General features: G+C 71.3%; 56 protein-coding genes and 1 pseudogene (2 of these 57 running past the window's edge). 33 read left to right on the top strand and 24 right to left on the bottom strand.

What is annotated here, in order from left to right; translation table 11 throughout:
* From ACVGV0_RS14795 to ACVGV0_RS14780, 4 genes are all read left to right on the top strand, one after another.
* Positions 1-1,066, top strand: the 3' portion of a protein-coding gene (locus ACVGV0_RS14795; protein WP_459156266.1) for a phytoene desaturase family protein. Its footprint begins 608 nt before the window's first position; the window shows 1,066 of its 1,674 coding nt (coding positions 609-1,674); its start codon lies off the left edge, out of view; the stop codon is at positions 1,064-1,066.
* A 36-nt stretch (positions 1,067-1,102) separates the two neighbouring features.
* Entirely contained in the window at positions 1,103-2,683 is a 1,581-nt protein-coding gene (locus tag ACVGV0_RS14790) for a phytoene desaturase family protein (RefSeq protein ID WP_459156265.1), read from the top strand.
* A 298-nt stretch (positions 2,684-2,981) separates the two neighbouring features.
* On the top strand, positions 2,982-3,368 hold the full coding sequence (locus tag ACVGV0_RS14785) for a hypothetical protein (protein WP_459156264.1): 387 nt from the start codon (positions 2,982-2,984) through the stop codon (positions 3,366-3,368).
* Complete coding sequence (locus ACVGV0_RS14780; protein WP_459156263.1) at positions 3,365-7,075, top strand: caspase, EACC1-associated type; 3,711 nt, start codon at positions 3,365-3,367, stop codon at positions 7,073-7,075. Before ACVGV0_RS14785 ends, ACVGV0_RS14780 begins: the two co-directional genes overlap by 4 nt.
* 67 nt (positions 7,076-7,142) lie before the next feature.
* Here ACVGV0_RS14780 and ACVGV0_RS14775 read toward each other — a convergent pair whose 3' ends face one another.
* Positions 7,143-7,637: a LysR family transcriptional regulator gene (locus ACVGV0_RS14775; RefSeq protein ID WP_459156262.1), complete on the bottom strand. Its 495-nt coding sequence runs from the start codon at positions 7,635-7,637 to the stop codon at positions 7,143-7,145.
* A gap of 351 nt (positions 7,638-7,988) precedes the next feature.
* Between ACVGV0_RS14775 and ACVGV0_RS14770 the strand changes: the two genes are divergently transcribed.
* Positions 7,989-9,131, top strand: coding sequence for a glutathione-independent formaldehyde dehydrogenase (locus ACVGV0_RS14770; RefSeq protein ID WP_459156261.1), 1,143 nt, complete (start codon positions 7,989-7,991; stop codon positions 9,129-9,131).
* A 187-nt stretch (positions 9,132-9,318) separates the two neighbouring features.
* Here ACVGV0_RS14770 and cynS read toward each other — a convergent pair whose 3' ends face one another.
* Positions 9,319-9,759, bottom strand: coding sequence for a cyanase (cynS, locus tag ACVGV0_RS14765; RefSeq protein WP_459156260.1), 441 nt, complete (start codon positions 9,757-9,759; stop codon positions 9,319-9,321).
* 338 nt (positions 9,760-10,097) lie between these two features.
* Between cynS and ACVGV0_RS14760 the strand changes: the two genes are divergently transcribed.
* Complete coding sequence (locus tag ACVGV0_RS14760) at positions 10,098-10,934, top strand: MBL fold metallo-hydrolase (RefSeq protein WP_459156259.1); 837 nt, start codon at positions 10,098-10,100, stop codon at positions 10,932-10,934.
* A gap of 317 nt (positions 10,935-11,251) precedes the next feature.
* On the opposite strand, the gene ACVGV0_RS14755 is transcribed toward ACVGV0_RS14760, so the two are convergent.
* Positions 11,252-11,419, bottom strand: coding sequence for a hypothetical protein (locus ACVGV0_RS14755; RefSeq protein WP_459156258.1), 168 nt, complete (start codon positions 11,417-11,419; stop codon positions 11,252-11,254).
* 506 nt (positions 11,420-11,925) lie between these two features.
* Between ACVGV0_RS14755 and ACVGV0_RS14750 the strand changes: the two genes are divergently transcribed.
* The 3 genes from ACVGV0_RS14750 to ACVGV0_RS14740 all read left to right on the top strand — a co-directional run bounded on the left by ACVGV0_RS14750 (position 11,926) and on the right by ACVGV0_RS14740 (position 12,881).
* Positions 11,926-12,279, top strand: coding sequence for a hypothetical protein (locus ACVGV0_RS14750; RefSeq protein WP_459156257.1), 354 nt, complete (start codon positions 11,926-11,928; stop codon positions 12,277-12,279).
* Positions 12,280-12,310: 31 nt separating this feature from the next.
* Entirely contained in the window at positions 12,311-12,484 is a 174-nt protein-coding gene (locus ACVGV0_RS14745) for a hypothetical protein (protein ID WP_459156256.1), read from the top strand.
* A 142-nt stretch (positions 12,485-12,626) separates the two neighbouring features.
* Positions 12,627-12,881 carry a DUF6480 family protein gene (locus ACVGV0_RS14740; protein ID WP_459156255.1) on the top strand — a complete coding sequence of 85 codons (255 nt, stop codon included), beginning with the start codon at positions 12,627-12,629 and terminating at the stop codon, positions 12,879-12,881.
* A 372-nt stretch (positions 12,882-13,253) separates the two neighbouring features.
* Here ACVGV0_RS14740 and ACVGV0_RS14735 read toward each other — a convergent pair whose 3' ends face one another.
* The 4 genes from ACVGV0_RS14735 to ACVGV0_RS14720 are packed head-to-tail and all read right to left on the bottom strand — an operon-like array spanning position 13,254 to position 16,819.
* A complete protein-coding gene (locus tag ACVGV0_RS14735; RefSeq protein WP_459156254.1) occupies positions 13,254-13,421 on the bottom strand; it encodes a hypothetical protein in 168 nt (55 codons plus the stop codon).
* A 40-nt stretch (positions 13,422-13,461) separates the two neighbouring features.
* Positions 13,462-14,916: a sodium:solute symporter family protein gene (locus ACVGV0_RS14730; protein ID WP_459156253.1), complete on the bottom strand. Its 1,455-nt coding sequence runs from the start codon at positions 14,914-14,916 to the stop codon at positions 13,462-13,464.
* Entirely contained in the window at positions 14,916-15,134 is a 219-nt protein-coding gene (locus ACVGV0_RS14725) for a DUF3311 domain-containing protein (RefSeq protein WP_459156252.1), read from the bottom strand. Before ACVGV0_RS14725 ends, ACVGV0_RS14730 begins: the two co-directional genes overlap by 1 nt.
* A complete protein-coding gene (locus ACVGV0_RS14720) occupies positions 15,131-16,819 on the bottom strand; it encodes an amidohydrolase (RefSeq protein ID WP_459156251.1) in 1,689 nt (562 codons plus the stop codon). The genes ACVGV0_RS14725 and ACVGV0_RS14720 overlap by 4 nt, the downstream gene beginning before the upstream one ends.
* A 222-nt stretch (positions 16,820-17,041) precedes the next feature.
* Here ACVGV0_RS14720 and ACVGV0_RS14715 point away from each other — a divergent pair, with 222 nt between their 5' ends.
* Both ACVGV0_RS14715 and ACVGV0_RS14710 read left to right on the top strand, forming a co-directional pair.
* Positions 17,042-17,377 (top strand): SDR family oxidoreductase, encoded by a 336-nt coding sequence (locus ACVGV0_RS14715; protein WP_459156250.1) that lies wholly within the window; start codon positions 17,042-17,044, stop codon positions 17,375-17,377.
* Between the two features lie 121 nt (positions 17,378-17,498).
* Entirely contained in the window at positions 17,499-18,089 is a 591-nt protein-coding gene (locus ACVGV0_RS14710) for a copper chaperone PCu(A)C (RefSeq protein WP_459156249.1), read from the top strand.
* Between the two features lie 71 nt (positions 18,090-18,160).
* Here the strand turns inward: ACVGV0_RS14710 and ACVGV0_RS14705 are convergent, their stop codons facing one another.
* Entirely contained in the window at positions 18,161-18,400 is a 240-nt protein-coding gene (locus ACVGV0_RS14705) for a hypothetical protein (protein ID WP_459156248.1), read from the bottom strand.
* Positions 18,401-18,876: 476 nt separating this feature from the next.
* Here ACVGV0_RS14705 and ACVGV0_RS14700 point away from each other — a divergent pair, with 476 nt between their 5' ends.
* The 4 genes from ACVGV0_RS14700 (at position 18,877) to ACVGV0_RS14685 (ending at position 24,379) form a co-directional block, all read left to right on the top strand.
* The gene (locus ACVGV0_RS14700; protein WP_459156247.1) at positions 18,877-20,553 is read left to right on the top strand and encodes a DUF2339 domain-containing protein; all 1,677 of its coding nucleotides are present in this window, start codon (positions 18,877-18,879) and stop codon (positions 20,551-20,553) included.
* Between the two features lie 26 nt (positions 20,554-20,579).
* On the top strand, positions 20,580-20,801 hold the full coding sequence (locus ACVGV0_RS14695; protein ID WP_459156246.1) for a hypothetical protein: 222 nt from the start codon (positions 20,580-20,582) through the stop codon (positions 20,799-20,801).
* A gap of 944 nt (positions 20,802-21,745) precedes the next feature.
* On the top strand, positions 21,746-23,440 hold the full coding sequence (locus tag ACVGV0_RS14690; protein ID WP_459156245.1) for a BCCT family transporter: 1,695 nt from the start codon (positions 21,746-21,748) through the stop codon (positions 23,438-23,440).
* Positions 23,441-23,728: 288 nt separating this feature from the next.
* Positions 23,729-24,379, top strand: a complete 651-nt coding sequence (locus ACVGV0_RS14685; protein WP_459156244.1) for a hypothetical protein — start codon at positions 23,729-23,731, stop codon at positions 24,377-24,379.
* A 169-nt stretch (positions 24,380-24,548) separates the two neighbouring features.
* Here the strand turns inward: ACVGV0_RS14685 and ACVGV0_RS14680 are convergent, their stop codons facing one another.
* From ACVGV0_RS14680 to ACVGV0_RS14660, 5 genes and pseudogenes are all read right to left on the bottom strand, one after another.
* Positions 24,549-24,815 (bottom strand): YdeI/OmpD-associated family protein, encoded by a 267-nt coding sequence (locus ACVGV0_RS14680; protein ID WP_459156243.1) that lies wholly within the window; start codon positions 24,813-24,815, stop codon positions 24,549-24,551.
* 75 nt (positions 24,816-24,890) lie between these two features.
* A complete protein-coding gene (locus ACVGV0_RS14675) occupies positions 24,891-25,304 on the bottom strand; it encodes an arsenate reductase ArsC (protein WP_459160019.1) in 414 nt (137 codons plus the stop codon).
* 33 nt (positions 25,305-25,337) lie between these two features.
* Positions 25,338-25,562 (bottom strand): annotated as a pseudogene (locus tag ACVGV0_RS14670) (three-helix bundle dimerization domain-containing protein); the annotation flags it as partial.
* A gap of 72 nt (positions 25,563-25,634) precedes the next feature.
* The gene (locus tag ACVGV0_RS14665; RefSeq protein ID WP_459156242.1) at positions 25,635-26,003 is read right to left on the bottom strand and encodes an ArsR/SmtB family transcription factor; all 369 of its coding nucleotides are present in this window, start codon (positions 26,001-26,003) and stop codon (positions 25,635-25,637) included.
* 259 nt (positions 26,004-26,262) lie between these two features.
* A complete protein-coding gene (locus ACVGV0_RS14660; RefSeq protein ID WP_459156241.1) occupies positions 26,263-26,526 on the bottom strand; it encodes a hypothetical protein in 264 nt (87 codons plus the stop codon).
* A gap of 199 nt (positions 26,527-26,725) precedes the next feature.
* Between ACVGV0_RS14660 and ACVGV0_RS14655 the strand changes: the two genes are divergently transcribed.
* Together ACVGV0_RS14655 and ACVGV0_RS14650 are read left to right on the top strand one after the other, a co-directional pair.
* Positions 26,726-27,052 carry a PadR family transcriptional regulator gene (locus ACVGV0_RS14655; RefSeq protein WP_459156240.1) on the top strand — a complete coding sequence of 109 codons (327 nt, stop codon included), beginning with the start codon at positions 26,726-26,728 and terminating at the stop codon, positions 27,050-27,052.
* A gap of 92 nt (positions 27,053-27,144) precedes the next feature.
* Entirely contained in the window at positions 27,145-28,356 is a 1,212-nt protein-coding gene (locus ACVGV0_RS14650) for an APC family permease (protein ID WP_459160018.1), read from the top strand.
* A 174-nt stretch (positions 28,357-28,530) separates the two neighbouring features.
* Here the strand turns inward: ACVGV0_RS14650 and ACVGV0_RS14645 are convergent, their stop codons facing one another.
* Together ACVGV0_RS14645 and ACVGV0_RS14640 are read right to left on the bottom strand one after the other, a co-directional pair.
* Positions 28,531-30,687, bottom strand: coding sequence for a HelD family protein (locus ACVGV0_RS14645; protein ID WP_459156239.1), 2,157 nt, complete (start codon positions 30,685-30,687; stop codon positions 28,531-28,533).
* Between the two features lie 52 nt (positions 30,688-30,739).
* A complete protein-coding gene (locus ACVGV0_RS14640) occupies positions 30,740-30,967 on the bottom strand; it encodes a DUF2795 domain-containing protein (protein ID WP_459156238.1) in 228 nt (75 codons plus the stop codon).
* 159 nt (positions 30,968-31,126) lie between these two features.
* Here ACVGV0_RS14640 and ACVGV0_RS14635 point away from each other — a divergent pair, with 159 nt between their 5' ends.
* The gene (locus ACVGV0_RS14635) at positions 31,127-31,501 is read left to right on the top strand and encodes a MerR family transcriptional regulator (RefSeq protein ID WP_459156237.1); all 375 of its coding nucleotides are present in this window, start codon (positions 31,127-31,129) and stop codon (positions 31,499-31,501) included.
* An 81-nt stretch (positions 31,502-31,582) separates the two neighbouring features.
* Here ACVGV0_RS14635 and ACVGV0_RS14630 read toward each other — a convergent pair whose 3' ends face one another.
* Both ACVGV0_RS14630 and ACVGV0_RS14625 read right to left on the bottom strand, forming a co-directional pair.
* The gene (locus tag ACVGV0_RS14630; RefSeq protein ID WP_459156236.1) at positions 31,583-32,200 is read right to left on the bottom strand and encodes a DUF6962 family protein; all 618 of its coding nucleotides are present in this window, start codon (positions 32,198-32,200) and stop codon (positions 31,583-31,585) included.
* A gap of 70 nt (positions 32,201-32,270) precedes the next feature.
* Positions 32,271-33,227, bottom strand: a complete 957-nt coding sequence (locus ACVGV0_RS14625; RefSeq protein ID WP_459156235.1) for an ADP-ribosylglycohydrolase family protein — start codon at positions 33,225-33,227, stop codon at positions 32,271-32,273.
* A 395-nt stretch (positions 33,228-33,622) separates the two neighbouring features.
* Here ACVGV0_RS14625 and ACVGV0_RS14620 point away from each other — a divergent pair, with 395 nt between their 5' ends.
* Positions 33,623-35,215: a peptide chain release factor 3 gene (locus ACVGV0_RS14620; protein WP_459156234.1), complete on the top strand. Its 1,593-nt coding sequence runs from the start codon at positions 33,623-33,625 to the stop codon at positions 35,213-35,215.
* 43 nt (positions 35,216-35,258) lie between these two features.
* On the opposite strand, the gene ACVGV0_RS14615 is transcribed toward ACVGV0_RS14620, so the two are convergent.
* From ACVGV0_RS14615 to ACVGV0_RS14605, 3 genes are all read right to left on the bottom strand, one after another.
* Complete coding sequence (locus tag ACVGV0_RS14615; RefSeq protein ID WP_459156233.1) at positions 35,259-36,890, bottom strand: acyl-CoA dehydrogenase family protein; 1,632 nt, start codon at positions 36,888-36,890, stop codon at positions 35,259-35,261.
* Positions 36,874-37,485, bottom strand: coding sequence for a TetR family transcriptional regulator (locus tag ACVGV0_RS14610; RefSeq protein ID WP_459156232.1), 612 nt, complete (start codon positions 37,483-37,485; stop codon positions 36,874-36,876). Before ACVGV0_RS14610 ends, ACVGV0_RS14615 begins: the two co-directional genes overlap by 17 nt.
* 166 nt (positions 37,486-37,651) lie before the next feature.
* Positions 37,652-38,248, bottom strand: coding sequence for a cupin domain-containing protein (locus tag ACVGV0_RS14605; protein WP_459156231.1), 597 nt, complete (start codon positions 38,246-38,248; stop codon positions 37,652-37,654).
* Between the two features lie 197 nt (positions 38,249-38,445).
* Between ACVGV0_RS14605 and ACVGV0_RS14600 the strand changes: the two genes are divergently transcribed.
* The 13 genes from ACVGV0_RS14600 (at position 38,446) to ACVGV0_RS14540 (ending at position 50,884) form a co-directional block, all read left to right on the top strand.
* The gene (locus ACVGV0_RS14600) at positions 38,446-39,747 is read left to right on the top strand and encodes an aspartate aminotransferase family protein (protein ID WP_459156230.1); all 1,302 of its coding nucleotides are present in this window, start codon (positions 38,446-38,448) and stop codon (positions 39,745-39,747) included.
* A 167-nt stretch (positions 39,748-39,914) separates the two neighbouring features.
* Positions 39,915-40,505, top strand: a complete 591-nt coding sequence (locus tag ACVGV0_RS14595; RefSeq protein WP_459156229.1) for a DNA polymerase ligase N-terminal domain-containing protein — start codon at positions 39,915-39,917, stop codon at positions 40,503-40,505.
* Positions 40,498-41,493: a non-homologous end-joining DNA ligase gene (ligD, locus tag ACVGV0_RS14590; RefSeq protein ID WP_459156228.1), complete on the top strand. Its 996-nt coding sequence runs from the start codon at positions 40,498-40,500 to the stop codon at positions 41,491-41,493. Before ACVGV0_RS14595 ends, ligD (ACVGV0_RS14590) begins: the two co-directional genes overlap by 8 nt.
* Before the next feature lie 9 nt (positions 41,494-41,502).
* Positions 41,503-42,399: a non-homologous end-joining DNA ligase gene (gene ligD, locus ACVGV0_RS14585; protein ID WP_459156227.1), complete on the top strand. Its 897-nt coding sequence runs from the start codon at positions 41,503-41,505 to the stop codon at positions 42,397-42,399.
* A 36-nt stretch (positions 42,400-42,435) separates the two neighbouring features.
* On the top strand, positions 42,436-42,585 hold the full coding sequence (locus ACVGV0_RS14580; RefSeq protein ID WP_459156226.1) for a hypothetical protein: 150 nt from the start codon (positions 42,436-42,438) through the stop codon (positions 42,583-42,585).
* Between the two features lie 80 nt (positions 42,586-42,665).
* Positions 42,666-43,016 carry an NADH-quinone oxidoreductase subunit A gene (locus ACVGV0_RS14575; RefSeq protein ID WP_459156225.1) on the top strand — a complete coding sequence of 117 codons (351 nt, stop codon included), beginning with the start codon at positions 42,666-42,668 and terminating at the stop codon, positions 43,014-43,016.
* Entirely contained in the window at positions 43,007-44,293 is a 1,287-nt protein-coding gene (locus ACVGV0_RS14570; RefSeq protein ID WP_459156224.1) for a hypothetical protein, read from the top strand. Before ACVGV0_RS14575 ends, ACVGV0_RS14570 begins: the two co-directional genes overlap by 10 nt.
* A complete protein-coding gene (locus ACVGV0_RS14565) occupies positions 44,286-45,215 on the top strand; it encodes a complex I subunit 1 family protein (RefSeq protein ID WP_459156223.1) in 930 nt (309 codons plus the stop codon). The genes ACVGV0_RS14570 and ACVGV0_RS14565 overlap by 8 nt, the downstream gene beginning before the upstream one ends.
* A 10-nt stretch (positions 45,216-45,225) precedes the next feature.
* Positions 45,226-45,786, top strand: a complete 561-nt coding sequence (locus ACVGV0_RS14560) for an NADH-quinone oxidoreductase subunit J (protein WP_459156222.1) — start codon at positions 45,226-45,228, stop codon at positions 45,784-45,786.
* Positions 45,783-46,088, top strand: a complete 306-nt coding sequence (gene nuoK, locus ACVGV0_RS14555) for an NADH-quinone oxidoreductase subunit NuoK (RefSeq protein WP_459156221.1) — start codon at positions 45,783-45,785, stop codon at positions 46,086-46,088. The genes ACVGV0_RS14560 and nuoK overlap by 4 nt, the downstream gene beginning before the upstream one ends.
* A 3-nt stretch (positions 46,089-46,091) precedes the next feature.
* Positions 46,092-47,954 (top strand): NADH-quinone oxidoreductase subunit 5 family protein, encoded by a 1,863-nt coding sequence (locus ACVGV0_RS14550; protein WP_459156220.1) that lies wholly within the window; start codon positions 46,092-46,094, stop codon positions 47,952-47,954.
* A gap of 3 nt (positions 47,955-47,957) precedes the next feature.
* Positions 47,958-49,463 carry a complex I subunit 4 family protein gene (locus ACVGV0_RS14545; RefSeq protein ID WP_459156219.1) on the top strand — a complete coding sequence of 502 codons (1,506 nt, stop codon included), beginning with the start codon at positions 47,958-47,960 and terminating at the stop codon, positions 49,461-49,463.
* A 2-nt stretch (positions 49,464-49,465) separates the two neighbouring features.
* A complete protein-coding gene (locus tag ACVGV0_RS14540) occupies positions 49,466-50,884 on the top strand; it encodes an NADH-quinone oxidoreductase subunit N (protein ID WP_459160017.1) in 1,419 nt (472 codons plus the stop codon).
* A 136-nt stretch (positions 50,885-51,020) separates the two neighbouring features.
* On the opposite strand, the gene ACVGV0_RS14535 is transcribed toward ACVGV0_RS14540, so the two are convergent.
* The 3 genes from ACVGV0_RS14535 to ACVGV0_RS14525 form a co-directional block, all read right to left on the bottom strand.
* Complete coding sequence (locus ACVGV0_RS14535; protein WP_459156218.1) at positions 51,021-52,433, bottom strand: MFS transporter; 1,413 nt, start codon at positions 52,431-52,433, stop codon at positions 51,021-51,023.
* Entirely contained in the window at positions 52,430-53,410 is a 981-nt protein-coding gene (gene sbnA, locus ACVGV0_RS14530) for a 2,3-diaminopropionate biosynthesis protein SbnA (RefSeq protein ID WP_459156217.1), read from the bottom strand. The genes ACVGV0_RS14535 and sbnA overlap by 4 nt, the downstream gene beginning before the upstream one ends.
* Before the next feature lie 240 nt (positions 53,411-53,650).
* Complete coding sequence (locus ACVGV0_RS14525; protein WP_459156216.1) at positions 53,651-54,121, bottom strand: hypothetical protein; 471 nt, start codon at positions 54,119-54,121, stop codon at positions 53,651-53,653.
* 293 nt (positions 54,122-54,414) lie between these two features.
* On the opposite strand from ACVGV0_RS14525, the gene ACVGV0_RS14520 reads away from it, so the two are divergent.
* Complete coding sequence (locus ACVGV0_RS14520; protein ID WP_459156215.1) at positions 54,415-55,068, top strand: GntR family transcriptional regulator; 654 nt, start codon at positions 54,415-54,417, stop codon at positions 55,066-55,068.
* 122 nt (positions 55,069-55,190) lie between these two features.
* Here ACVGV0_RS14520 and ACVGV0_RS14515 read toward each other — a convergent pair whose 3' ends face one another.
* Positions 55,191-55,401 carry the final stretch of an NAD(P)/FAD-dependent oxidoreductase gene (locus ACVGV0_RS14515; RefSeq protein ID WP_459156214.1) on the bottom strand. 953 nt of this gene lie beyond the right edge of the window, so only the last 211 of its 1,164 coding nucleotides appear in the window; its start codon lies beyond the right edge, outside the window — the gene reads right to left on this strand; the stop codon is at positions 55,191-55,193.

Raw genomic sequence — 55,401 nt, 5'->3', positions numbered from 1 at the left:
GCGGGGGCAGGGCGCTTTCGCGGTCGTCCTGAGCCTGTTCTACACGACCGGGCTCGCGGTCGGCGGCAACCAGACCCTGGTGGAGGCCCTGAGCAGTTGCTTCCTCGAGCACGGCGGGACCATCCTGACGAACTGCCCCGTCCAGAAGATCGAGGTGCAGAACGGCAAGGCGCAAGCCGTCATCCTCTCCGAGGAGGCGACGATGCCCGGCGCGCGGATGGAGGCCCGGCACGCGGTGGTGTCCGGGGTCGGGGCGCGCGTCACCCTCGACCTGGTGGGCGAGGACGCGATGCGCTCGATCGATTCGCAGCTGGCCACCAAGATGAAGCACTGGAAGATGGACGAGCGCGGCTCGACCGTCACGTCGTGGCTGCTCGACGGCGACATGCCCTGGAAATCGGTCGATTTCGATCCGCTCATCCAGCAGGCGCACCTGGTCTACCGCGCCTTCGACTCCTGGGAGGGCGGGAAGGACTTCCTCTTCGCCATGTTGAACAACAACACGTGGCGCGCCTTCGGCAACCTCACCGAGATCCTGAACTACGGCGCGCTGGACCCCAACGCGGTCTCGCCCGAGGGCTACCGCATCATCCGCGGCGAAGAGGCGCTGCCCTATCCGCTGCGGGAGTACGGCGGCCCCGAGGCGTGGGACAGCGAGCTGCGCGATGAGCTGCTCGCGAAGCGGAACGACGTGATGGATTCCATCGCGCCCGGGTTCAAGGACCGCCTCGTCGACGCGTACCAGTGGACCCCGATCGACATCTGGCGGGGCAACCAGGCGGCCGTGTTCGGTCAGGTGCTCGGCGGCGACTTCTCCGAGGACCAGTGGATCCTCGACCGCATGCCTTACCGGATGCCGGTCGGGCACCTGTACATGTCCACCTCGACGTGGCCGCTCGCGTTGACGTGGATGGCCGCCGGCTACAACGCCGCGCAAGTCGTCGCCGAGGACGTCGGGGTGCGCCACCAGACGTGGTGGACCGCGCGGCCGGTGGCGTGGTTCCTGCGCAACATCGAGAACCTCTTGCAACCGATCGAGCACACCCGGTCGACGACGGTCGGCTGACGCGGGAGCGGTTCGACCGGAGAAAGGCGTGGCACGATGTCTGTTGAACGCTTCGATGTCGCCGTCGTCGGGGGCGGACCGAACGGCCTCACGTGCGCTGCCTACCTGGCTCGGGCCGGGGCGCGGGTCGCCGTGCTCGACCAGCGGTTCGAGTGGGGCGGTTCCATGACGACGGACGACTTCGCCACTCCGTACCACTACAACTTGGGGCAGTACCTGCTTCCCCTGGGCGCGGAGCTTCCGCCGTACACCGACCTCGACCTCCGGAGCCAGGCCGTGGGGCTGCTGGAACCGGATCCGGTGGTCGCGTTCGTCCCCGAGCGAGGGGGCGAGCCGCTGATCATCGGCCGCGGCGGTGCGGGTCTGGGCGAGCAGCTGCCGCGGATGCTCGACGCCGCGGCGGAGAGCATCCTTCCACTGCTGTACGCGGGACCGGCTCCCGTGGAGGAAGTGGAGCGGCTGCTGGAGGCGAACCAGGCCAGCACGGCGGTCGAGCTCGCCCGGCTGGGACCGACCGGAATCGCGGACCTGGTTCCCGACACGCGCGGCAAGGCCGCGATCCGATACCTGTGCGGCCTCGCCGGGTTCTTCGACCCCGGCGAACCGCTGGGTCTCATGGGAGTGTTCTGCCTCGCCCGGTTGCTGCGCCCGACGATCGTCGTCGGCGGTACGGCCAGTCTCACCGCCGCGCTGTTCCGCGCGGGGGCGAGAGCAGGGGTGCAGTACAGGACGGTGGCGGACGTCCACCGGATCGACGTGGTGGAGAACGAGGGGCACGCGCACTGCCGCGACGGCAGGGAAGTCGTGGCTTCCAGCGTGGTGTGCGCCCTGGACCCGAAGACGACCTTCCTGGAGCTCCTGGACCAGCAGGTGGTTCCGGACGACATCCGCCGCGCGGCGATGGCGTGGAAGCTGGACGGCGCGGGGGCCTTCACCGCGCACTTCGGCGTCAAGGGCGACCCGCCGGGACGCAGCAGGGGGGAAGCCGGCCGGGCCCTGATCCAGGTCCTCGGGTTCGCTGACGAGGCGGCGGTGGTCGACCACTTCGACGCGGTGCTGCACGGCCGCATGCCGGCATCGCCCGCGGGGCACCTGTCGGTGACCACCGTGCACGATCCCGCCCAGTGCGCTTCCGGGCCGTACGGGCCGCTGCACACGCTGCGGTTCGAGACGCCCGCACCACCGGCGCCCGCCGTCGGCGAGTGGAACCGGCGGACCACCGCGGAGTACCGGGCGAAGTGCTGGGAGTTCATCGGGGAGCGCACCACCGGCGACAGGCCCGGGGCCCTCTTCGCGTTCGCCGACTCGCCGGTGGACCTCGAGCACCGGTTCCGGACGACGAGGAACGGGTCGTTCCGGCAGGGCAGCCTCGTCCGGGAGCAGACGTTCACCCAACGGCCGCACTCCGCCTGCAGCGGGGGCAGGACCCCGATCACCGGGCTCTACCTGGCCGGTGGCGGAGTCCACCCCGGCATCCCCGGGAGCCTCGCCGCCGGGTACCACACGGCGGCGGTGGTCTGCGCCGACCGCGGTTACTTCCGGTGGTGGGCGGAGCCGGACTTCATGACGCGGGCGCGCGAGGCGGGGCGCATCCCGCAGGAGGCGACCACCGGCTGACCGCGGCAAGGCGTCAACGGTCGAGCGGTTTGGTCCGGACCTGATGTGGAGGAGGAAGTGCAGTCGCCGACTCCGGGGGAGGCCGAAGCTCTCCTCGGAGTACCGGCCGACGTTCCCGTCGGAGGCGGGCGGCGACGCGGTATCTCGACGGCGCCGGGACCGGCAGGGCCGCAGCGGGAATTCCGGAGGTGACGTCGTGCCGGTGTGCCGGGAGTGCACGAGCTTCGTGGAACCCGCCCACCGCTACGCATCGCTGTACTATGCTGGCTCACTGCAATCATGATCTTGTGGAGGTCGCATGAACGCTGAGCCGGTGCTGAAAGTCAGCGTGCCCGAAGCGGGTGATGTCGCCCTCGAGGAGCGGTTCCTCCGCTCGCTGCGGGCTGACCTCGTCGAAGTGGAAGGCCTGTCCGCGCAGCTCGCAGCCGACTCGGCGGATGCGCCGAACAACGCCAAAGCCGGTGCTGCGCTCGGTGAAGTCGCACTCTGGGTGACTGTGGGAACAGTGGTGGGCCGCGGGGCCGTTTCGGTTCTTCTGGAAGGCATTCGAGCTTGGTCGGCCAAGCAGCACGACCGCGTCGTGCACATCCGAACCGAGGACGGCTCGGAGTATCGTCTCCCGGCCGACATGGATGCGGCCCAGCGGCACCTCACCGAGCGGATCGCGGAGAACGAGGGCTCGTGAGCGAGCACCTGTACAAGCGGGCGCTGCTCATCGGGACCGAGCACTACGAGCACTCCGATCTGGGCGCGTTGCCGTGCACGCGCGCTGACACCGCACAGCTGCGGCAGGTCCTGGAGCACCCGGCGATCGGAGCGTTTACCAGCGTGCGCGTAGTCGCTGACCCCACAGCTGCCGAGATGTCGCGCGAGATCGGCGATTTCCTGGCAGGACTCGGCTCAGCGGACCTTGCGTTGCTGTACATCAGCGGTCACGGCACCCGTGTGCTTTCGAGCGGCGAGTTCTTCTTCCTCGCTTCCGACAGCGACGGTTCCAGCGCCGCCGGTATCGAGAACACCGGCATCGGGGCCTCGTTCGTCAACGAACGTCTGGAGCTGTGCACGGCACCGCAGAAGGTCGCCGTGCTCGACTGCTGCTACAGCGGCGGCTACAGCCTCGGCATGCGCACCCGGGAGTCCAAATCATCCGGACGAGCTCCGGGACTGCTCAACAGCCGCGGCGTGTACGTCGTCTCCTCGTCCGGACCGAACGAGGTGTCCTGGGGAGGAGAGCAGTCGTCGTCCGGGCCCCGCCCTTCGGCGTTCACCGGCGAAGTGGTCGAGGCGTTGCGCACGGGACGCGGCGATACCGACAGCGACGGTGTCGTCTCCGTCGAGGAGCTGTTCCGGTACGTCAACAAGCAGATGCGGAACCGTCGCTTCGAGTCCGATCAGTTCCCGACCGTCTCCTCGGACAAAGTCAACACTGAGATCGCACTGGCCAGGGCGTACGCGGGACCACCACTGGAGGCGGCGCCGGTCCCCTCCGCGGAGAAGGCGACCTCCGGAAAGGGGATTCCCCAGGCGGGAGTGGAAGAGGAAGCGGGCCGCTCGTGGCCTGTGCTGCTGGACTACTATCGCCGGTGCCTGCAGCAAGGCGGAACTGAGATGCCCCTGATGGGGGTTGACCAGTCCGACGAGCAATACGTGTGCCTGACCGGCGCCGAGCGCTTGCTGTCCGGGGATCTCGACGAGAGCGGTACGCTCGCCGTGCCGGACGAGGCCGAGCACTTCGTGGCGCAGGCCGTGGGTGACGGTGAGCAGCTCTGGTGCGGCTATCCAGCTGTCGTGCTGCGTACGAGCCATGACGGCGCGCAGTACCGGACTCCCCACTTCGCCCCGCTGTTCATCCGGCGGGTTGAACTCGTCTCGGACGGTGGGGGAGGAGTGCGGCTCGAGCCGCGAGGCGACGTCCGCCCGCACCCGGAACTGGTAAACCAGGCCGTGGGCGAGGCAGCGGCTGCCGAACTCGTGAAAGGGTTCGCCACGCACTGGCGGGCCGGCATGCACAGCCAGCTCCTCAAGGACGTCAACCACTTCCTGCGCGAGAAGCTGCAGATGCGGGAGGTCGAACCGCTGCGTCCCGCTGAGCTGCAGTCGCGCATCGACACGCGGACGCCGGCCGCGGGAGCCCGCAACGCGGCAGTCCTCTTCTCCGTCAAACCCCCGAACACCGCGGACAAGTACTTGGTCGACGAGCTCGACAGGATCTCCGGTGATGAATCCGGAGCACGACGGGCAGCGTTGCGCCCGCTGCTCACCGGCGAAGCCGAGGATCGGGAGGAGCCGGCGAAGTGGCACCGCGTGGCGCCTTGGTCGCTGAACGAGCGGCAGGAGAAGATTCTGCGCTCGGCGATGAACCGGAGACTCACTGTTGCGACCGGACCGCCAGGTACGGGCAAGAGTCAGCTGGTAGCCAATGTGGTGGCCACAGCGGTGGCCAACGGGCAGTCCGTGCTGGTGGCTTCCACCAACAACCGCGCCGTGGACGAAGTGTGGCGGAGGTGCTCGGAGCTCGTGCCCGGTTCCCTCATCCGCACGGGAAACCGCGAAGCCCGGGAGAAGGAGCGAGACGGCCTGCAAGGCCTCCTCAAACACAGTAAGCCGAGAACCAACGCGGCCACGGTCACCGCCGAACTCGCACTGGCCAACGAGGAGTTGGACAGTGCGCGGAGGCAGATTGACGCCAAGGCCGAGCACGAGGCGGAGCTGTTGCCGCTGTCCGAGCGGCGCGCGGAACTTGCCGAACAGCTCGGCCACACACGGCCTGACTTGCCACGGCAGCTCGGCGAGCACTCCGACCTCGGTGCTCTCGCCCGGAAAGCTGATCGCGCCGCGACTGCGTGGTGGTTCGGACGCTGGCGCCGCGCGAGGTTCCTGAGCAGGAAGGCGGGGCTGACAGACGTCGACCCGGACCCCGAACTGTGCCGCCTGATCGGTCAGTGGGCTGGAATTGAGCAGCAGTGGCGCGCACAAGTCGATGAGGTGCACAGTTTCGCGGACGACACGACGCAGCACGCGGCTCTGGACCAAGCCCGCGAGGCGCTGCACGAGCGGTCTCACCGCATGCTCGCGCAGCGCGTCACCGAGACGGCCCGAGCAGGGCACGAGGACATCCGCGCGCTGACCCAGGCCCGGGGCAAGGACTGGTCCGAACTCCGGGCGGTGCTGCGGCACGTGCGCGGATGGGCGGTGACGAACCAGAGTGCGCGCCGCTTTCCGCGATCACCGGGACTGTTCGACCTCGTGATCATCGACGAAGCCAGCCAGTGCTCCGTTCCCCACGTCCTCCCGGTGCTCTACCGGGCGAAGCGTGCCCTGGTTATCGGTGACCCGATGCAACTCGCTCCGGTCACAACACTCACCGCGGCGCGCGAGGCCCAGGCGCGGCAGGAGGCGGGTGTGGACGGAAGCTGGCTGGAACAGCAACGCCGGACGTTCCACCGCCACTCCTCCTTCCACGCGTTCCGGAAACTCGCGGGTGAAAGCTTGTTGCTGGACGAGCACTTCCGCTGTCACCCGCGCATCGCCGCCGTGTCCAACGACGCTTTCTACGGGCGCGCGCTCACTGTGCTCACCGACGTGCGCAGACAGCGCAGCACCGACCGCGCTCCGGTGGAATGGGTAGACGTCGCTGGGCACGCGCGGCAGCAACGCGGCGGTTCGTGGAGCAACGAGGAGGAGGCCCGCCAAGTTGGCGAGACGGTGCAGGCCCTGCTGAACGAGCTTCCCGCGGATGCTGACGTGGGCGTCATCACCCCGTTCGCGGCGCAGGCCAAGCTGGTGCAGCGATGGTTGGGCGGGAGCGAGCGTGTTCGGGTCGGCACCGTGCACCGGTTCCAGGGCTCCGAGTGCGACGCGATCGTTTTCTCCCTGGTCGCGGCTGCCGGGGTGAAGCCGGGAACCCTGGTCTGGCTCAACAACCAGTGGAACCTGTGGAACGTCGCTATCACCCGCGCGCGTTCGCACCTCGTGCTCGTCGGGGATCGCGAAACCTGGCGTGAACAGGGAGGTGTCGGCAGGCACCTCTCCGAAGTGGCCGGCGATGCGGACAAGCTGTCGGAGGACGTGGACCCCACCGACGATCGGATGTTGATGCGGTTGCACCGGATACTGGCCTCCCGGAGGGGCAATGAGTGCTCGCTGTCGGAGGAAGTGTCCGGGCACCGCGCCGACCTGCTGGTGCGCAATGCGGCGGGTGCGACCGCTGTGCTGCTCGACCGCGGCCACGACGGGACATCGCCTGGGCGCCACCTGCGTCTGCAGTACGAACGCTGCCGTCTGCTCGCGGATCCCCAGGGGAATCCTGCCGCACGTCGCGTGCCTGGCTGGCGGGTTTTCGATGGCGAAAACCTCGACGCCGGGGAAGCGGGGGGCCGTATCCTCAGATGACGGCAAGACTTGTGCAAAACGCACGATGACGAAACTGCGCAGCCCCGCGAAGAGCTGAAGTAGCGTCCTACCCGGCAGGTGCGCCGCCGGGGAAGGCGATCAGCGCGCCCCTGCGGCGATTCCCCACCGGTGTCGATCTGCTGCGCGGCTTCTGCGGAGGCGGAACGCAGCCACGCGTGCGCGGGGTCGTTCTCGTGCACCGGGCGCCACCACATGGCCTCGACCAGCCGCATCGCCTCGTTCGGGCGGGGCACCGCGCGGACCGCTCCGGTCCTCGTGAGCAGCGGGGCCAGCCGTGCCTGCACCAGGGCGATCCGGTCGGTGCCGGCGGGGAACGCCGGTTCGGCGAGGAAACCCTCCACCACGACCTGGGCGTGCGGTCCCGGGCCAGCAGTTCGTCGTCGAAGTGGCGGCGCGGCCGCGCCGACGTCGCGCTCAGCGCCGGCTGGCTGAGGCGCATCCGCTCGGCTGCGCCCGGGACGCTCCGCTCCCGGAGCAGGTGCTCGAGGGCGACCAGGAGGTTCGGGTCGAGGTTCGCGGAGCTCACCGGGCGGGACTCCATCGATCGCGTTGATGGCGAGCAGTACCGAATTCATCCTCCGCGATGCCTCGGTGCAGCGCGAGGGCGGCTGCCTCGCACGCGGTGAGAGGTGCCGAGCTCGGCCCAGTCGCCGCGCCCCGGGAACTGCCGCGGGCGCGTTCGTGCGCGCGTCTCCGAGGAACGGCCATCGCCGGGCGCGTCGCAGCAGAGGCCGGCGCCGGCGACCTCTGCCAGCATGGGCGGACGACCGCGGTGCCCCCTGCGGGGCGGGGTCGTGGTTCGGCCGCTCCGGCGACAACGACCAGGCGGTGGCGCTGGCGGGCGTGCCGATGTTCGTCTCGGAAGCAACGCATCGAAGAGAGGGGGAGGGGCATGAAGGCCGTGGTGTACCAAGGGCCCTTCGACGTGGCAGTTCAGGACGTCGACGACCCGCGGATCGAGGCCCCCACCGACGTGGTCCTGCGGATCACCTCCAGCGCGATCTGCGGTTCGGACCTGCACATGTACGAGGGACGCACCGACGCGCAGCCGGGCATCGTGTTCGGCCACGAGAACATGGGGGTCGTCGAGGAGGTCGGTCCCGGGGTGACGACCGTTCGCCAGGGCGACCGGGTGGTCATGCCGTTCAACGTGGCCTGCGGCTTCTGCACCAACTGCCGCGCGGGCAAGAGCGCGTTCTGCCTGACCGTCAACCCGCCTGGTGCCGGCGGCGCCTACGGCTACGTGGGGATGGGCCCCTACTCGGGCGGGCAGGCGGAGTACCTGCGCGTGCCGTTCGCCGACTACAACTGCGTGCCGCTGCCCCGGGGGGAGGAGCACGAGAGCGACTTCGCACTGTTGGCCGACATCTTCCCCACCGGCTACCACGCCACCGAACTCGCGGGTGTGCGCCCGGGGGAGACCGTCGCCGTGTACGGCGCCGGCCCCGTCGGCCTGATGGCCGCCTACTCGGCGATGCTCAAGGGCGCCAGCCGGGTCTTCGTCGTCGACAAGGTGCCCCACCGCCTGCGGCTGGCCTCCCAGATCGGAGCTGAGCCGATCGATTACACCGAGGGAGCTCCCGCGGAGCAGATCACCGACGCGCTGGGCGCGGACGGGGTCGACCGGGGCATCGACGCGGTCGGCTACCAGGCCACCGCCGCCGAGGGCGAGGAGCAGCCCGCCATGGTGCTCAACCAGCTGGTCGACACCGTGCGCTCGACCGGTTCGCTCGGGGTGGTCGGGCTCTACCTGCCCTCCGATCCCGGCGCGCCCAACGCGCACGCCGCCCGGGGCGAGCTGCTGTTCAGGGTCGGCCGCTTCTTCGAGAAGGGCCACAAGATGGGCACCGGACAGGCCGACGCCAAGGCTTACGCCCACAAGCTCCGCGACATGATCATCGCGGGCCGGGCCAAGCCCAGCTTCGTGGTCTCCCAGCAGCTGCCGCTGGCCAGCGCCCCGGACGCCTACGCCCGCTTCGACCAGCGGGAGGAGGGCTACTCCAAGGTCCTGCTCCAGCCCGGCAAGGCAGCGTGACGCGATCGCGGGAGCACCGACCCGGGAGGCCGCACCGCACGGGCGGGGCACGGCGGGAGCGCCCGGCCTTGGATCGTCCAACGCGGACGCTCCCCCCGCGTCCGGTCGTGTCTGGTCCCGGGACGGGATCAGCAGATCGCGGTGGGACGGTTCCCGATCGGCCGTCCCACCGCGACGCGTGCGCCGACTACCACTTGTAGGGGAGGAACTTGCCGTCCAGGGTGATCTGCACCCGGGGACCCTCTTCGGCGTCGACGCGCTGCACGTCCGCGCGGAAGGTGATGGCGCTCATGATCCCATCGCCGAAGTCCTCGTGGATGAGCTCCTTCACGGCCGGTCCGTACACCTGCAGGGCCTCGTAGAGCCGGTACAGGGTCGGATCGGTCGGCGGAAGCTGGTCGAAGCTGCCGCGCGCGGGGATTTCGGTCAGCACCGCGACGGCGTCCTCGGGCAGGTCGAGCAGGGACTGCAGGCGCCGCGCGGTGTTGCCGTCGAAGGGGTGCTGGCCCAGCAGCGCGGCCGTGGTCCACACCCGGTCCGTGCCGAGCTCCTCGGCGATGCCGCTGAAGGACAGCTTCTTCGCCCGCTTGGCCTCCAGAACGGCCTCGGTGGCCTCGGATCGACGCATCGACGTTCTCCTTCCCGTCCGCGAGAGGTCCGTGCACGGCGCCGCCGCACCGCAGGGCTTTCCCGCGGGAGCTGGGGTGAGCGCCGCGCCGTCCACCGTGCCAAGCTGCTTCCCCGCGAGCACCACGAAGACGCGCCGTTCACCGGCACAGCACCCGGTCCCGCGATCGATGCGTTCCTGGGGCGCAGCAGCGCGTTCGGCGGACAGCGCTGGGACAGCAGTTCCGCGTCCGCGCGCCGCGGCGTCCCGCGCCGCTCCGGTGCGGGTTTGGCGGGGCGCTCACCCCGGGCACCTGATGCGCGTGGAGGGTTGAGCACCGCACGTGAGGAGGCTCCGGCGTGACTGCACCGCTGACGCTGCCGGCGACCGAGCCGGGCGATCTCGCCGAGGGCAGCGTGTACTTCATCGGCAACGCGACCACGCTGATCCGCTACGGCGGGTTCACGATCCTGACCGACCCGACGTTCCTGCACGCCGGCGACCACGTGCACCTCGGGCACGGCATGTACGCCCGGCGCGAGGTGGAGCCAGCCTGCCGGATCGCCGACCTGCCGCCGCTGGACTTCATCGTGCTCTCGCATCACCACGGCGACCACTTCGACGACGTGGCGGCCGAACAACTGGACGCGGACGTGCCCATCATCACCACCGAGCACGCGCTGGGGCTGCTGTCCGAACAGGGTTTCAGCCAGGGGTGCGCGCTGGACACGTGGCAGTCCCGAACCGTGACCAAGGGCGAGAACGCGGTGCGTGTCACCGCCATGCCGGCCAAGCACGACCCGGACCCCGTGGCGGGCATGCTGCCGCCCACCATGGGCAGCATGCTGGACTTCGGCCGCGGTGAGGACCGGTCCTTCCGCCTCTACATCAGCGGGGACACCCTGCTGCACGACCGGCTCCACGACATCCCGCAGCGCTACCCCGGCATCGACCTGGCGCTGGTGCACGCAGGTGGGACGACCCTGCTGGGCACGGTTGTGACCATGACCGGCGAGCAAGCCGTTCGCGCCGTGGAGATCGTCGAGCCCCGCCACGCCGTGCCCATCCACTACAACGACTACTCGGTCTTCCAGTCCGGGCTGGACGACGTGGAGCGAGCGGCGGCGACGTCCTCGACCTCGGCGGAGTTCCACTACCTCAACCACGGCGACACCCACCACTTCCGCCCAGCCTGAGGGGGAAGGAGCGAGCGCGGCGAGGGGCGGGACCACGTGAATCCCCGGGAAGCCGCGCAACCCGCGTGCCCGGGTCCCCGGGGAGCCACGGCAGCGACGACCCGGGGAGGAGGGATCGGCGACCTCCGGCGCCCAGGTGCGCCGGACGAGGCGGCTGCCGCGTGCCCGGCCGTGCTCCAAGCGGTGGTGCAGTGCCCGGCGGCGGGCCGGGCTGGTGGTTTCCGCCAGCTCGGCGGCCAGCTGCCCGCAGCGCAGCAGCACCGTCGCCGGTCCAGCGGCAGCGCCGGTGGCTGAGTTGCCGCGGTCGCGCGGGTGCGTCACCGCGGGTGCGACCGGTGCTCGGGAAGCTCCCGCAGCCCCTGCTGCAGACGCTCCAGCTGCTGGTCCTGCGGCCGCGTCGGCTGCGCCGGGGTCACCACCCCTCGTTCGCGCCGCAGCAGCGGGTGCAGGTGCGCCTGCGGGGTGCGTCGCGGCAGGGCGCTCATGCCGACCTCCTTCCCGGTGGGAGCAACGCTCTTCGGGGCGTCCTCGTCGCCAGGATATTAGTTGAAGTATCAACGAAAGGGGGTGGTGGTGCGTCCCGTCCCCGCCGTGCGGAGCGCGCGTGAGCGCGCACCGGGGCGGGAACCCCGCGACGGGTCCGGGAAACCCCGTTGCTGTTTAATCCCTTCCGGAACCGGGTAGGGCGATGTCCGACCGGCTCTTGCCGGTCCACCGCGACGCCATCCGGCTACCCGCTCATCGCCAGTTGCGGTGATGAGCCCGCAAGGGCTCCCCGAGCTCGTCGAGCGCACTCGCCTCGGCCCCGCGGTAGCCGGGGCGCTCCGCCGGGCAGCGGAACCGAACCGATTGAGGGGGCGGCGTGAGTCACCGCGTTCACTTGGTGCACAGGCTGGGAGCGGCGATCCTGGGTGTTGGTCTGCTCCTCTTCGGCGCTCTGGGCGCAGCCCGTCGAACCCCGTGGGTGTTCGAGAGCGATCCCCTCTGGGGAATGGCGACGAACGGCGCGCTCTCCGCGCTCTCCATCGCGGTCGGGTTCATCCTGGTGGCCACGTCCGCGTGGGGTGGAACGGTCGCATCGACCAGCAGCAGCGTCTTCGGCGTGCTTTTCCTGGTCTCCGGGATCGCCCACCTGGGCATCATGCACACCCAGTGGAACGTGCTCGGGTTCGTGCTCTCCAACTGCCTGTTCAGCATCGTGGTCGGACTGGTGCTGATGTTCCTCGGCCTCTACGGCCGGGTTTCCGGCGGGTTGCCTCCGGACAACCCGTACCGGCGCGCCCACCCCCTCCGGAAGCACCGCCCCGATCCGGACGAGCAGTTGCGCGCCGAGCGGGAAGGATGACGGCTGAAGAACGGTCCCAGCAGGAGGGGACATGGCCGAAGACCGGGGCGGGACGGCACCGCACCAGGACGAGGACCTCGTCACCGTCCTCACCGCGGACCACCGCGACGTGGAGCGGACGTTGCAGGAGTTCGACAGCAGCGACTCGCGCGAAGAGCAACGGCGCCTCATCGGACGGGCGGTCGCCGGACCCGCCGGGCGCTGATCCACCGGAAGGGAAGCGGCGGCCGAACGCAGCGCCGGTGCGCGGTCCCGCTGCCGATCACCTCCGGCGGTGGCCGGGCCGCTCCGGAACCGGCCACCTCGCCGGAGGGGTTCAACCCCCGCAGTGCGGGTATCTCCCGGGCATGCCTCGCGAACAGGAACCAGAGGAAGCTCCGGGCCCCGACCCGGAACGCACTCCCGGACTCGAGGAGGGCGGCTCGGTGCCTCCCGGGGACACACCACCGGAGGCGGCGCAGGCGAGCCGCGCCGTCGTGCCCGAGGAGGGCGAGCCCGCTCGCCGGCCGATGAAGTGGACGTGGCTGGTCGTGATCGGAGTCGTCGTCCTGTTGGTCGCCTCGTTCTTCGTGACGATGGCGATCGGGCTCCTCCTCGGGTGAGAGCCCTCGCAACGTCCATGACAGCGGCGCCTCCACCACGCCCGGCGCGGTGGAGGCGCCGCTGTCCGGAACGGTGCGGAACGCCGACCATCGGCATCGGGTGCCGCCTCCCCCTCGGAGTGCTGGCGGTGATCGGGGAGATGCCGCAGCGGGAACGTCGATCCCGCGAGGAGTTCGCGCAGGCACGTGCCAGGATCGTGCGGTACCTCTGCCCGATGCCTTCGACGCGGTGCTCAGCACCCCGGCGGCCACCACCGATTCCGCACTGCCCTTCTGAACCGCGGCGCGGAACTCGGGGCGCCGCAGTGCGCAGAGCTGCCGCGGCCGAACGGGGAGGCCGCGGTCCGGCGCCGGCCGCGGCGCGGGGGCGGTTCAGCAGCAGGAGGACAGCCGCCGGTAGCCCGGGTGCCCTCCCGGGTTGAGTCCCCGGTCGTCGGCGATGCGCGACAGCAGGGCGTGCAACCGCTGGCGCTCCTCGTCATCGAGGCACGCGGTTATGACTCGTTCGTGTTCGGCTGACGCGCTGCCGACCTGCCGCATCAGCTCCTGGCCCGACTCGGTCAGCCGGAAGAGTTGTTGGTCACGAGATCTTCGCAGTTTTCGCACGCCTGTTGGCGCTGCTCCCAGAGGGGCGTTCGAGCGCCACGGGGTCGCGGCGGGTGCCCGGTCGCAGGGCACTTCCGCCGATCGTGATGAGCAGGTTCACCGCCAGGGAGATCAAACCTGTGTTGATGCCGGAGAGGTTTTCCCCGCTGGTGACGTACAGGGCCACGGCGGTTGCGACTCCGATGCTCATGCCGGCGGCGACGGCTCCGGTGTTCGCTCGCCGCGCGTACAGCACTGCGAACCAGCCCGGTACCACCTGGGCCAGCAGCATGTAGGTCAGGTTGAGCACGGTCAGCATCAGCGTGGCCGCGTACAACGTCAGTACCGCACCGAGGACGAGGAAGGCGGCGACCATGGCCGTGGTCCACCGGCGCTGAGCCGCCGGGCGCACATCGGGCACGAGGTTGCGGGTGACCATGCCGCCGATGACCAGCGCGGTGGCCGCTAGCACGAGCACACCGGCCAACCCCGCGGCAGCGGCCACCATGCCCAGCAACCAGTCCGGAAGCAAGTCCCTGGCCGCGACCATGAAGATCCGATTGGGCTCGGCGACGTCGGGGTAGTGGTGCAGCGCGTAGAAGGCGGCGAAGACCAGGAACGGATACATGAGCATGTACAGCGGCATCCACACAGTGGAGCTCTTGACCGCTCGTTCCGAGCGCGCCGGGAAGATGTAGGCAGCGCCGAAACCGAGGTAGAACACCACACCCTGGAACACGATCGTCGTCATGCTGAAGACCAGGGACTGACCGTGCATGGTCACCGACTCGCGCGGAAGAGCGGCTGGTCCCGTCACGTCCCCGACGCCACCGGCTGCCCACACGGCCGCGGCCCCGACCGCGACCACGCCGACGAGCATGAAGGTGTCCTTGAGGATGGATACGAAAGCGGGGGAGCGGATGCCCGAGACCGCGATGTAGACGAATGCGATCCCACCGGCGATCAGCACGGATTGCAGCGGGGACAGTGGTATCCCCAGACCGCTGAGGACCACCTGCAGGCCGATGAACTGGTACTGCCCCCACGGGACGAGCGCGATCAGCAGGGTCGCGCACGTCATCAGTTCCAACCGCCGACTGGCGAAGTGCCGCCCGAACACGTCGGGCACCGTCATCGCGTCGTACCGGTGCGCGGCCCGCCACACCAAGGGGGCGAGGAAGTAGCCGACGACGTAGGCCAACAGGATGTACCCGAGGAACCAGATCCCGTGGCCGGCGCCTTCGGCGTAGATCCCGCTGGGAAATCCGATCATCGTGCCGATGCTGTAGACCTCGCCGACGGCGAGGAAGTAGATCAGCCACGCGGGAAACGTGCGCCCGCCGACGAGGAAGTCGGATATTCCGCCTTGCTTGCGCTTGCTTTCCCGACCGGCCAGCACCGCGAGCGCGATCGACAGGAGCATCACCCCGGCGAAGATCCCCGCTACCATCAGATTTCCGTTTCGTCGAGGTGGTGATCGCGGTCGAAGAAGCGCCAGCTCACCCACAGGCACGCGGTGGTGAACGGGAAGCACGCGAACATCCAGAAGAACAGCAGCGGTATCCCGAGGACGTGCACCGAGGTGTTCGCCACGAGGGGGATGCCCACGAGAATCGCCGAGGCGGGCAGGACCAGGCCGATGAAGATGCTGGGCCAGCTGCGAATCATCGTTGACCTCCGGAGGTGCGGGCCTCCGCGATCGGTTCGACGGCGTACACGACCCTCCCGCCCACCAAGGTGGCCTCGACCCGCACGGACTTGAGCTCCTCGGTGGGCACGCGGGTGGGGTCCTGCGAGAGGACCGCGAAGTCGGCGAGCTTGCCGCGCTCGATGCTGCCCTTGCTGGTTTCCTCACCTGCGAGGTGGGCGGCGTCCAAGGTGTAGCCCCGCAACGCGGTCTCGACGTCGACGGACTGCTCCGGTCCCAGTTCCAGACCGTCGCGTGTGGAGCGCGCCACCGCGCACCAAATCCCCTCCAGCGGTGGCACCGGTGTCACGGGCGTGTCGGCATGCAGCCCGTAACGCATCCCGCGCGACCGGGCCGAGGCCAGCGGGCTGATCCGCCGGGCCCGTTCGTCACCCAGGAACACATCTCGATGCCGGTCGCCCCAGTAGTACACGTGCTTGATGAAGAATGACGCCAGCACGTCGTGCTCGGCCATCCTGTCCAGCTGGTCCTCGCGCACGCTCTGGCAGTGTTCGATGCGGTGCCGACGCCCCGTGCCGCCTGGCGCGTCCAACCGGGCGTACGCATCCGTGATGGCTTCGATGGCCGCGTCGCCGTTGCCGTGCACCGCCACTTGCCATCCCGCGGCGTCCAGGTCCGCGATCCGCCGGGACAACTCCGCGGGATCGAGCAGCATCATGCCGTGCTCGTCCGGGGCGCACGTGTAACCCTCGGCCACGCACCCCGTCAGCCCTTGCAGCGAACCGTCGGCGACGATCTTGACGCCCGCCAGGGTGAAGTGCTCATCGCCGAGCCCGGGGACTTCGGTCTCGACGGGGCTCGGCCGGCCGTCATCGAGTCCGGGCAGCAGGTCGTGGAACAGGTAGCCCCGCACCCGGGTCGCCAATGCCCCCTCCGTCGTCAACCGGCGGTAGGCGGACAGTTCCGCGTTGCCGGCCAGCAGACCGATCCCGGTGTCGTGCACGGTCGTGATCCCGTGGGTGGAGTACTCGCGGTCGGCCAGCCGCAGCGCCTCGCATACTGCGTCGACGTCCTGCCCGTTCTGGGAGTTGACCATGAAGGCGGCGGTCTCGAGCAGCAGACCGGTCGGCTGCCCGCTCCTGTCCCTGGCGATGGCGCCTCCCGGCGGGTCGGGGGTGTTCCCGTCGATGCCGATCTCGCGCAGTCCCGCCGAATTGACCACGCAGAAATGGCCGGACACGTGCGTGAGGACTACGGGGGTGTGCGGGGCGGCCCGATCGAGGTCCTGCCGGGTCGGGTGCCTGTTCTCCCCGAGCAGCGTGTCGTCGTAGCGGTAGCCGCGGATCCACTCCCCCGCTGCGGTGCTGCGGACGGCCGCCGCGACCCGTTCGACGATGTCGGTGATCTTCTCGTTCGGCGGAGTTCCCGCATCCACCTGAGCCGCTAGCGTGAGCCCGAAGAACGTCGGGTGGTTGTGCGACTCGACGAATCCGGGTATCACCGTACGGCCCCGCAGGTCCAGGACTTCGGTGTGATCGCCGACCAGTTCCGCGATCGACTGGTTGCTGCCCAGGTCCGCGATGCGTTCCTGCCGAACAGCCACCGCCTCCGCGCGGGAGTTCCGCGGATCGAGCGTAAGCACAGCAGCGTTGAGCAACACCAGGTCCGCTGCGATCCGGTCGTCGGCCACCGACGGTAAGTGCACCAAGCGGTCCTCCTGACTCGCACGTTTCGCCACGACGTGTGCTGGAGCACTATGACAACCGACGCGCTGATCTCCCGGTAGGTCCAGAAATCGTCGTGCAGCTGGTACCAGGACCCGCCGGGAAGGGCGGTAGCGACATCGACCCGATCGTTCCGCGGGCGGTCGGCTGCTTCCTGCCGTCCGTCCCGGTGGGAAGGTCCACTGTGTAGTAACTGCTCGAGCGTGGCCGACGCCCTGACCGGCGCGGTCGAGGCCTTCGGGCGCGTCGACGTCGCGTTCAACAACGCCGGCATCGAGCAGCCGCGCAAGCCGGCGGCCGAGGTGACCGAGCAGGAGCGGCACCGCCTCGTCGGAGTCGGCCTCAGCGGTGTGTTCCTGTGCCTGAAGCACGAGATCCCGGTGATGCTCGAGCACGGCGGCGGCGCGCTCGCGCAGGAGCCGATCGGCCGCATGGGCGCGCCCGAGGAGGTCGCCGCGGCCGTGCTGTGGCTGTGCTCGGACAACGCCTCCTTCGCTACCGGCCGCGCCCTGGTCGTCGACGGCGGCCAAACCGCGTAGTCGGCGCCTCCGGGCGACACTCCTTCGCTTCGCCCGGGGGCGTTCGACCGGGCGAGATGCCAGCATGGGGGCGCATCGGCACTCGTTCCGGATCGTCCGCCATCAGGGAGGCGCTGCAACCGTGATCCGCCCGCAGCACCGCACGACCGCACGCCTGCGACTGGTTCCGGTCGCACTCGGACTCGGCGCCGCCGTCGCCTTCGGAGGATGCAGCGCCGGCCAGGACGCGGCGACGGAGACCCAGGTCGCGGCCGTCAACGGCGGCTCGAAGGACAAGGGCGACATCGCGATGCGCAACGTCCAGTTCACCTTCCCGCAGGCCGGCGAGGTCTACCCGGAGGGATCCTCCGCCCCGGTGCAGGGCATGATCATCAATTCGGGGGAGACCGCTGACCGCCTCGTCGGGGCCTCCAGTTCGTACGCGGCCTCGGTCGAGGTCAGCGGTGCGACCGAGCTGCCCGGTGACAGCGCTCTGCACGCCTACGGCGCGCCGGCCCCGAGCGCCGAGAACTCCGGTTACGTCGAGCCGCAGCCGCGGCCCGACCAGCGCGAGGTCACGATCACCGTCAACGGTCTCACCGAGGAGATCGGCCCCGGCGTGACCATCCCGGTGACCTTCCGGTTCGCCGAGGCCGGGGAAGTCACCGTGCAGGTGCCGATCGCGCGGGACCACAGCCCGCGGCCCGAGCACGGCAGCCCGCGGCCGGAGTGATGCGTTCCGGCGTCCTCGGTCGGGGTCCAGTGCTGTGCACCGGTCGGTGAAAGGTTCCGCGCAGGCGGGGTTCACGTCCCGTGGTTGTTCCTCCCCGGGGATTCGTGGCCGCTGGTGGTGAGTTTCAGGACGATCCAGAGGGCCCCGAGGAGACCGCCGAGCAGCGTCACAGGATTCGCGAGCGTTTCGGCGTAGGTGTTTTCTTCGATTTTCCCGAATCCGGTGAGTGCGGCTCTGCCGAGGAGGGACAGCACTGGGAGGAGGAAGAGGAGGGTGAACAGGCCGAGGAGGGCGGTGTACGTGTTGCGCATGCTGTGAGCGGTCTCCGTCGACGGTGGTTGCAAAGCCCTTCCGGGCGAGTTGGCCACTCTAGCGCTGCATGCGGTGCGTTGCGAATCTGACATTGTGCGCCACGTTCTCGCGGTTCGCGCTCGGCGGCACCACTCACCGATGTCTGAGTAGTTCTACTGGTGTGCGCCCGGTGCTCGAGCACGATCCTGGTCGTATGCCGGACGCAACAGCGGCTGCCAGACTCGCCGGAGAGGTCGACGAGCTGGGGCGCCGCCTCGCACGAGTCAGCGCCGAGCTGCGAAGCCTGGGCACCGAGCCGGTGCCCGTGCACGATGCCCCCGATCCCGCTGTCCCAGCATCTGACGTCTCAGCGCCCGATGCCTCCGATCCCGACGTCCCCGACCCTGACGGCTCAGCGCGCGGCGTCCCGGCGCCTCCGCAGGGCGGGTCCCGGGCAGGGCCGGTCGCACCGCAGTGGTCGCAGACCGGATGGCCGGTGGCCGCGCAACACCCGCCCCTGCCTCCGCAGCACCCACCGCCTCCGCAGTCGACCGCTCCCCGGCGGCGTGCCTCCTTCACCGAGGCCCTGCGGCGGGAAGGGGCGGGAAGTCGGCTGCTCGCCTGGGTCGGCGGTGCGGTCACGCTGCTCGGCGTCGTGCTGCTGCTCGTGCTCGCGATCCAACGCGGCTGGCTCGGTCCGCTGCCCCGGGTACTGCTCGGCGCCGGCCTCGGTCTCGGGCTGCTCGCGACCGGGATGTGGCTGCACCGCAATCCCGCCGGCCGAACCGGAGCGCTCGCGCTGACCGCCACCGGCGTTGCGACGCTCTACCTGGACGTGCTCGCGGCGACGGCGCTGTACGCCTACCTGTCACCCGTCGGTGGTCTCGCGGTCGGCCTGCTCGTCGCGGTCGGCGGGTTGCTGCTCGCCGAGCGCTGGCGCTCGGCGCTGCTGGCCATCGGCGTGATCGTGGGCTGCGTCGTGCTCGCGCCCTTCGCCGTTCGCGGGTTCTCGCCGGACCTGGTGGCCTTCCTGCTGCTGCTCGAGCTGGCGGCGGCACCGGTGCAGCTGCGCCGGAGCTGGCCGGCGGTCGCCCTGGTCGCCGGCGTGCCACCGCTGCTGGCCTCGCTCGGGGCCACGGCGTGGACGGGCGAACCCGGGAGCGGGGCGAACACGGCGGCCGCGCTGGCCGTCTGGGTCGTGACCACCGTCCTGTCCCTGCTCACGCTGCGGCGCCGTCCCGACGAGGCAGGTGCGCTCGCGCTGCTCGCCAGCGCCGCGGTGCCGCCCCTGGTCGCGGCGTGGGCACTTCCGGAGGAGCAGGCCGTGCCGGTGTCGGCCGCGGTGGCGGCCACGCTGATCGGCGTGTGGGCGACCGAGCGCTGGCAGCCCGGACGGGCGGGGGACCTGGCGGGTGCCGCCGGACTCGTCGCTGCACTGCAGGCCACGGTCATCCCGCTCGAGGGAACTGCTCGCGCTGCGGTGCTGCTCGGGGAGGCGCTGGTGCTGGTGCTGGTGGCCGTGCGGGCGCACAACCGCATCGCACTGGCCGGTTCGCTCGGATTCGCGGTGCTCGGCACGCTCCTGGGACTCGCGGGGGACCTGCCGCCGGCGCTGCTGCTGCAGTTCGCTCCCCGCGAGCCCGGAGCTCTGGCCGGCGGTGCGTTGGTCGCGGCGCTGCTCCTGGCCGCCGCAGTCGCGCTGCCGTGGGGAGCGTGGCGGATCGGTGCGGACCGCGCCCTGTCGCCCCGCTCACCGCTGTGGTTGCTCATCGGCGGTGCGGCGCTCTACGGCGCCTCCGGGATCCTGCTGTGCGGGGCACTGCTGGTCCTGCCGGACCGCTCCGGCTTCCTGCTGGGACACGTGGTGATCACGGTCTCCTGGACGCTGGTCGCGTTGGGACTGTTCGTGCGCGGGATCAGCGTGCCCGCCCTGCGGGTGATCGGCCTGGTGCTGGTCGCCGCCGCAGTGGCGAAACTGGTGCTGTTCGACCTGGCCGCCCTGGACGGCATGGCCCGCGTGGCCGCGTTCCTCGGCGCAGGGCTCGTCCTGCTCGCCGCGGGAACCCACTACGCGCGACTGGTGGCCCGCTCGGAGGGGCGGGCCACGCCGTCGGGCGAGGCAGGCCACGAGGGACGGACAGGGCCCTGCTGCGCGGCGGAACGCTCCACATGACCTCTGGCGAGTGATGGAGTGGTGCCATGCCTGTCGAACGACGTGCGTGGGGATCGGGCGAGCTGGGGAGGCGGTACCTGATCGCGGCCGTGCTGGCGGTGCCTGCCGGGGTGGCGGGCGCGCTGGTCACCGTGGCGCTGTTGCGGGCCACGCACGCGTTGTCCGACCGGAGTCCCGGGGAGCGGCGGTGGGAGCTGGTCCTGCCCGGACGGGGTCAGCTGCGCGGTGCCCGGACTGGTGGGTGCTGACGTCGGCGCCCTCCGTCGGTTGGGGGCTCGCACTCGCCCTGCACACCTGCGCCGGGCGGGTGCGGCGGAGCCACACGGCCCGCACCGGCAACTCAGCGCACTCGGAGTCGTCCTGCCCGGCCGGATCGGCGGTGGGCCGACTGCTGCCGGCTCGGCAGGTACCACGCCGAGGCGGGCGGTCGCGAGCGAGCCGGGGCGGCGGGTGCCAACCGTGTCGGACGTCACGACGAGCAGGCCTTGCGCGCGGTGCGAAGCGCGCATGTCGGGAACTGGCGGGTTCGGTCGGTTCGGCTTTCCGCGGGGCGTGCGCGATGCCGCAGCGCAAGATCAGGCATGTACAGATGTACATGGGCTGTGCTAGCTTCTCCCTCCAAGTCAGGAGCAACCACTTCGACCAGGGAGGTCGCACCAGAATCGAGTCCGCGCGGCCGGATGTCCCCTCCGGCGCTCGTCGGACCCCTTTCGTCTCCGGGGCGGTCCACTGGGCTTGGCCGGAGACCGCGCCGAGTTCGAAAGGCACGTCGACGAGGCCCGCGGAGGTGCCGTGCACCGAGAACTCATCCCGAAGGCGGGGAGCTCACCGGCGAACTCCCCTGCCCGCCCCTCGTGCTGAACCGGATTTCAGCACCGTTCCTGCGGCGTGCAGCATCGAACACCGCCCAGCGAGGTCGACCCTGGCGGGCGGAGTGCGCGACGACGCGCACGTGTCCCCGGAAACAGCTGGCGTTGATTCTTCGAACGAGTCGATGAGGACCGCAGTCGAATCGCATTGCGGCGAGTCCGGAGTGGATTGACCCCTGAAGTCGTCCACTTTTCCGCCCGGGAGCGCGGAATTCGCAGCGGGCCAACGACGATTCTGCTGCGCGCATCGGGCGCCGCGCCCCGTGTCATCAGCGGTGTTCGCCGATCCCGCACGTCTCCAATCCGAGAAGATCGTGGTTTCCATGCAAATTCCAAAGACGAGGCAGACGACGAGCAGAGCGGTCTTACCCGTCTCCGTGGCGGTGACGGCGTTGGTCGTCCTGTGGGGTGTGGCGGCACCGAGGAACTTCGAGGCCGTCACCACCCGGCTGTTCAACGGAGTGGTGGCGAATCTGAGCTGGTTCTTCCTGCTCGCGGCGAACGTCCTTCTGGTGTTCGTCGTCTACCTGGGGGTGAGCAGGTACGGGCGGGTCAAGCTCGGGAAGCCGCAGGACAAGCCGGAGTTCAGCCGTCCGGCGTGGTTCGCCATGATGTTCCAGGCGGGGATGGGGCCCGCCATCATCTTCTGGGGTCTGGCCGAACCGCTGTCGCACTACGTGAACGTTCCCTTCGGCCTCGCCCCGCCCGGGTCGGACGGGGCCGCCGGGGTGGCGATTCAGTACACCTTCTTCCACTGGGCGCTGCACCCCTGGGCCATCTATGCCACCGCCGGCTTGGCCGTGGCCTACTTCAGCCACCGCAAGGGTGAGAAAGGTCTGCTCAGCGCCATTTTCCGCCCGCTGATCGGCGACCGCGTCGACGGTCCCGCGGGCAAGGTGATCGACACCTTGGCCGTGCTGGCGGTGGTGTTCGGCATCGCCGTGGCCCTGGGGCAGGCCGGGCTGCAGCTCACAGCGGGGCTCGGTGAAACGTTCGGGGTTCCCACGGGCGCGTTCGCGCAGCTCGCGGTCATGGGGGTCACCGCTGCGGCGTTCATGATCTCGGCCTCGACGCGGATCGAGCACGGCATCAAGTGGCTCGCGAGCATCAGCATGCTCGTCGCTCCGCTGCTGCTCGTGTTCTACTTCGTCGTCGGACCGACCGTCACGCAGCTCAACGTCTTCACCGAGGGCATCGGCAACTACCTGACCAACATCCTCCCGATGAGCTTCCGGTTGGACGCGTTCGACCCGCACGCGGAGTGGATGGGGAGCTGGACCGTCTTCTACTGGTCCTGGTGGATCGCCTGGGCGCCGTACGTGGGGCTGTTCATGGCCCGGATCTCCCGCGGACGCAGCATCCGCGAGTTCGTCGGGGCCACCGTCCTCGTCCCGAGCGTGCTCAGCACGATCTGGATCGCCGTGTTCGGCGGTGCGGCGCTGCAGCTGGCCCGTGGCGGGCAGGCCTCCGACATCGCCCAGACCGTGCAGCAGAGCCCGGCGGCCGGGATGTTCGTCTTCATCCAGGAGTACCCGCTGCCCGTTCTCCTCTCGATCATCACGCTGGTGCTGCTGTGGATGTTCTTCGTCGCCAGCGCGGACTCCGGCACCGTCGTGCTGAGCGAGCTGTCCACCGGCGGCTCGCCGAACCCCCAGACCTGGATCCGACTCCTGTGGGGACTCCTGCTGGTCGGTGTCTCGGGAGTCCTGCTGCTCTCCGGCGGTCTCGGCGCGCTCCAGCAGGCCTCGGTGCTCACCGGGACACCGTTCGCGATCATCCTGGTCGTCGTCTGCGTCTCCTTCTACAAAACCCTCTCGAAGGAGCACGGACCCGGTGCCGAGGAGCACTCCTCCCACGAGGAGGAGCAGAACTCCCACCCGAACGGGGAGGTGCCGTGGTCGGCGCCCGAGGACGGGCAGCGCGAAGGGATGTTGCGCCGCGCGGCCTCCGCGACGGGACACCACGAGGAGGTCACGGCGATCGGCGCGTCGGATCGTTCCGACGGTGAGCTGACCTGACTCCGCCGTGACGCGAGGACCGGCCACCGGCGTGCGCGCGAACGCCGGTGGCCGGTCCTCCCCGCCCGGGACAGTGACAACCCCGGCGAAAATCCAGCGCGATCCGAGCGTTCGGGGCCTGCCCCCGCCGCTGCCGCGCCGCGGCGCAGGTGCCGCTCCTCGACCTCCCGACCGCCGCCGAGCAGGTTCCGCCTCGACGACTTCGCCTCCGCGCAGGTTCCTGGAGCAACCCCGGGGTGGGCGGGGACGTCCCCCGCGGGGAATCACACACCTGCAGGGAGGTTGGCAATGTCTGCACGGCGCTCGAGGTTTTCCATCGGAACCCTGGCCGCGGTGGCGCTCGCGGCACCACCGGTCGGTCTCGCCGCCCCCGCGGCGGCGGAGGCGCAGGCCGGTCCGGCCGGAGCACCCCCGGGATGTGAAACGGGGTGCGAGCAGGTCTTCAGCCACCAGGTGGGATACGGGGCGCACGTCGAAGGGTGGCGCGCCGCTCCGTCCGAGTCCTCGCGGTACAGCGTGCTGGCCTACTACATCGGCGGGGAGCTGCGCGACACCGCGAGGTTCGACGACGAGCGCGTGGAGCAGGGCTCGTGCGGGTGGGAAGGCGACGCGCAGCGGTGCGCGATCACCTACACCACCGGCGCGCACAGCAGCGGTGCGAAGTCGGTCTTCCTCACCGCTGAGGGCGGCATCGAGACCACTGACGACATCGTCGGTGCAGCGCCGGGGGCTGCGCTGGCCTCCCTCGACGGCAACGGGCGCGCCGACGTGGTGCTGCGCCGGAGCACGTACGAACCCAACTACGCCGCAGCACCCCAGTACTGGGAGACCTACCTCGAATTCGAGGGGAAGTTCGTGCGCACCGGCTGCACCGCGCCGGAGCACGGGAATTCCCCCGTCCCGAGCGAACCCGTGTACGCGAGCTGCGCGTACGTCTGATGTCGCTGAGCTGCCGGCTCGGCGGTCGGGGCCAGGGCTGCGACCGGCTGCTGGCCGGGGTTGCACCATCGCCAGCTGATCGGCCGCTGCTCGGCGTCGAGCAGCGGCGCACGCACCACCGCCACCGCCCCTCCTGCGGGCCGTGGCGGGGACGGTGGTGCGCCGGCCGTTACCCGCCGGTGCGCTCGCGGTGCTCGCACCCCGGCCAGCAGCAGGGCCGGCGCTGGCCTTCTGCCAACTCCTCCTGGGCCCGGCGAATGCGGCGTTGCCGGGTCGTCTCCTGCTTGGCGTCCTCGACCCAGCAGATGAACTCGTTGCGGGCCAGGGGCGTGATGTCCTGCCAGGCATCGAGCGCCGTGGTGTTGGTGATCAGCGCCTCGTGCAGGTCCGCGGGCAGCTCGTGCACCACCCCGCCGGGAACTCGGTGGCCACTCATGGAGTCATGGTAGTCGACGGAACCGAGTTCGCCCCACCCATCGCCCTCCGGTGTCGATGGCCGCGGGACAGCCGGTCACTGCGCGAGCTCCCCGGTCAGTTCGGCGAGCAGGTCGCGGACGCGGCTGTCGATGTCGTCGCGGATGGGGCGGATCTGCTCGGCGGTCTTGCCGGCGGGGTCGTCGAGCTCCCAGTCGAGGTAGCGCCTGCCGGGGAAGACGGGGCAGGCGTCACCGCAGCCCATGGTGATGACGACGTCGGAGGCCTCCACCGCGCCGGTGGTCAGCTTCTCGGGGACCTCCTGCGAGACGTCGATGCCGAGCTCGTCCATGACCGCGACGACGGCGGGGTTGACCGCGTCGGCCGGTGCCGTGCCCGCGGAGCGGACGGCGACCCGGCCCCGGGCGCGGTGGGCCAGCAGGGCGGCGGCCATCTGCGAGCGCCCGGCGTTGTGCACGCAGACGAACAGCACTTCGGGGGTTCCGGACACGGGGACTCCTCGGTTCTCGGCGATCAGGGCGAGGTGCTCGCGCGCGTAGCGCGTGGCGAGCGTGACGAGGTGGGTGTGCACGCGCGCGGTGTCGTTGAGCTCGGCGTAGGCCGCATCGAGCACGGCGCGGATGGTTTCCGGGGCGAAGATCCCGCGGAACCGGGGATGCAGGTCGGTGGTGGCGCGGTCGAGGAGCTCGGCCACGTGCGGAGCGGCCAACCGGTACTCCTCGGCGTCGTGGTGGGAGGTTTCGGACATGACAGCCGCCTGAAGATCGTTCCCTGGAGCATTCGTTCACGTCGGCCTGTGCCGATGCAGCTCACCTGCTGATCAAGCGCACGGACGGCGGGCCGCTTGGGCCTGGTGCGCCTGCGCCGTGAGGTTCGCGAGGCCTGCGGTCATCTCGCTCAGGGTCTCGGTGCGCAGCCTGTAGTAGGTGTAGCGCCCGTGCGGTTCGGCGGCGACGAATCCCGCCTCGCGCAGGATCCGCAGGTGGTGGCTGATGGTCGACTGCCGCGCCCCGGTGTCGTCGACCAGGTGGCAGGTGCACATCTGCTCGCGGGCGAGCAGGCGCACGATCTCGGCGCGCAGGGAGTCGCCGAAGAGCTTCACCATCAACTCGGCGAAGCCCAGCGGCCCGTCGGTGGCGGGATCCTGCGGTGCGCCACCCGCGGCTGCCGTCTCAGCTTGCATCAGCATGCTTCGATGCAATCATTCGACGGGAGCGGTGGTCAATCAGGCCTCCGGTGGTGCGCGCAGCAGATGAGCAGGGCTGAAGCGACGAGTCGCGTTTCCGGTGCGCCCGGTCGGCGACCCGGGGATGACCACCGCATCGACGAGTGTTGATTCATCGGTACCGGTCGATGTGTCGACAGGGCCCGTTCCCCCGCCGAGACGCCCCGCGGCTTCTCCGGCGCCGCCCTTCAGCGGGGAGCATCCGGTCCGCGGCGCCCTCGGCTCACTGCTGGGGGAACGGCGGTGCGGCGGAGGTGCCGTGGGTGTGCGTTTCGCCGGAGCGGTGTTCGTCGGTGAGGTCGGGTACCCCGGGGACGGACGCGAGCAGCCGCAGTGCCAGCAGGACGCCGTTCCTCGCCCCCTCGGTCTGGGCCCGGCTGCGGTCGTCGGAGCACACCTGGCGCTCCTCGTCGAGCCCCGCGTGCACGCGTGCGAGCTGGATCGCGACGCCGGTCGGTGTTGCGGTGCGCGGTGCCCGGTCGGACATGCCTCGACCTCCGTCCGCATCGCTCCGGTCGTGCAGCGGCGGGTTGGTGGACAACGGTGCTCGCTCCAGTTGTGTCGTGGTCCGACATCGTGTCACGATATCGGCGTTCGATGGGAGAGTGAAGCGTTCCGCGCCGCTGCACGATGATGCCGGCACTGCGCCGTTCCGCTCCGCGGCGGCGCCGATATCGTGCGGGGATATGGATTTGGTGCGGGAGTTCCTGCGGGGGGCGGTGCCGGTGCACGTGCTGCACCACGCGGCCGAGCACGAGATCTACGGGGCGTGGATGGCCGAGGAGCTGGCGCACCACGGGTACCCGATCTCGCCCGGCACGCTGTACCCCCTGCTGCACCGGATGGAAACCGCCGGTTTCCTCGCCTCGGCGTCCCGGCTCGTCGAGGGGCGCGTCCGCCGCGTCTACGTCATCACCGAGACGGGCCGGGAGGCGTTGCAGCAGCTGCGCGCGGTGGTCGCCGAGATGGCCGGCGAAGTCCTCCACCCCGGCGAAGGAGAAGTTGCGGAGTGAGTGATACCGACCACCGCCACGGCGGCGCAGTGCCGAGCGGCCTCGCGCGCCGCCTCGGCACCGGGGACGCGGTGATCATCGGGCTGTCGTCCATGATCGGTGCCGGAGTGTTCGCCGCGTTCGCACCGGCGGCCGCGGCGGCCGGCACGGGGCTGCTCATCGGCCTCGCCGTGGCCGGGGTCGTGGCCTACTGCAACGCCAGCAGTTCGGCCGCGCTCGCCGCGCAGTACCCCCGGTCCGGCGGGACCTACGTCTACGGCCGCGAACGCCTCGGCCACTGGTGGGGCTTCACCGCCGGCTGGGGCTTCGTCATCGGCAAGACGGCCTCCTGCGCGGCCATGGCTCTGACCTTCGCCAGCTACCTCACCAGCGAGCACGCCGAACCGCTCGCCGCAGCAGCCGTGATCGCGCTCACCGCGGTCAACTACTTCGGCGTCACCAAGACCGCCCGGCTGGCGCGGATCCTGCTGGCCCTCACCCTCGCCGCGCTGGCCGTCGTGGCGATCGGCATCTTCGCGGGCGGGCAGGTCGACACCGCCCACCTCGGCTCGCTCGAGTCGTGGACCGGCGGCGGGGTCCTCGGCGTGCTGCAGGCCGCGGGCCTGCTGTTCTTCGCCTTCGCCGGGTACGCGCGCATCGCGACGATGGGCGAGGAAGTGCGCGATCCCCGGCGCACCATCCCCCGCGCCATCCCGCTGGCGCTCGTCGTCGCCCTCGCCCTCTACGCCGTCCTCGGGGTCGGTGCGCTGCTGTCGGTGGGCCCGGAGCCGCTGGCCGCCTCCACCGCACCGCTGGTCGACGCCGTGCGCGCGGGCGACCTCGCCGGGCTGGCGCCGGCGGCCAGCGCGGGTGCGGCCGTGGCCAGCCTCGGCGCGCTGCTCGCGTTGATCACCGGCATCGGGCGCACCACGCTGGCCATGGCCCGCCACCGCGACCTGCCCGGTTGGCTCTCCGCGGTCCACCCGCGCCACCACGTGCCGCACCGCGCCGAGCTCCTCCTCGGTGCGGTCGTGTGCGTGCTGGTGCTGACCCTGGACCTGCGGGGAGCGATCGGTTTCTCCTCGTTCGGCGTGCTCGTCTACTACGCGATCGCCAACGCCTCCGCCTTCACCCTCCCGCCGCACCAGCGGCACGTCCCCCGGTGGCTGACCGTCCTCGGCCTGCTCGGCTGCCTCGTGCTCGCCGTCTCCCTGCCCGCGAGCTCGATCATCGCCGGGGTCGTCGTGCTCGCCGCCGGGATCGGAGGGCGCGCACTCCTCCGCGGCGTTTCCCGGCGCCGGGGCGGGGCCCTCGCGGACGGATGAGCGGGGAACCGCCCGGGGTAGCGGTCCGCGCGGGCCGGGGGCGTGCGCGGGTCGCGAGGCGTGCTGGAGCTGCCCCGTTCGCCCCGCCGCTTCAGGCGCACCGGTGCCGTCCGGCGGGGACGAGCGCGGGTTCGGGTCGGTTCCGCGCTCGCCGGCGGGACCTGCCCGCCGGCGTCACCCCGCTCGTGCGGCCGCGCGATCGCCGCTCTCCGCCGAGTCCGCCTCGTCGGCGCGAACGCGGTCCTCGGGTTCCCGGGTGAACTCCAGGAAACGCGAGAGCTCCCCCGCGCGGGTCAGGTGGAGCTCGTGCATGGCCCGGGTGCACGCGATGTAGAGCATGCACCGGTCCATCTCGTCGGCGTAGTTCTCCGCGTCCACCTGCGGGACGATCACGGCGTCGAACTCCAACCCCTTGGCGATGTGCGCCGAGGTGATGACGATGCCGCCGGCGAACGCCGTGCTGTCGTAGTCGAGGAAGGTCAGCTCGACACCGGCCGCGGCCAGGGCGTGGTGGAGCTCCCGCGCCTGCGCGACGGTCTTGCAGACGATGCCGAGCGAGCGGTGCTCGCCGTTGTTGTGCTGCTCGATCAGGTCCAGGATCCGCCCACGTTCGCTGCGCTGGTCCGCGCAGGCGGTGACCTGGGGCGGCCGCCCGTGGCGCTCGAGCGGGACGAGCTTGTCGTTGCGGGAGATGCCCTGGACGAAATCCATGATCTCGGTCGTGGAGCGGTAGCTCTTGCACAGCTCCAGGCAGTCGGCCTCCGGGAAGATGCCGCGGATCGTCGCCGCGGACGAGGAGCTGAACGGGTTCACCGACTGGTTGGAGTCGCCCAAGATCGTCATCGTGCAGGAGAAGAGCTCGCGCAGCACGGCGTACTGCACGGGCGTGTAGTCCTGCATCTCGTCGACGAGGAGGTGGCGGATGTGGCCGTAGTGCTCCTGCCGGGACGTCTTGATCATGGTGTAGATGAGCGGGAACACGTCGGCGTGCTCGATCTTCTTCCGCCCGAGCGGCCGGAACATGCCGCGGCGGGCGGGGTCGGAGTAGAACGCCTTGTACAGCGCGAAGGCGTCCTTGTGCGGGAACATGGCGCGGACCTGCCGGCGGACGCCGGAGGTGTCGCTCGCGGTCCACTTGTGCCCCCGGTCCCGGACTTGCTGCTTGAGCAGGTGGACGGCGCGGTTGGCCAGGTGGTCGAGCCGCGTGAAGAGCGGGAGGTTCCGCGCCTCGGCGAAGGTCTCCGCGGCCCACTCGGCCGAGAGGCGGTGGTACTTCTGCTTGATCTCCCCGGGGGTGAACTCCTCGTCGGCGCGCGCGGTGATCCACGCGTCGAGCTCGGTGACGAACTCGGGGGTGGCCTTGTAGCGCATGCGCTCGGCCGCCGCGTCGTCGACGCGGTCGATCAGCTTGACCACCTGCTCGCTGAACTTCTCGTAGTCGGTGACCTTCGCGAGGAACGCGTCGGCGATCCTGTTGAAATCGGTCTCCGCGATCTGGTCCTCGCCCAGGTCGGGGAGCACGTCGGCGATGTAGTCGCCGAAGACCTTGTTGGGGGAGAGGATCATGACGTTGTCGGAGGAGAGGGTGTCCTTGAAGCGGTAGAGCAGGAAGGCCACCCGGTGCAGGGCGATCGACGTCTTCCCGGAGCCCGCCACGCCCTGCAGGATCAGCACCTGCGCCGTGTCGTTGCGGATCACGGCGTTCTGCTCGCGCTGGATGGTCGCCACGATGTTCTTCATCCTGTCGTCGGCGGACTGGCCCAGCTCCCGCTGCAGGACGTCGTCGCTGATGTTCAGCGCGCTGTCGAACATGTACTCCAGGTGCCCGCCCTGGATCTTGTACTGGCGCTTGCTCGTGATCTCGCCGCTGACGGTGCCCTCGGGGGTTGCGAAGTGCGCCTGACCCGTCTCGAAGTCGTAGAAGAGGCTGGAGACCGGAGCCCGCCAGTCGTGGATCAGGATCTGCTGGGTCGCGGAGTCGGAGAAGTTGTGCACCCCGATGTAGTGCGCCTGCGCCTCCGCGTCACCGCTCGTGCGGAAGTCCACGCGCCCGAAGTAGGGGGACTGCAGGAGCCGCTCGACGCGCTTGCGCCGCACGTCCGCGTGCTCGGCCGAGCGGATGGACAGGTCCACCTCGTGGCGGAAGTGGGCCTTCTCGGCGAAGTCCATGTCGCGCAGGTTTTCCCACAGGTGCTGCTTGCGCTCCTCGATGGAGCGGGCGGACTCGTCGAGGTACCCGGTCAGCTGCTCCAGCTCCGCTTCGAGCCGGCGCACCATCTCGGCCAGGTGCTGGCGCTCGTGCTCTTCGTCTCGTGTCTGCGCGTCCGTCAATGCCGTCTCCGGGTGGATGCTTCGCGGGACCAGTTCGGCGCGGGGCGCGGGCTCACGCGTCGACCGGAATGCGGGGGAGGTGCTCCCACAGGTCGCGCACGTCGGTGTAGGACTCGTCCGGCAGCTCCTGCAGCGCTGCGACGAGCTCGGGGCGCGCTCCGGTGTCCTCGGCGCTGGTGAGGATCTCGGACTTGGTCACGGGCGGCGCGGTGAACGCGCCCTCGATGGCGTCGAGGATCTCGAGTCGGGTCACCGGGGAGTAGGTCTGCTCGTGTTCCACGCCCCGAACAATACCTTTACGTCAGTGTAGGGTCTGCGGGGTGTGCGGCACGCCTCGGCGAGCGGCGTCGACGCGGGCAGCGGCGGGCGTTCGGCGCACCGGCTGGCCGGTGGAGCCGATGAGCGGTGGTGCCGATGAGCGGTGGCCAGGAAGGAAGCGATGACCAGCGAGCACGTGCAGATCGGTGAGGTGGCTGAGCGCACGAACCTGTCGCTGCGCACGATCCGCTACTACGAGGAGGTGGATCTGGTCGTGCCCAGTGCGCGGAGTCAGGGCGGTTTCCGGCTGTATTCCGAATCCGACATCGCCCGGCTGGAACTGATCAAGCAGATGAAGCCGCTGCGCCTGCAGCTCGACGAGATGCGCGAACTGCTGGCGATCCTCGAGAGCGCCGACGGGAACGCTCCGGCGCAGCAGCACCGGTTGCAGGAGTTCCAGGACAGGGCCGAGCAGCAGTGCAGGAACCTGCGCGAACAGCTGCGGATCGCCGAGGAGTTCGCTGCGGCGCTGCGCGACCGCTCGGCGGCTTCCTGATCACGTGCACCTCCGCGGCGCGCCCGGACGTGCGACCCGCGAGGCGACCGGACGTGCGCCGGGGCCGCCGTGCGGCGTTCGTCACGAGGTCTCGTGGAGCTTTCCCGCCTGCCCCCCGCGCGCCACGGCCCGGTACAGGAGGAGGAAGCCCGGGATCTGCGCGAGGTGGGACAACGAGGTGGTGTCGAGTCCGGACGCGGCGGTCGCGGAGTCGGGGAGGGCGAACACGATCCCCGCGAGCCCGTTGGCGCCGATCGCGACGATCATGGACCGCGCCATGGGGTGGCGTTGGTGGGCGGCGTGGATCCACAGCGCGAGGATGCTCGCCATCGTCAGGCTCTCGGCCACGAGCAGCACCGCGAGGTCGGCCTCGCCCGCTGCGATGGCGACCGCGTACGCGAGCAGCCCCGCGGTGCGCACCCCGAGGACGATCCTGGTTCCCCGCCGGCCGAGGACCTGCCGGGACGAGGCCGCGAGCAGGTACGACAGCGCGATGACGATGAGGACGCCGACGGCGGTCCAGCTCGCTTCCGCGTGGAACAGCCCGTGGTGCAGGGCACCGGCGAGGGCGCTCGCTCCCGCGAACCAGAACGTCAGGTGCCAGGCGCGGTCCAGCGCGGGCACGCGCAGCAGCAACCCGGCGCAGGCCAGGATCGTGCTGCCCAGGAGCAGGTCGGTGATGGCAGGCGCCGGGTCCATGCGCGCGGTCCTTCCCGGGCCGACCGCGGCAACGGGCCTCGGCCGACCCGTTCGTCGCCGAACGTTCGGATCACTGGGACGGGGGCATGCGTGCCGCGAGGACGTCGGCGAGCTCGCTGATTTCGGTCGCGTCCTCCAGCCGGTCGATCCACTCGGCGGGCAGTGCGTGCACGCCGGTGCGTCCCGCGCTCAACGCCGCGGCCATCGACGCGGTCGTGTCCGTGTCGCCGCCGGCGAGGACGGCGTAGCGGATCGCCTCGGCGGGGTGGTCGGGGTGCTGCAGGAACGCCAGCAGGGCCAGGGGCACCGACGTGCGGGCGCGGGCGTCGTTGCCGAGGTGTTCGGCGGCCGCGGCCGGTGCGGCGTCGTCGAGCAAGCTGCCGACGGTGTCCAGCTGCGCCCGCCAGTCGGCGTGCTCGATCGCGCGGGCGAGGTGCGCGAGGAAGGTGTGCCTGTCGAGCGGCTTGCGGGGGTCGCTGTTCAGCGCCAGCAGCGCCGCGCACGCCTGCAGCGCGGCGCCGTGCTGCCCTTCGGGGTGGGCGTGGGTCACCCCGGCGCTGCGGCGGGCGAGTTCGGCGGCGTGCGCGGGGCTGGCGGCGACCAGGGCGATGGGGGCCGCGCGCATGGCCGCGCCGTTGCCGTAGGAGCCCTGCCCGGCGAAGCTGGCCGCGGCGGCCTCCTGCCACGGCACACCGGTGAGGATGCGCTCGAAGGTCTCGCGGACGCCCGGGCCGTAGCCGCGCCCGGGTTCCCGCTGGTATTCGCGGGCCATTTCGGTGGCCAGCACGTCCTCGTCGACCGGGAGCAGGCCGCGGCGCTCGGTGAGGTGCCGTGCCAGCACCAGCGTCAACGCGGTGTCGTCGGTGTAGTGCAGCTGCGTCGTGCCCCGCTCGTGCTGGGCGAGGTGCTCAGCATCGACGCTGAGCTGTCCTTCGAACGCGGCCCCCAGGGCATCGCCGACGGCGACGCCGAGCAGGAGCCCGCGCGCCTTGGCGGCGTTCTGGGAGGGTGCCTCCGGTGTCATCATGCTCTGCTCTCCTGTCTGCGTGCCGGTGCTCGTTCGAGGTCGCACAGCGATGCAGCGGACGATCACGGCCGCGCTCGCGGCGCGGGAAGCCGACGCGGCAGTTCCGAGGTCGGCGGACGGGGTGCAGCGCGGTCGTCGGCGACCGCGCCTGGTGCCGCGACATCGCGTCCCCGGCGTGCGGTGCCCGCGATGCCGTCAGCATCGAACGGCAGGCCGACGCGGGATCGCTGCCTGCTTCGAAAACTACCCTAACGTAAGTGTTATTTTCGTGCGGGCACCCGGATCGTCCGAGCGGGGCGAGCGCACCGGCTGGTACCGGTGCCGCCACGTCGGGTGTACCCCGCACGTCACCGGTCGGACGCGTGAAAGCTGGCGAAGGAGCGAGGGGAGTTCTCATGAGCGCGGCGGAGGCCGATCCGGCGCGGGAGGCGGCGCGGCGCCGGACGTTCGCCGTGATCAGCCACCCGGACGCGGGCAAGTCGACGCTGACCGAGGCGCTGGCGCTGCACGCGCGGGTGATCTCCGAGGCCGGCGCGGTGCACGGCAAGGCCGGGCGGCGCGGTGTGGTCTCCGACTGGCTGGACATGGAGCGCACCCGGGGGATTTCGATCACCTCGGCGGCGTTGCAGTTCGACTACGGCGGCAGCGTGATCAACCTGCTGGACACCCCCGGCCACGCCGACTTCTCCGAGGACACCTACCGCGTGCTGGCGGCGGTGGACTCGGCGGTGATGCTGCTGGACGCGGCCAAGGGGCTGGAGCCGCAGACGCTGAAGCTGTTCGACGTGTGCCGACACCGCGGCATCCCGGTGATCACGTTCATCAACAAGTGGGACCGGCCCGGCCGCGAGGCGCTGGAGCTGTGCGACGAGCTGCGCGCGAAGATCGGGCTGCGGCCGATGCCGCTGACCTGGCCCGTCGGCATCGCCGGGGAGTTCCGCGGTGTGCTGGACCGGCAGAGCGGCGAGTTCATCGGTTACGAGCGCCAGGCGGCCGGTGCCCACCTCGCTGCGGAACGCCGGTTGGACCCGGAGCGGGCAGCGGTCGAGGTCGGCGCGGAGTGGCAGCAGGCGGTCGAGGAGGCGGAGCTGCTCTCGGCCGACGGCGGCGATCTGGACGCCGCCGCGTTCCACGAGGCCTCGGCGACACCGGTGCTGTTCGGCTCGGCCGTGCGCAACTTCGGCGTGGGGCAGCTGCTGGACCTGCTGGTGCGGCTGGCGCCCGCCCCGGGGCCGCGGGAGGACGCCCGCGGCGGTGTCCGGCGCGTGGAGGAGCCGTTCTCGGCGTTCGTGTTCAAGGTGCAGACCGGCATGGACCCGGCGCACCGCGACCGCGTGGCCTTCGCCCGCGTGTGCTCCGGGGAGTTCCGCCGCGGCATGACCGCCACGCACGCGGCCACCGGCAGACCGTTCGCCACGAAGTACGCCCAGCAGGTCTTCGGGCAGCAGCGCGACACCGTGGAGACGGCCTACCCCGGCGACGTCGTCGGCCTGGTCAACGCCTCCGCCCTGGGCGTGGGCGACACGCTCCACAGCGGCAAGCCGGCGGTGGAGTTCCCCGGCATCCCGAGCTTCACGCCGGAGCACTTCGCCGTGGCCCGCGCGACCGACCCCGGCCGTTCGAAGCAGTTCCGCCGCGGTATCGAGCAGCTGGCCCAGGAGGGCGTGGTGCAGGTGCTGCACTCCGAGGAGCGGGGGCAGGGCGCACCGGTGCTGGCCGCGGTCGGCCCGATGCAGTTCGACGTGGCCACCCAGCGGATGGAGGGCGAGTTCCGCGCGCCGGTCAAACTGGAACGGCTGCCCTACCACGTGGTGCGCCTCCTCGGCGACCCGCAGCAGCGGCCGCAGCTGCAGACCCGCAACAGCGAAGTCCTCCAGCGCCGGGACGGCTCGCTCCTGGCCGTGTTCACCGAACACATCGCGCTGCGCTCGCTGCTGCGGCTGCGCCCCGAACTGGACCTGCAGCACGTCCTCGGCACCGCGGAGTAGCTCCTACCGCGCACCGCCCTCCCGCGGGTGCGGCCGGTACCGGTCAGCGGTGCGGGTCCACCCGGGCGAGGACGGCCTTGCTGTCCACACCGGACGGAAGAGTTCCGAACGCCGCGCCCCGGTCGCCGTCCAAGCGGGACGCGCAGAACGCGTCGGCGACCGCCGGATCGCCGTGCTGGTGCAGCAGCGATCCCTGCAGCACCAGCGCCATCAGCTCCACGACGCGCCGAGCCCGGTACTGCGCGTCGGCGAGATCGCCGATTTCCCGGTGCAGCCGCGAAATCGCCCGGTCCAGCCGCGCGTCGGCGCCCGCGGCGCGCTCGACCTCGGCGAAGAACGCGTCCACGGAGTCCGGTTGCTTCCCCATGGCGCGCAGGCAGTCCAGCGCCGCGACGTTGCCGGAACCTTCCCAGATCGACGCCAGGGGCGACTCCCGGTACAGGCGCGGCATGCCGGACTCCTCGACGTAGCCGTTCCCGCCCAGGCACTCCAGGGCCTCCGCCGCGTGGGCGGGGCCGCGCTTGCACACCCAGTACTTCGTCACCGCCAGCCCGACGCGCCGGAAGTGCTCCTCCCCGGTGTCACCGGCGGTGGCGCGGTCGACGGCGCCGGCCAGGCGCATCGCCGCCACCGTCGCCGCTTCCGACTCGATCGCGAGATCGGCCAGCACGTTGACCATCAACGGCTGGTCGAGCAGCCGATCGCCGAAGGCCCGGCGGTGCGCGGCGTGGTGCACCGCCCGCACGGCGCCCAGGCGCATGCCCGCGGCGGAGCCGAGGACGCAGTCCAGGCGGGTCATGTTGACCATCCGGATGATCGTGGCCACCCCGCGACCCTCCTCGCCGACCAGCCAGCCGCGGGCCTGGTCGTACTCGACCTCCGCGGACGCGTTGGACCGGTTGCCGAGCTTCTCCTTCAACCGCTGCAGGTGGATCGGGTTGCGTCCGCCGTCCGGGAGCACGCGCGGGAGCAGGAAGCACGAGAGCCCGCCCGGCGCCTGGGCCAGCGTGAGGAAGACGTCCGACATCGGCGCCGACGTGAACCACTTGTGCCCGGTGAGCGCGTAGCTGCCGTCGCCGGCGGGAACGGCCGCGGTCGTGTTGGCGCGGACGTCGGAGCCGCCCTGCTTCTCCGTCATCGACATCCCGGCGATCAGCCCGCTCTTGCCGGACGGTTCGCGCAGCCCGAAGTCGTACACCGGCGAGGCGAGCAGCGGCTCGTACACCTCGGCCAGCGCGGGCGTGGCGCGCAGCGCCGGCACGGCCGCGTACGTCATCGAGATCGGGCAGATGTGGCCGGGATCGGTCTGGCCCCAGACGTACATCTTCGCGGCCCTGGCCACGTGCGCACCCGTGCCCCCCTGCTGCCACGGGGCGGCGTGCACGCCGCGCGACACCGCCGCGGACATGAGGTCGTGCCAGTGCGGGTGGAACTCGACCTCGTCGACGCGGTGGCCGAACCGGTCGTGCGTGTGCAGCGCGGGCGGGTTCTGCTCGACCAGCCGCGCCCACTCCTGCACCCGCGCGCTGCCCGCCAGCTCGCCGAGTTCGCGCAGCTCGGGCTCGGCCCACCCGGCGCCCTCGCGCCGCAGCCCCTCCAGCAGCGCCGCATCGGCGGCGACGTCGTAGTCCTGCAACGGCGGGGCTTGATTCGCGACCTCATGCGTCGTCGGCATCGGGAACTCCCAGGGCTCGCAGCGTGAAGGTGACCAGTGCGGGAACAGCGTCCGGGCCGCCGGCGCCCCCGGACAGCGGGCCGACCAGCGCCTCGGCGCCGGCGCCGACCAGTGCCGACGCGGTGATCTGCGGATCCTGCCGGGGCAGTTCGCCGCGGGCCACGCCTTCGGCGATGTGCTCGGCGAACACGTCCCGGAACGCCCGGCGGAACACCAGGCGCTCGGCGTCCACGGCCGGATCGACCGGCTCGGCCAGCAGCGCGTACGCCAGCCGCGGCGCCTTCATCGCCCGGCGCGCGAACGTCTCCACGACCGCGACGATCCGCTCGGCGGGATCACCCGGCCGCCGCGCCGCCTCCGACACCGCTGCCACCTCGCGGGAGACCACGGTCCGGAACAGCTCGGCGGCCAACTCGGCCTTGCTGGGGAAGTGGCGGTACACGCTGCCCGTGGCGATCCCGGCCCGCGCCGCGACCGCGGCCATCGAGCAGCCCGCGTACCCCCGCTCGGCCAGCAGCGACACGGCCGCGTCGAGCACGGCCGCGCGCTGCGCGTCCATCCGGGCCTGCACGGCCGGGGTGCGCCGGTACGGCATGCGCGGAGTGAAGCACCGGTTCACCGCTTCGCGCAATCCCGGGGCGCTCCTGCGGCCGGCGATCCCCTCTGCGACGGGATGGTGGGCACGGCCTGCTGCTCCGGGGCGCGGCGCTCCCGCGGATGCTGCTGGGCGGCCTGTGCCGGGCTCTCCCGGCGCAGGCCTGCTAGAAGCTCGGCGGGGTGAGGGTCCAGAGGCTGACGGCCTCCTCCTCGCCCGCGTTCTCGTAGCGGTGCGGGCGGGTGGACTCGAAGCTCACGGCATCGCCCGCGTGCAGGTCGTAGCAGGTCTCGTCGACCCAGTAGCGGAGCTGCCCGCTGATCATGAAGCCGACTTCCTCACCGGCGTGGGTGTGGGCGACCGGGCCGGAGGACGCCCCGGGGGCGACCTTCATGATCAGCATCTCCAACCGGCCGGTCGGGTTGGGGTTGAGCAGTTCGTAGCGGATCGCGGCGTTGCCGGTGCTGACGATCTCGACCCGGTCGTCCGGTCGCACCAGCGTTCGGGGGGCTCCCTCGACGGTGCGGAACAGCTGGACCAGGGAAACGCCGATGGCGTCGAGGACGGTGCGCAGCGTGCCGATGGTGGGGCTGTTGACGTTGCGCTCGACGTTGCTGAGGTAGCTGCGGGAGAGCCCCGTCCGCTCGGCGAGCTGTTCCAGCGTCAGCCCGCGCTCGCGGCGCGCGTCGCGGATGTGCCGTCCCAGCTCCTCCTCGGTCGAGCTGGCCGCCTGCTCGGGTGCCCCGGGCGCACTGCTGTTCACGGTTCCCCCTTCGGTCGGCGCGCTGCGTGCAGCTTAGTGGACGCGTGCTCCTCGAAATGCGCGGAGAGGTCCCTCCGGACGCACCTGAGCGTCGACTATTCTTGACCGAGCGTCGTTCATGCTGGATTCTGGGTCCAGGTCAGTGGATGCCCGGCGGTCCCGAGCCCACCGCCGGTGCCCCGTGCGAGGGAGTCGGTGTGCAGGACGAGCGCGAGCAGTACTTGATCCGCTACGCGGGGGACTTCGCCCCCTTCGTCGTGGACACCGCCGAAGGTGCGTGGATCACGACGACCGACGGGGAGAGGATCCTCGACTTCACCTCCGGTCAGATCAGCTCCACCCTCGGCCACAACCACCCGAGGGTCGTCGAGGCCGTCCAGCGGTCGCTGCAGGAGGTCATCCACCTCAACTCGTGGATGGTCAACGAGGACGTGCTCGAACTGGCGCGCCGCCTGGCGGAGCTCCTGCCGGAGCCGCTGGTGCGGTCCATGCTGCTGAACGTCGGATCGGAGACGAACGAAGTCGCCTTCCGGCTGGCCAAGGCCTGCACGGGCAAGTTCGAGATGGTGGGACTGACCCGCAGTTTCCACGGACTGCTCGCCGGGACGAGCTCGATGACCTTCGCGATGGGGCACAAGGGCTACGGGCCGCTCGTGCCCGGAAGCTTCGCGATCCCGGCTCCGTACGAGTACCGCTGCCCGATCCGGCACTGCCGGAACGCCTGCGACAAGCTGTGCCTCGACGTCGGTTTCGAGACCGTGGACCAGGCCTCCGTCGGTTCCCTGGCGGGGATGGTGGTGGAACCCGTGCTGTCCACCGGCGGGATCATCCCCCTGCCGGAGGGCTACCTGCAGGCCGCCGAGCAGAAGTGCGCGGAGCGGGGCATGCTGCTCATCGTCGACGAAGCGCAGACGGGGTTCGGCCGGACCGGCACGATGTTCTCCTTCGAGCAGGACGGCGTGACGCCCGACGTCCTCACCGTTTCCAAGACCCTGGGCGGCGGAGTCCCCCTGGGCGCGACGGTCACCAGCGCCGAGATCGAGGAGTCCGCCGTGGCCGGCGGTTTCACGCACCTCACCACGCACGTCTCCGATCCGCTGCCCGCAGCTGCCGGCGTGGCCGTGCTGGACGTCCTCGAGGAGGAGGACCTCGTCGGCCGGGCCGCGCGGATGGGCGAGCACCTCCGCGCGCGGCTGCGCGAACTGCAGGAGAAGCACGAGGAGATCGGCGACGTGCGCGGCCGGGGACTGCTCGTGGGGGTGGAACTCGTGACCGACCGGGACACCAAGGAACCCGCCGGCGAGCTGGGGGCCGCGGTCACGGCCGAGTGCCTGCGGCTCGGGCTGTCGATGAACATCGTCAAGGGCGAGGGACCGCAGAAGAACTGCCTGCGCATGGCACCGCCGCTGTCGATCACCGCTGAGGAGGTCGACGTGGCGGTCGGCCTCCTCGACCGGGCCGTCACCACCTGCAAGCGGGACGTGCCCCGCCGCTCCTGAGGCGCACCGGCACCTCGCCCCGAGCTCCGCGCGACCGGGACCGCCGGCGGTGGTCCCTGGGTGCCTCCACGAGGGGAAAGGTCCGTGCGCGATCGCGAGTTCTCCGCGAGCCGCCGCGGCTGCGGTGGACCTGTTGTGAATCCGGGCCGTGCGGGTACCCCCGGAGCATGGCGAGGGACGACGAGCTGGCCGCGTACCGGTCCAAGCGCGATCTCGACGCCTCCGGTGAGCCGTCGGGAGGAGCACCGGGGGAGGAGGCGAAGTTCGTGGTGCAGCGCCACGAGGCCTCGAGCGTGCACTTCGACTTCCGGCTGGAGGTCGAGGGCGTGCTCAAGTCGTGGGCGGTCCCGAAAGGACCGTCGGTGGACCCGGAGCAGAAGCGACTGGCGAGCCCGACCGAGGACCACCCGCTCGACTACGCCGAGTTCGAGGGCGCCATCCCCGAGGGCTCGTACGGCGCGGGCACGGTGATCGTGTGGGACGCGGGCACCTACCGCAACCTGAGCTCGCACGGCGGGGAGGCGGTCGACATGACCGAGGCGTTGCGCGGGGGCCACGTGAAGGTGTGGCTGGACGGGCAGAAGCTGCGCGGCGGTTTCGCGCTGACGCGAACGCGCGTGCGGGGGCGCGACCAGTGGTTGCTGGTGAAGGTGAACGACGAGCACGCGGACCGGCGGCGCAACCCGGCGCGCACCCAGCCGAAATCGGTGCTGACCGGGCGCCGCAACGCCGACATCGGCGAGGACGGGCATGCGTGATCCGCTGAGGTTGCTGAACGAGCGGGAGAGCGCGCTCCTGCGCTCCTGGAGCGCTGGGGACTGGGCGCAGCCCACGCTGGCCACGTTGGCCCGCGAGCCGTTCTCCGACCCCGGCTGGGTGTTCGAGCGGAAGCTCGACGGGGCCCGGGTGCTGGCCAGCCGCGGTGACGGCGACCCCGTCCTGTGGTCCCGCAACCGCAAGCACGTCACCACCGCGTATCCCGAAGTCGCCGACGCGCTGGCCGAGCAGGAGGCCGGCCGCTTCCTCGCCGACGGCGAAGTCGTCGCGTTCGAGGGCAACCAGACCAGCTTCGCGCGGTTGCAGCACCGCGTGCACCTGACCGATCCGGACGAGGCGCGCCGGACGGGCATCGCGGTCTACTACTACCTGTTCGACCTGCTCGCCTACGAGGGCGCGGATCTCAGGCGTTTGCCGCTGCGGACCCGCAAGCGCCTGCTGCGGGAGTGCTTCGCGTTCGAGGACCCGCTCCGGTTCAGCCCGCAGTGGCAGGAGAAGGGCGAGGAGTACTACCGGAAGGCGTGCCAGCGGGGCTGGGAGGGCCTGATCGCCAAGCGCGGCGACGCGCCGTACCGCCGCGGCCGCACGCGGGACTGGCTGAAGCTCAAGTGCGTCGCCGACCAGGAGTTCGTCGTCGGCGGCTTCACCGACCCGCGGGGTCAGCGCCCCGGTCTGGGAGCGCTGCTGGTGGGCTACTTCGACCAGCAGCGGTTGCGCTACGCCGGCAAGGTCGGCACGGGGTACGACGAGCGCACGCTGCACGATCTCCGCGCGCGGCTCGACCGCATGACGCGCGACTCCTCGCCGTTCACCGAGGAGGTGCGCGAACGCGGTGCGCACTGGGTCTCGCCGGAGGTGGTCGCGCAGGTCGGGTTCACCGAGTGGACTCCCGACGGCAAGCTGCGCCACCCCCGGTTCCAGGGACTGCGCACCGACAAACCAGCCCGAGACGTCGTCCGCGAAGGGTAGGCAGCAGTGGTGAGCGCGAAGAACGAGACGTTGGAAGTGGAAGGGCGGCAGTTCGAGCTGTCGAACAGCGACAAGCTGCTGTACCCCGACGACGGCTGCAGCAAGCGCGACGTCGTCGAGTACTTCCGCGGCGTCGCGCCGACGATGGTGCCGCACCTGCGCGGGAGGCCGCTGACGCTGCGCCGGTTCCCGGACGGGATCGGTGCGAAGGGCTTCTTCCAGAAGGAGGCCTCCGCGCACTTCCCGGAGTGGATGCGCGTGGAACCCGTTCCGCAGGCCAGCGGCGGCGCCCCCGTGCACCACGTGGTCTGCGACGACGCCGCGAGCCTGGTGTACCTGGCGACGCAGGCGTGCCTGGAGTTCCACGTCTTCCTGTCCACGATGGACGACCTGGACGCGCCTGTGGTGGCCGTGGTCGACCTCGATCCTCCCGCTGACGCGGGCCTGCCCGAGCTGCGGTCGATCACGACGGGGATGTGCGACCGGTTCCGGGACGCGGGACTGGCCCCGCACGTGCAGGCGACGGGCGGGAAGGGCTTCCACGTCACCGCACCGCTGACCGGCGAGGCCTCGTTCGACGAGGTCCGCGAGCAGATCCGGGAGATGGCGGACGCGGCGGCGCGCGAAGACCCGGAGCGGCTGACCACGAAGCACCGCAAGGACGAGCGCGGTGATCGGGTCTTCCTGGACACCAACCGCAACGCCTACGGGCAGACCGTGATCGCGCCGTACTCGCTGCGCGCCCGGCCCGGTGCGCCGGCGGCGACCCCGCTGGACCTCGCGGAGGTGCCCGGGGCCACGCCGAACGGGTACGGCCTGCGCAACGTGCACCGGAGGCTCGCGCAGAAGCGCGATCCGTGGGCGCGCCTGTCGGGCAGCGCCGCGACACCGCACGTCTCCGGCTAGACGCGGCGAAGCCGCGGACGCGCCTCCGCTGAAGTCATGCGTGCTGCGACGCCGAACGTGCTCGGAGCGCTCGACGACGTGCAGAACGAGGCGAACCACGCGCGCTCGGACTGGTTCTGCCTGGGTCGGACGGCCTTCCGCGGCGGGCGGCGGCTGCTGCTCGTCGCTCATGAGCGGACCGTGTGAACGGGCGGGGCGGCGGGTAATGGATCAGACTGGGAAAGCGCACTCGACGGCTTCGACGGGCGGCGGTGAGGAGGCGAGGAGTGAGCGGGTTCGGTGCGGCGCTGGTCCTGCTCGTGGTCGCGGTCGTGCTGGTGGCCGGCGCGTACGGGCTCGCGTGGCTGGTGGCGGAGGCTCCGGTTTCCGGCCCCGTCGCCCCGTTCCTGTCCGGGCACGAGCCGGCCGAGCACGCGGTCTCCCGGTATCACGCCCGGTGGTACGTGCTGGCGATGGTGTACCTCGCGTTCGAGGTGGAGATGCTGTTCATGTACCCGTGGGCGCTCGTGGTCCCGTCGGTCGGGGCCAGCGCGGTGATCGAGATGTTCCTGTTCCTGGGCATCTTGCTCGCCGGGGTGGTCTACGCGTGGCGGGAAGGGGCGTTGCGGTGGGCGTGAGGAGTGCGCTGCGGCGCTTCGCCGCCGGTGCGCCGCACGTGCTCGTCGCGGAGACCCCGGGCGGTGCGGCGGCGCGGTTGGCCGTCGAGGACTTCGTGCGCGTGCGCGGTTGGCCGGTGGCGGCGAGTCCGGCGGATGCGGACGTGCTGGTGCTCGCGGGGCCGGAACACCCGGAACTGGCGGGGTTCGTCGACCGGACGTGGCAGCAGGTTCCGCGTCCGCGGGTTCGCGTGCCCGTGCCCGCTGCTGCGGACGCGGGAACCGCGCTCGACAACGCCGGGGCGCTGTTGGCCGAGGGCGGGCAGGTCCCGCAGCCGGTTGATCTTCGGCCTCCGGAGGGCGCTGGCGGTGACCACCACGGGCGCGGCGCCGGGGCCGAACGCGCGGACGGCGGCTCGGAGCACCGGCACGGCCACGGTTCGGATCACCAAGGCCGCGATTCGGACCAGCGGGGCCACGGTGGCGGGCACCACCACGACCACGGTTCGACGGCGGACGTGCCCGGTGGTCTGGCGATGGCCGAGCGCGGCTCGGACCGCGACGGGCTCATGCTGGATCAGTTGCACGTGCCGCTGGGGCCGGTGCTGCCGGAATGGCCGGCCGGTCTCGTGGTGCGCATGACCGTGCAGGGGGACGTGGTCCAGGAGGCCGAGGTCACGGCGGTTTCCGGACGGGGGCCGGTGGAGGCGTTCTGGAACGCGCCCCGGCGCCGCGCCGCTGCCGGTCACGACGTGCCCGCGGGGGAGGCGGCTCGGCGGTGCGCGGCCGCGCACCTGGACAGCCTGGCCCGCCTGCTGGCGGTGGTGGGGTGGCCCGATGCCGTGCTGGAGGCGCGGCGGGTGCGTGCCGGTGTGCTCGCCGGTGCCAGCACCGAGCGGGTGGTACCGGAGGTGGGGCGACTGGCTCGGCGGTTGCGCCGCTCGCGGACGCTGCGCTGGCTCACCGGGGAGATCGGGGTGCTGTCCCGCGCCGCGGCGGAGCGGGCGGGAGTGACGGGTCCTGCGTTGCGGGCGAGCCGGGCGGCGGGTGATGTCCGAGCGCGGTGGTTGACGTGGCTGGACGAGCTCGACGGGCTCGTCCAGCAGGTTGATGGCACCGCCCGGATGCCCGAGGACGTGGCGCCGCCGCGCGGCGAGGCGGGATCGGCGCCGCTGCTCGCGGTCCTGCCGGACCTGTTGGAGGGCACGGAGATCGCCGCGGCGCGGCTGATCGTGGCCAGCCTCGACCCGGACCCGGCTGAGCTCGCCCACGCCTCCCGGGGGGTGCCCGATGGGTGACGCGCCGGTGTGGTCGATCGTGGTTCTGCCCTTCGCGCTGGCGGCGGCGACCTACGCCGCGCTCGGGTTCGACGCGGCTCTGCGGGCGCGCGCCGCCGGACGGGCCGTGTCGCTCCCGGGCGCGGTGATCGGCCCCGCGCGTTCGGCGGTCCGGCTGCTGGTGCAGCAGCGGCGCACCACCACCGCTGCTGACGCCGTGCTGTGGCGGGCCGGTGCGGGCGCGGTACCGGTGGCGGCCGTGCTGGCGGGGCTGGTGCTGCCGCTGGGCGGCCGCGCGGTGGCGGACCTCGACGTCGGCGTCGTCTGGTTCAACGCGATGGAGATCCTGGCCTGGGCGGCGGTGTGGATGGCCGGGTGGGGTCCGAACTCGGCGCTGTCGCTGGTCGGGGGATACCGCTTCGTGGCGCAGGGGCTGGCCTACGAGCTTCCGCACATGTTCGCGTTGATCACCGCGGCCACGGCGGCGGGAACGCTGCGGGTGGGCGGCATCGTCGAGGCCCAGTCCGGCCTGTGGTTCGCGGCGTGGATGCCGGTCGCGTTCCTCGCCTACCTGCTCAGCGCGGCGGCGATGGCGTTCTGGGGGCCGTTCGCCGCACCGCTGGGCCTCGACATCGCCGGCGGGGCGGCCGGTGAGCTGTCCGGTGTGGACCGCCTGGTGTTCGCGGGTGGGCGGTGGATGTTGCTCGTCGTCGCCGCCGCGATGGCCGTCCCGCTGTTCCTCGGCGGGGGCAACGGGCCCGTGCTGCCCGCGTGGACGTGGACCGCGGTGAAGACGGCGGCCGTGCTGGCGGTGGTGGTGTGGCTCGGCCGCCGGTTCCCGGTGGTGCGGATGGAGAGGTTCGCCGAGTTCGCGTGGCTCGTGCTGATCCCGCTGACCGTCGTGCAAGCGCTGGTCGTGGCCCTGGTGGTCCTGGCGCGGTGAGGAGGTGTTCGTGAGCGCGGTGCTGTTCTGGATCTTCGGGGTGCTCGCGGTGACCAGCGGGTTCCTGGTGTTCCGACTGGACTCGATGGCGCAGGTGACCTTCGCGCTGCTGGCCTCGTTCCTGTTCGTCGGTGCCGAGGTGGTCCTGCTCGGGTTGAGCTACCTCGGTGTGGTGATCGTGCTGATGATGATCATGGAGATGGTCGTCATGGCCGTGTTCATGATCATGTACATGATGAACCCGGCCGGGCTGATGCCGATGGCGATGTACCACAACAAGGCCGGGGCGATGGCGATCTCGGTGGGCACCTTCGCCGTGCTGGCGGTCGGGATCTTCCTGGTCGACTGGCCGCAGCGGGCGGGGCGCCCGCCGGCGGACCCGACGCGCGCGCTGGGCGAGGCGCTGATGGGCCCGCAGATGCTGACCATGATGACCCTCGGGCTCGCGCTGTTCGCGACGATCGTGGCCGCGGTCGTGCTGGCCACCCGCCGCGGGCGCTACGACCGGTTCGGTGACGAGCTGCGCGGGCGCAAGGCCGATGACCCGGTTCCCGGCGGGGTGGGCCGATGAGCCTGCAGTTGTTCCTGCTGCTGGCGGCCGGGTTGTTCGCCATCGGCGTGTACGGCGCGCTTTCGCAGCAGTCGATCGTGATGCTGATGATGGGCTTGGAGCTCATGCTGGGCGGGATCATCGTCGCTGCGGCGGCGTTCCGGTACTTCCTCGCACCGGCGGCGGTAGCGGGTCAGGTGCTGATCCTCGTGGTCATCGCGGCGATGGCGGTGGAGATGGCCGTCGGGTTCGCGGTCGTGACGGCGATCTTCCGGGCGCGCGACGCGGACATGACCGACATGGCCGCCGATCTGAGGGAGTAGCCGATGGAGGTGCTCGGCTGGCTGCTGGTCGCGGTGCCGCTGGGAGCGGGAGGGCTGCTGACCTGCCTCGGCCGGCGGGGCGACCGGTTCGCCTCGACCGCGGGGATCTGCACCGCGGCGGTCACCGCGGTCCTCGCCCTCGCCGCCGCCGTGCTGCGCCCGGAAGTCGGCGCGCCGCTGTTCGCCGGGATCGACGCGGGACTGGCCGTCGACGGTCTCTCGGCGGTCCTGGTGCTCACCGTCGCTGCGGTGACCCTGGCCGTGCTGCTCTTCGCCGCCGGCGAGGGCGACCTCGACGTGGCGCGGGCGCGGTTCACCGGGCTGATGCTGCTGTTCTCCGGGGCCATGCTGGTCACCGTCACCGCCACCGGTCTGGTCGTGCTGCTCATGGGCTGGGAGGTCATGGGGGCGACGAGCTGGGCCCTGATCGGGTTCTGGTGGCGCGAGCCCCGCAGGGTGCGGGCCGCGGGGGTCGCCTTCCTCACGACCCGGGCGGCCGACCTGGGGCTCTACCTCGCCGCCGGCGCCGCCCTCGCCGGCGGTACCGGCGCGCTCGCCCTGCCCGCACTGCCCGAGGCGGGGCGGCCGTGGCTGGACGTCGTGACCGCGGGGGTCGTGCTCGCCGCGCTGGGCAAGTCGGCACAGGTGCCGTTCCACTTCTGGCTCTCCCGGGCGATGGAGGGCCCGAGCCCGGTCTCGGCGCTGCTGCACTCGGCGACCATGGTCGCGGCCGGGGCCTACCTGCTGCTGCGCCTGCACCCGCTGCTGGTCGCTTCCGGATGGGGCGCGGGACTGGTCGCGTGGGTGGGCGCGGGCACCGCACTGCTGCTGGGCCTCGTGGCGGTCGCCCAGACCGATCTCAAGCAACTGCTCGCCGCCTCGACCTCGGCCCAGGTCGGGTTCATGGTCCTGGCCGCCGGGACCGGCGGGATCACCGGTGGGACGATGCAGCTGGTGGCCCACGCGGCCACGAAGTCGGCCCTGTTCCTCGCCGCCGGGGCCTGGCTGACCGCGCTGGGCAGCAAAGCGCTGCCCGCGCTGCGCGGAGCGGCCCGCCGGTACCCGCTGGTCGGTGCGACCTTCACCGTTGCGGTCGCCTCCCTGGCCGGTCTCCCGCCGCTCTCGCTGTGGGTGAGCAAGGACGTAGTGCTCGCCGCCGCGGGCAGCAGCCCGGTCCTGCACGTCCTCGGGCTGGCCGCGGCGGTGGTCGCCGCGGTGTACAGCACCAAAGCCGCGTGGTTCGCCTGGCGACCGGAGCCGGAGGCGACCGGGCGGGACGCCGAACAGCGCGGTACGCGCCGGATCCCCGCTGCCGCGCCGCCCGTGCTGATCGTCCTCAGCGGACTCGCAGCCGCGCTGGGGCTGCTCGGCCTTCCGCCCCTGGGCCGCGCAACCGCGCTCCTGATCGGACGGACGGCCGCGCCGGCACCGGCGGGGTGGGAACTCGTGCTGTCCGCTTCGCTGGCGGTGGCCGCCGCGTGCGCGAGCTGGTGGTGGGCCGACCGCCCGGTACCGGTCCCCGCACCAGCGCGCCGAGGGCTGACCGGGTGGCTGCGGTGCGAGCACGCCGCACGGGTGCTCATCGCGCGGCCGACGATGGCGCTGGCACGCGCTCTGGCCGCCTTCGACGACCGCGTCCTGAACCGGGCGGTGATGGCGTTCCCGGCGGCCGGCCTCGGGCTGGCCCACCTCGTCAGGAGTCGCGCGGAACGCCCGATCGACGGTGCGGTGCAGGTCGTGGCCCGCGGATCCCGGCAGCTCGGTGCGCTGGCCCGCCGGCCCCAGACCGGGCAACTGCACCAGTACTACGCCCAGACCGCCGTCGCGCTCGCCGCGCTCGTCCTGATCCTCGTCCTGGTGCGGTGATCCATGCTCTCGCTGATCGTCTTCCTGCCCCTGGCAGCCGCGCTGGTGCTGGCCGCGGTCCCGGAATCCGCCGGTCCCCGGCCGTTCCTGTTCAGCTGGATCGCGATCGCGGCGGCCGATGCCGTCCTGGTCGTGCTCGCGTGGGTCGGCTACGACCCCGGCAGCGGGATCGCCTACGAGCAGGACCTGCGGTGGATCCCCAGCGCCGGGGTGGGCTACCACGTCGGGGTCGACGGGCTGTCGTTGCCGCTGATCGCGATGACCGCGCTGCTGTTCCTGGCGTGCGCCGTGCACTCGCTGCGCCAGACCCGTCGGGTGAAGGGCTTCGCGCTGCTGTTCCTGTTCCTGCAGACGGTGAGCACGGGCCTGTTCACGGCGCTGGACCTGATCCTGTTCTTCGTCTACTTCGACCTGTCCATCGTGGGCATGTACTTCGTCATCGCCGGGTGGGGGCACGGCAACGCGAAGCGCTCGGCGCTGACGTTCTTCCTCTACACCTTCATCGGGTCGCTGGCGCTGCTGCTGGGATTCATCGGTCTGTACCTGGCCGCCGAACCGCACACCTTCGACCTCGTCGCGCTCGCGCGGGCGAACCCGCTCGCGGGGCAGGGCACCTACGCGGCGCTGGTGCTGCTGGCGATCGGCGTCGGGCTGGCGGTGAAGACCCCGACGGTGCCGGTGCACACCTGGCTGCCGCCCGCGCACACCGATGCGCCCGCGGCGGGATCGGCGATCCTGGCCGGCGTGCTGCTGAAGATGGGCACGTACGGCTTCGTCCGCATCGCCGTGCCGCTGCTGCCGGAGGCCTGGCACGACTACGCCGCTGTCGTGGTGGTGATCGGGGTCGTCTCGGTGCTCTACGGCGCGTTGGTGGCGCTGGCGCAGGAGGACTTCAAGCGCCTGGTGGCCTACACCTCGGTCAACCACATGGGATACGTCGTCCTCGCGCTCGGCGCCGCGGGAATCATGACCGCGGGCGAGGTGCAGGCGCGCTCGTTGGCCGTGACCGGAGCGGTCACCCAGATGGTCAGCCACGGCCTGATCACCGGAGCGCTGTTCCTGCTCGCCGGGGTTTTCCACGACCGCCGCGGCAGCTACGACATGAGCGCCTACGGAGGCGTGGCCGGACCGGCACCCGTGTTCGCGGGGGCGACCGGTGTGGCCGCGTTCGCCTCGCTCGGGTTGCCGGGCTTTTCCGGGTTCATCGCCGAGTTCCAGATCTTCGCCGGCAGCCTCGCCTCGGCCGCGGTGGCCACGGCCCTGGCCCTGCTCGGCATCCTGATCACGGCGGGCCTGTTCCTGCGGGCGCTGAACCGGGTCTTCCTCGGGGACCTGCGCCTGCCCGACGCCCCCGGTGCGACGCGCGGGTTCGCGGACCTGCACCGGAGCGAGGCCGCCTCGATCCTCCCACTGCTCGCCTCGGTCGTCGTGATCGGTGTTGTGCCGCGCTTCCTGCTCGACGTGATCGAACCCGCCGCCACTGCGCTGATCGGAACCCTCGGCCGGTGACCATGAACGAGAACCCCGCCGCCCTCGTCCCGGAACTGTCCCTCGTGGCCAGCGCCGTGCTGGGCCTGCTGCTCGGCTCCTGGCTGCCCCGGCGCCGGCAGGGCTGGGTCCGCCTGCTCGCCGCAGCCGCCTGCTTCGCGGGCCTGGCCGCCACCGCGGTGGCCATGACCACCGCCCCGCAGGTCGTCTTCGGTGGTAGTTACGCCGTCGACACCGCCACCAACGCGGGGCGGCTCATCGTGCTGACCGCCACCTCGCTGACGCTCTGCCTGTCCGCCGACGCGGTCTCCTCCCAAGCCCGCGAGACCGAATTCCACGTGCTGCTGCTGCTCGGAGCGCTCGGCACGATCATGCTCCTCGGCGCCTCGGACCTGCTGCTGCTCGTCGCCGCGTACCTGCTCGCCTCGATCCCGCTGTACGCGTTGGCCGGCTTCGCCGCGGACGCGTCGGGCACGGAGGCGGCGCTGAAGTACTACCTCATGGGTGCGCTGCTCGGTGCCGCCCTGCTCGCCGGAACCACCCTCCTCTACGGACTCGGCGGTGCCACCGGCTACGCCGCGCTCGCCCGGAACCTGCCCGCCGCTCCCGCACCGGCCGTCGCGGTCGGGGTGGTGGCCGTGCTCGCCGGGCTGCTGTTCAAGATCGGCGGCGTGCCCGCGCACTTCTGGGTGCCCGACGTGACCCAGGGCGCCAGCGCACCGGTCGCCGCCTTCGTCACCACAGTGCCCAAGATCGGCGGCCTCATCGCCGCCTACCGGCTGCTCGCCGAGGTCATGCCCGCGGTAGGTCTCAATTGGACACTGCTGGTGGCCGTGCTCGCCACCGCGTCGATGACCCTGGGCAACCTCGCCGCCTTCGGCCAGGACGACGTGCGCCGCCTGCTCGCCTACTCCGCGATCAGCCAAGTCGGCTACGTCCTCGTGGCCGCTGCCGTCGCGCATCGCAGCGAGCTCGCGCTGCCCGGACTGCTCTTCTACCTCGCCGCCTACGCCGTCACCAACCTGGGCGCGTTCGCCGTCGTCACCGGACTGCCACGCGCGAGGCGGCTGGAGGACTACCGCGGCCTCGCGCGGCGCCACCCCGGTCTGGCCGCGGTGCTGGTGGTGTGCCTGCTGGGACTGGTCGGCACCCCGCCGACCTCGGTGTTCCTGGGCAAGCTGGAGGTGTTCACCGCAGCGATCGACGGTGACCTGACCTGGTTGGCGGTCGTGGCGGTGATCAACACCGTCGCCAGCCTCTTCTACTACCTCCGCTGGATCCTGCCGGTCTTCCTGCCCGCACCGGAGTCGTCCGGCGACGGCCTCGTCCCGGCGGGACGCTGGTCGGCTGCGGGGGCCTACACCGCCGGAGCCGCCTCCCTGGCCCTGGGAATCGCCGGTGGGCTCGTGCTTCCGCTGGGCACCGGGCCGCTGCTGTCGTAGCGACCGGCGGAGTCCCGACGACGCGGGCGAGCAACCACGCGGCAGCGACCCGCCGGTGGGCCGGCGCGCACCGGGGTCGTCAGCGATCTCCGCGGAGCAGGACCAGGTCCACTCAGGTACGACGCGACGAGGTGGATCACCGCGGCGGCGATGGGCGGGCGGTTCCGGAGGGGGGCTCGTCCACCCGCGGGAGGTTCGGCACGGTGCCCTCGGTCGGGAGGTCGAGTTCGCCGCTCATGCGGCGATGCACCGGCGGGAGCGCAGCGGCCGAGCGCGGGGCGGTGCTGCTCCGAGCGCTCCCGGCGTCCCCGGGAGAGCTTCCGGCGTCCGCACCGGCGCGCTCGGCGCGTGCGGCTCGGAGGCAGCACGCGCACGCCACGGCGCACGCAGCGCCCATCAGCGCGATCGCTGCCCGAGCGGGCAGGACCACGGACACGGGGCCGGCGAGCAGCGGCCCGGCGGACTGGCCGGCCAGCAGGAAGCTGTTGGCAGTGCCGACGTAGCCGCTGCGGCGCTCTTCCGGGGCGTGCCTGCTGAAGTGGAAGAACAACGACTGGGCCAGGGCGGCGAAGCCCGCTCCTTGCAGCAGTCGCAGCACGATCAGGCCGGCGATGCCGAGCGGGAGCGCCTGGGCGGCGATGCTGACGGCGCAGACACCCGCGGCGATCGCCAGCACCCGCACCGGTCGCTGAGCGCGGTCGTTGTGCCGACCCCACCAGAAGGAGGCGATGAGCGTCGCGCCCCAGGTCAGGGATTGGAAGATCCCGACCCACAGCCCCGCCTGGCTGGGAGTGACTCTTTGCTGGACGTGTTCGGCGAAGACGGGGATCAACCCGTAGACGCCGAAGTAGACCCCGACCGCGGCCGCGGCCAGCGGTAGCGCTCCGGGCACGTGCCAGAAGCCCGCTCGGCGGGCGCGCCCGTCCGCAGCGGTCCGCTCCTGCGCCGGAGGGGGCTCGGGCGCGGTGGCGCGTGGTTCGCGCAACCCGAGGGCGCACGCCCCGGCGAGCACGGCGGCCAGCACGGCGATGGCGACCATGAGGCCACCGAGCTGGCCGGCCCCGATGAGCGCACCGCCGGCCAGCGGCCCGGCCAGGGAGCCCGCGGCGGTGGCGCTGAACGATTTGCCCAGCGCCGATCCGCGCTCGTTCCCCGGTCCGGCGGCCCCGGCGAAGGCTTGCGCGGCTTCGACGACGCCGCCGAGGCTGCCCTGCAGCAGTCGGCCCAGCACCAGCGTGATCGGGTTGCTGGCCAAGGCCATGACCAGCATCGACACGGCCAGGCCGAGCAGGGCGCGCACGACCATCCAATGCCGCCCGACGCGGTCGCCGACGCGGCCCCACAACGGGGTCGCCGCGGTCAGCGCCAGGGCGGGGGCGGCGATGGCCGCTCCCGCCCACGTCTGGATCGCGGCTGTGCCGGTCAGGCCCATGTCCTCGACGTAGAAGGGCATGATCGGCACCAGCATCATCAACCCGGCGGTGTTGGTGAACTGGCTGGCCCACAGCAGCACGAGGTTGCGTCGCTGGACGCGCTCGGCGGTGGTCACGGCACCTCCGTCAGATCGGCTCGGCTCGCGCGGTGCTTGAGGTCCTCGGCCCAGGTGTCGTCGTAGATCGTGTCGAGGTAGCGCTCGCCGCGATCGGGCAACCACGTGACCACCCGGGCGGACTCGGAAAAGCCCTCCAGCAGCGCGTCCAGCGCTGCGATCACCGCCCCGGAGGAACCGCCGGCCAGCAGGCCCTCGGTCTCGACCAGCCGCCGGCAGCCGGCGGCGGAATCGGGGTCGGCGACGTGGACGACCCCGTCGACCTCTTCGGGGGTGAAGATCTCGGGCACGCGGCTGGCGCCGAAACCGGGGATGTGGCGTTTCGCCGGCGGCGCCCCGAAGATCACCGACCCCACCGCGTCGACGGCCACCACCGTCAGCTCCGGGTTCACCTCGCGCAGCCGGCGCGCCGTTCCCTGCAGCGACCCGGTGGTGGATACCGGGGCGACGAGGTAGTCGATGGGGCCGTCGACCTGCTGCAGGATCTCGGCCCCGAGCGTGTCGTAGTAGGCCCGCCAGTTGCGCTCGTTGGCGTACTGGTTGACCCAGACCACCCCGGGGTTCGCCTCGGCGTGGTCCTGCGCGCGGCGCACCCGGGTGTGCAGGTACCCACCCGCCTCGTCGGGCTCGGTGACCACGTCCACGTCCGCCCCGAACAGCTCGAGCAACCGCAGGTTCGTCGACGAGGTGTTCGGGTCCACCACCGCGGTGAAGGACAAACCGTGCGTGCGGGCGGCCACGGCCAGCGCCACACCGAGGTTGCCGGAGGTGCTCTCCACCAGCCGCATCCCCGGTACCAGTCGCCCCTCGCGCACGCCCTGCTCGACGATGTGGCGGGCGGGGCGGTCCTTCATGCTCCCGCAGGGGTTGAGCATCTCCAGCTTGGCCAGCACTTCCACCGCGGGGTCGGGGAAGCACCGCCGCAACCGCACCAGCGGAGTCGAACCGACGCAATCCAGAACGGAATCGTATGTCACCACAAACCTCCTGGCCGCTCCACCGCGGCGCACGCGGGGAGCTCAGCCGCGTTCACGGGAATGGGGACCGGCCGCCGTTCCCGGCGACCGGTGAAGAACGAGGAAATTCCGGACAATGGGCGGGTGCACCAGCCCAGTGGCAGTACCCGCCGCACGGTCGGAGAACTGAGAAGGGGCCGGAACATCTCTCAGCGTGAACTCAGCTCGAATTCAGCGAGACACCGGCCTGCGGCCGTGAAATCAGGTTCGTGACACACCGAGGGTGATCAGCAGGGGGAAACCAGCGAGCAAACCGGGTGGGCGCGTCGACCGCCATCGCGCGCGTGCTCGTGTGTCCAGGTGCGCAGCCCCGGCGAGGACCACCACCAGTGCGCCGAGGAGCGCCAGGAGATCGCCCTGCGCGGAGGGCGCGAACCGCTTGATCGCGTCCATCACGTGGTCGCTCGTGACGTGGCACACCGGGCTCGGGTGCTCGTCCCCTTCTGGGTGGGGACCTGTCTGCCGGTCCGCCGCCGCAGACGTTGAAACCGCCTCGTCGGCGTGGAACGCGGCCGTCCCCGGATGGCCGCCGGAGGTGGCGGTAGCGCCCGTCTGCGTTGCAGTTTGAATCTGCGAATGGTGCGGCGGCAGCGTGCACATCAAAAATGCTGAAAGCGCGAACAGCACGAGCAGCGCGGTGCGCCCGCGACTCGACTGGAGTGCCCTCAGCATGATTCCCACTCTAACCAACGCTGCTGGGGCATCGACCAAGAGACATGGCTCTCGTCACCGGACGAGGTGCCGAACGGGACGCGGGGGAGGAACGGACTCCCCCGTCCGGAGCTCGGTGGGCCGCGCCGCTCACCACCGGCAGCGGCCGGCTCCGCGCTGCGTTGACGTGCGGCTGAACAGGCGTGATCCTCACGGATCGTGACGTGTAGCACGAAACGCGGTGGACGTCGTTCCGCCGACAGATACACTGCTGATATGTCAAGTGTTGTGACGTCGGGATTGCGGTGGAATCAGTGACGACCAGCGAACCTGCCTACGCCTCGCTGGCCGAGAAGGCCTACGTGGCGATTCGTGATCGCCTGATCATGCTCGACATCCCTCCCATGACCGCGATCGACGACGCGGAGCTCGCCCGGTCGCTGGACATCGGGCGCACCCCGGTGCGCGAAGCGCTCAAGCGCCTCGAGGGCGACCGCCTCGTCGTGTCGTACCCGCGCAGGGGCACGTTCGCGACCGCGGTCGACATCACCGATCTCGCCTACATCTCCGAGCTGCGGGTGCAGCTGGAGCCGCTGGCGGCGCGCCGGGCCGCCGAGTACGCCAACGCGGAGGTCCTCGACGAGGTCGTCGAGCTCGCCGACGCCCTCGACGAGGTCGACGTGCGCTCGCTCAGCCGCGACGAACTCATGCGCTGGGACCTCCACGTGCACCGCACCATCTACAGCGCTGCCGGCAACCCGCACCTCGAGGACACCCTGGTTCGCTACGACAACCTGGCAACACGGATATTCTGCCTCTTCCTGGAGCGCATGGTGGATTTCGACAGCCACGTCGGTGAGCACTCGGACCTGCTCCGAGCGATCGGTGAGAGGGAGCCCGAGGAAGCGGAGAAGTTGGCACGCGAGCACGTGCTGAGCTTCGAGGAGGCGATCCGCTCGGTGGTCTGAGCCGCCGGACCTCCGGCGGCTCGCGACCGAACCGCCGGCAGATCCTCCCGCGGCTGCGCAGGGGCAGGTGGCGCGGCCGGCACCTCCGGAGGGGCTCCCGCTCGACGCGGTGCCGGGACCCGTCACTCGCGCGCGGCGAGGTGGCGGCGCCACCTCCCGAAGGAACGGGGGCGATCGATCGCGAGCACGCCCGTGGGGGTGTCCGCGCTGTCGCGGTAGACGGCGAGGAAGCCGTCCCCGTCGGGATCGCCCTCGTCGATCCCGACCGAGCACTCCTCGGTGCGGTGGCCCGCGAACTGGATCTTGTGGCCGTACTGGTCGGACCAGAAGTAG

It is taken from the genome of Salinifilum ghardaiensis, from assembly GCF_054491345.1.
This window is presented reverse-complemented; position numbering and strand designations above follow the sequence as displayed.

Bases quoted from the DNA above. Each gene is read 5' to 3' on its own strand.
- ACVGV0_RS14735 (WP_459156254.1), bottom strand. From the start codon at position 13,421: ATGCGGCAGGTCGGCAGCGCGTCAGCCGAACACGAACGAGTCATAACC.
- ACVGV0_RS14650 (WP_459160018.1), top strand. From the start codon at position 27,145: ATGATCGGTGCCGGAGTGTTCGCCGCGTTCGCACCGGCGGCCGCGGCG.
- ACVGV0_RS14565 (WP_459156223.1), top strand. From the start codon at position 44,286: ATGGGTGACGCGCCGGTGTGGTCGATCGTGGTTCTGCCCTTCGCGCTG.
- cynS (WP_459156260.1), bottom strand. From the start codon at position 9,759: ATGCGTCGATCCGAGGCCACCGAGGCCGTTCTGGAGGCCAAGCGGGCG.
- ACVGV0_RS14540 (WP_459160017.1), top strand. From the start codon at position 49,466: ATGAACGAGAACCCCGCCGCCCTCGTCCCGGAACTGTCCCTCGTGGCC.
- ACVGV0_RS14770 (WP_459156261.1), top strand. From the start codon at position 7,989: ATGAAGGCCGTGGTGTACCAAGGGCCCTTCGACGTGGCAGTTCAGGAC.
- ACVGV0_RS14610 (WP_459156232.1), bottom strand. From the start codon at position 37,485: ATGCCGTACCGGCGCACCCCGGCCGTGCAGGCCCGGATGGACGCGCAG.
- ACVGV0_RS14635 (WP_459156237.1), top strand. From the start codon at position 31,127: ATGACCAGCGAGCACGTGCAGATCGGTGAGGTGGCTGAGCGCACGAAC.
- ACVGV0_RS14790 (WP_459156265.1), top strand. From the start codon at position 1,103: ATGTCTGTTGAACGCTTCGATGTCGCCGTCGTCGGGGGCGGACCGAAC.
- ACVGV0_RS14705 (WP_459156248.1), bottom strand. From the start codon at position 18,400: ATGCGCAACACGTACACCGCCCTCCTCGGCCTGTTCACCCTCCTCTTC.
- ACVGV0_RS14730 (WP_459156253.1), bottom strand. From the start codon at position 14,916: ATGGTAGCGGGGATCTTCGCCGGGGTGATGCTCCTGTCGATCGCGCTC.
- ACVGV0_RS14750 (WP_459156257.1), top strand. From the start codon at position 11,926: ATGGCGACGAACGGCGCGCTCTCCGCGCTCTCCATCGCGGTCGGGTTC.
- ACVGV0_RS14595 (WP_459156229.1), top strand. From the start codon at position 39,915: ATGGCGAGGGACGACGAGCTGGCCGCGTACCGGTCCAAGCGCGATCTC.
- ACVGV0_RS14625 (WP_459156235.1), bottom strand. From the start codon at position 33,227: ATGATGACACCGGAGGCACCCTCCCAGAACGCCGCCAAGGCGCGCGGG.
- ligD (WP_459156228.1), top strand. From the start codon at position 40,498: ATGCGTGATCCGCTGAGGTTGCTGAACGAGCGGGAGAGCGCGCTCCTG.
- ACVGV0_RS14690 (WP_459156245.1), top strand. From the start codon at position 21,746: ATGCAAATTCCAAAGACGAGGCAGACGACGAGCAGAGCGGTCTTACCC.
- ACVGV0_RS14775 (WP_459156262.1), bottom strand. From the start codon at position 7,637: ATGGAGTCCCGCCCGGTGAGCTCCGCGAACCTCGACCCGAACCTCCTG.
- ACVGV0_RS14785 (WP_459156264.1), top strand. From the start codon at position 2,982: ATGAACGCTGAGCCGGTGCTGAAAGTCAGCGTGCCCGAAGCGGGTGAT.
- ACVGV0_RS14545 (WP_459156219.1), top strand. From the start codon at position 47,958: ATGCTCTCGCTGATCGTCTTCCTGCCCCTGGCAGCCGCGCTGGTGCTG.
- ACVGV0_RS14740 (WP_459156255.1), top strand. From the start codon at position 12,627: ATGCCTCGCGAACAGGAACCAGAGGAAGCTCCGGGCCCCGACCCGGAA.
- ACVGV0_RS14655 (WP_459156240.1), top strand. From the start codon at position 26,726: ATGGATTTGGTGCGGGAGTTCCTGCGGGGGGCGGTGCCGGTGCACGTG.
- ACVGV0_RS14725 (WP_459156252.1), bottom strand. From the start codon at position 15,134: ATGATTCGCAGCTGGCCCAGCATCTTCATCGGCCTGGTCCTGCCCGCC.
- nuoK (WP_459156221.1), top strand. From the start codon at position 45,783: ATGAGCCTGCAGTTGTTCCTGCTGCTGGCGGCCGGGTTGTTCGCCATC.
- ACVGV0_RS14620 (WP_459156234.1), top strand. From the start codon at position 33,623: ATGAGCGCGGCGGAGGCCGATCCGGCGCGGGAGGCGGCGCGGCGCCGG.
- ACVGV0_RS14550 (WP_459156220.1), top strand. From the start codon at position 46,092: ATGGAGGTGCTCGGCTGGCTGCTGGTCGCGGTGCCGCTGGGAGCGGGA.
- ACVGV0_RS14630 (WP_459156236.1), bottom strand. From the start codon at position 32,200: ATGGACCCGGCGCCTGCCATCACCGACCTGCTCCTGGGCAGCACGATC.
- ACVGV0_RS14685 (WP_459156244.1), top strand. From the start codon at position 23,729: ATGTCTGCACGGCGCTCGAGGTTTTCCATCGGAACCCTGGCCGCGGTG.
- ACVGV0_RS14680 (WP_459156243.1), bottom strand. From the start codon at position 24,815: ATGAGTGGCCACCGAGTTCCCGGCGGGGTGGTGCACGAGCTGCCCGCG.
- ACVGV0_RS14755 (WP_459156258.1), bottom strand. From the start codon at position 11,419: ATGAGCGCCCTGCCGCGACGCACCCCGCAGGCGCACCTGCACCCGCTG.
- ACVGV0_RS14580 (WP_459156226.1), top strand. From the start codon at position 42,436: ATGCGTGCTGCGACGCCGAACGTGCTCGGAGCGCTCGACGACGTGCAG.
- ACVGV0_RS14660 (WP_459156241.1), bottom strand. From the start codon at position 26,526: ATGTCCGACCGGGCACCGCGCACCGCAACACCGACCGGCGTCGCGATC.
- ACVGV0_RS14665 (WP_459156242.1), bottom strand. From the start codon at position 26,003: ATGCTGATGCAAGCTGAGACGGCAGCCGCGGGTGGCGCACCGCAGGAT.
- ACVGV0_RS14615 (WP_459156233.1), bottom strand. From the start codon at position 36,890: ATGCCGACGACGCATGAGGTCGCGAATCAAGCCCCGCCGTTGCAGGAC.
- ACVGV0_RS14695 (WP_459156246.1), top strand. From the start codon at position 20,580: ATGCCTGTCGAACGACGTGCGTGGGGATCGGGCGAGCTGGGGAGGCGG.
- ACVGV0_RS14525 (WP_459156216.1), bottom strand. From the start codon at position 54,121: ATGCTGAGGGCACTCCAGTCGAGTCGCGGGCGCACCGCGCTGCTCGTG.
- ACVGV0_RS14745 (WP_459156256.1), top strand. From the start codon at position 12,311: ATGGCCGAAGACCGGGGCGGGACGGCACCGCACCAGGACGAGGACCTC.